Source organism: Azospirillum sp. B21 (assembly GCF_008364825.1).
GTDB lineage: Bacteria > Pseudomonadota > Alphaproteobacteria > Azospirillales > Azospirillaceae > Azospirillum.
This window is the reverse complement of record NZ_VTTO01000019.1, coordinates 1-55,805: the sequence shown is the minus strand read 5'-3', so window position 1 is coordinate 55,805 and position 55,805 is coordinate 1. Positions and strand designations below refer to the sequence as shown.

54 protein-coding genes and 1 tRNA gene (1 of these 55 running past the window's edge) are annotated in these 55,805 nt (G+C 68.2%); 33 read left to right on the top strand and 22 right to left on the bottom strand.

What is annotated here, in order from left to right; all coding sequences use genetic code 11:
• From tssM to FZ983_RS28400, 7 genes are all read left to right on the top strand, one after another.
• Window positions 1-1,727 carry the 3' portion of a type VI secretion system membrane subunit TssM gene (gene tssM / locus FZ983_RS28430; RefSeq protein ID WP_149227741.1) on the top strand. It extends 331 nt beyond the left edge of the window, so the window shows 1,727 of its 2,058 coding nt (coding positions 332-2,058); its start codon lies beyond the left edge, outside the window; the stop codon is at window positions 1,725-1,727.
• Window positions 1,724-2,395 (top strand): type VI secretion system-associated protein TagF, encoded by a 672-nt coding sequence (gene tagF, locus FZ983_RS28425; protein ID WP_247884018.1) that lies wholly within the window; start codon window positions 1,724-1,726, stop codon window positions 2,393-2,395. The genes tssM and tagF overlap by 4 nt, the downstream gene beginning before the upstream one ends.
• A 118-nt stretch (window positions 2,396-2,513) precedes the next feature.
• Window positions 2,514-4,163: a protein arginine N-methyltransferase gene (locus tag FZ983_RS28420; RefSeq protein ID WP_149227739.1), complete on the top strand. Its 1,650-nt coding sequence runs from the start codon at window positions 2,514-2,516 to the stop codon at window positions 4,161-4,163.
• A gap of 79 nt (window positions 4,164-4,242) precedes the next feature.
• Window positions 4,243-4,773: a type II toxin-antitoxin system antitoxin SocA domain-containing protein gene (locus FZ983_RS28415; protein WP_188092562.1), complete on the top strand. Its 531-nt coding sequence runs from the start codon at window positions 4,243-4,245 to the stop codon at window positions 4,771-4,773.
• On the top strand, window positions 4,773-5,057 hold the full coding sequence (locus tag FZ983_RS28410; protein ID WP_149227735.1) for a hypothetical protein: 285 nt from the start codon (window positions 4,773-4,775) through the stop codon (window positions 5,055-5,057). The genes FZ983_RS28415 and FZ983_RS28410 overlap by 1 nt, the downstream gene beginning before the upstream one ends.
• A 52-nt stretch (window positions 5,058-5,109) precedes the next feature.
• The gene (locus FZ983_RS28405) at window positions 5,110-6,414 is read left to right on the top strand and encodes an MFS transporter (RefSeq protein WP_149227733.1); all 1,305 of its coding nucleotides are present in this window, start codon (window positions 5,110-5,112) and stop codon (window positions 6,412-6,414) included.
• A 102-nt stretch (window positions 6,415-6,516) separates the two neighbouring features.
• Complete coding sequence (locus FZ983_RS28400; RefSeq protein WP_149227731.1) at window positions 6,517-6,738, top strand: hypothetical protein; 222 nt, start codon at window positions 6,517-6,519, stop codon at window positions 6,736-6,738.
• A 3-nt stretch (window positions 6,739-6,741) separates the two neighbouring features.
• Here FZ983_RS28400 and FZ983_RS28395 read toward each other — a convergent pair whose 3' ends face one another.
• A complete protein-coding gene (locus FZ983_RS28395; protein ID WP_149227730.1) occupies window positions 6,742-7,833 on the bottom strand; it encodes a PA0069 family radical SAM protein in 1,092 nt (363 codons plus the stop codon).
• Window positions 7,834-8,054: 221 nt separating this feature from the next.
• On the opposite strand from FZ983_RS28395, the gene ahcY reads away from it, so the two are divergent.
• The gene (gene ahcY, locus FZ983_RS28390; RefSeq protein ID WP_149227727.1) at window positions 8,055-9,353 is read left to right on the top strand and encodes an adenosylhomocysteinase; all 1,299 of its coding nucleotides are present in this window, start codon (window positions 8,055-8,057) and stop codon (window positions 9,351-9,353) included.
• Window positions 9,354-9,630: 277 nt separating this feature from the next.
• Here the strand turns inward: ahcY and FZ983_RS28385 are convergent, their stop codons facing one another.
• From FZ983_RS28385 to FZ983_RS28370, 4 genes are all read right to left on the bottom strand, one after another.
• Window positions 9,631-10,809: a TIGR03862 family flavoprotein gene (locus FZ983_RS28385; RefSeq protein WP_247884022.1), complete on the bottom strand. Its 1,179-nt coding sequence runs from the start codon at window positions 10,807-10,809 to the stop codon at window positions 9,631-9,633.
• Between the two features lie 149 nt (window positions 10,810-10,958).
• Window positions 10,959-11,225: a hypothetical protein gene (locus FZ983_RS28380; protein ID WP_014246535.1), complete on the bottom strand. Its 267-nt coding sequence runs from the start codon at window positions 11,223-11,225 to the stop codon at window positions 10,959-10,961.
• 254 nt (window positions 11,226-11,479) lie between these two features.
• Entirely contained in the window at window positions 11,480-12,460 is a 981-nt protein-coding gene (locus FZ983_RS28375) for an SH3 domain-containing protein (RefSeq protein WP_149227725.1), read from the bottom strand.
• A gap of 13 nt (window positions 12,461-12,473) precedes the next feature.
• A complete protein-coding gene (locus FZ983_RS28370; protein ID WP_149227723.1) occupies window positions 12,474-13,646 on the bottom strand; it encodes a hypothetical protein in 1,173 nt (390 codons plus the stop codon).
• A 315-nt stretch (window positions 13,647-13,961) separates the two neighbouring features.
• Between FZ983_RS28370 and FZ983_RS28365 the strand changes: the two genes are divergently transcribed.
• The gene (locus FZ983_RS28365; protein ID WP_149227721.1) at window positions 13,962-14,279 is read left to right on the top strand and encodes a ribbon-helix-helix domain-containing protein; all 318 of its coding nucleotides are present in this window, start codon (window positions 13,962-13,964) and stop codon (window positions 14,277-14,279) included.
• 27 nt (window positions 14,280-14,306) lie between these two features.
• Here FZ983_RS28365 and FZ983_RS28360 read toward each other — a convergent pair whose 3' ends face one another.
• Both FZ983_RS28360 and FZ983_RS28355 read right to left on the bottom strand, forming a co-directional pair.
• Window positions 14,307-15,185, bottom strand: a complete 879-nt coding sequence (locus tag FZ983_RS28360; protein ID WP_149227719.1) for a TIGR01459 family HAD-type hydrolase — start codon at window positions 15,183-15,185, stop codon at window positions 14,307-14,309.
• A gap of 55 nt (window positions 15,186-15,240) precedes the next feature.
• Window positions 15,241-16,479 (bottom strand): glycosyltransferase family 4 protein, encoded by a 1,239-nt coding sequence (locus FZ983_RS28355; protein ID WP_149227717.1) that lies wholly within the window; start codon window positions 16,477-16,479, stop codon window positions 15,241-15,243.
• Window positions 16,480-16,593: 114 nt separating this feature from the next.
• Here FZ983_RS28355 and FZ983_RS28350 point away from each other — a divergent pair, with 114 nt between their 5' ends.
• Window positions 16,594-17,391: an alpha/beta hydrolase gene (locus tag FZ983_RS28350; RefSeq protein ID WP_149227715.1), complete on the top strand. Its 798-nt coding sequence runs from the start codon at window positions 16,594-16,596 to the stop codon at window positions 17,389-17,391.
• A gap of 81 nt (window positions 17,392-17,472) precedes the next feature.
• A tRNA-Ser gene (locus tag FZ983_RS28345) sits at window positions 17,473-17,563 on the top strand.
• A gap of 187 nt (window positions 17,564-17,750) precedes the next feature.
• Here the strand turns inward: FZ983_RS28345 and FZ983_RS28340 are convergent.
• Window positions 17,751-18,245, bottom strand: coding sequence for a MarR family transcriptional regulator (locus FZ983_RS28340; RefSeq protein WP_247884017.1), 495 nt, complete (start codon window positions 18,243-18,245; stop codon window positions 17,751-17,753).
• A gap of 424 nt (window positions 18,246-18,669) precedes the next feature.
• On the opposite strand from FZ983_RS28340, the gene FZ983_RS28335 reads away from it, so the two are divergent.
• Together FZ983_RS28335 and xth are read left to right on the top strand one after the other, a co-directional pair.
• Window positions 18,670-19,353 (top strand): fumarylacetoacetate hydrolase family protein, encoded by a 684-nt coding sequence (locus FZ983_RS28335; RefSeq protein ID WP_149227828.1) that lies wholly within the window; start codon window positions 18,670-18,672, stop codon window positions 19,351-19,353.
• A gap of 10 nt (window positions 19,354-19,363) precedes the next feature.
• The gene (gene xth / locus FZ983_RS28330; protein WP_149227711.1) at window positions 19,364-20,158 is read left to right on the top strand and encodes an exodeoxyribonuclease III; all 795 of its coding nucleotides are present in this window, start codon (window positions 19,364-19,366) and stop codon (window positions 20,156-20,158) included.
• A 46-nt stretch (window positions 20,159-20,204) separates the two neighbouring features.
• Here xth and FZ983_RS28325 read toward each other — a convergent pair whose 3' ends face one another.
• The 3 genes from FZ983_RS28325 to FZ983_RS28315 all read right to left on the bottom strand — a co-directional run bounded on the left by FZ983_RS28325 (window position 20,205) and on the right by FZ983_RS28315 (window position 22,749).
• Entirely contained in the window at window positions 20,205-20,786 is a 582-nt protein-coding gene (locus FZ983_RS28325) for a histidine phosphatase family protein (RefSeq protein ID WP_149227710.1), read from the bottom strand.
• Between the two features lie 39 nt (window positions 20,787-20,825).
• Window positions 20,826-21,659 (bottom strand): DUF882 domain-containing protein, encoded by an 834-nt coding sequence (locus FZ983_RS28320; RefSeq protein ID WP_247884016.1) that lies wholly within the window; start codon window positions 21,657-21,659, stop codon window positions 20,826-20,828.
• Window positions 21,660-21,861: 202 nt separating this feature from the next.
• Window positions 21,862-22,749, bottom strand: coding sequence for an MBL fold metallo-hydrolase (locus FZ983_RS28315; RefSeq protein ID WP_149227826.1), 888 nt, complete (start codon window positions 22,747-22,749; stop codon window positions 21,862-21,864).
• Window positions 22,750-23,010: 261 nt separating this feature from the next.
• On the opposite strand from FZ983_RS28315, the gene FZ983_RS28310 reads away from it, so the two are divergent.
• Window positions 23,011-23,772 (top strand): hypothetical protein, encoded by a 762-nt coding sequence (locus FZ983_RS28310; RefSeq protein WP_149227706.1) that lies wholly within the window; start codon window positions 23,011-23,013, stop codon window positions 23,770-23,772.
• A gap of 30 nt (window positions 23,773-23,802) precedes the next feature.
• Here FZ983_RS28310 and FZ983_RS28305 read toward each other — a convergent pair whose 3' ends face one another.
• Window positions 23,803-24,516: a response regulator transcription factor gene (locus FZ983_RS28305; RefSeq protein WP_149227704.1), complete on the bottom strand. Its 714-nt coding sequence runs from the start codon at window positions 24,514-24,516 to the stop codon at window positions 23,803-23,805.
• Window positions 24,517-24,659: 143 nt separating this feature from the next.
• Window positions 24,660-25,190, bottom strand: coding sequence for a glycosyl transferase (locus FZ983_RS28300; RefSeq protein WP_149227702.1), 531 nt, complete (start codon window positions 25,188-25,190; stop codon window positions 24,660-24,662).
• A 188-nt stretch (window positions 25,191-25,378) separates the two neighbouring features.
• On the opposite strand from FZ983_RS28300, the gene ribA reads away from it, so the two are divergent.
• From ribA to FZ983_RS28285, 3 genes are all read left to right on the top strand, one after another.
• Window positions 25,379-26,635 (top strand): GTP cyclohydrolase II, encoded by a 1,257-nt coding sequence (gene ribA, locus FZ983_RS28295; protein WP_149227700.1) that lies wholly within the window; start codon window positions 25,379-25,381, stop codon window positions 26,633-26,635.
• Between the two features lie 217 nt (window positions 26,636-26,852).
• A complete protein-coding gene (locus tag FZ983_RS28290) occupies window positions 26,853-27,830 on the top strand; it encodes a hypothetical protein (protein ID WP_149227698.1) in 978 nt (325 codons plus the stop codon).
• Window positions 27,827-28,360, top strand: a complete 534-nt coding sequence (locus tag FZ983_RS28285; protein ID WP_149227696.1) for a L,D-transpeptidase family protein — start codon at window positions 27,827-27,829, stop codon at window positions 28,358-28,360. Before FZ983_RS28290 ends, FZ983_RS28285 begins: the two co-directional genes overlap by 4 nt.
• A gap of 12 nt (window positions 28,361-28,372) precedes the next feature.
• Here the strand turns inward: FZ983_RS28285 and FZ983_RS28280 are convergent, their stop codons facing one another.
• Window positions 28,373-29,116 carry a YggS family pyridoxal phosphate-dependent enzyme gene (locus tag FZ983_RS28280; protein WP_247884015.1) on the bottom strand — a complete coding sequence of 248 codons (744 nt, stop codon included), beginning with the start codon at window positions 29,114-29,116 and terminating at the stop codon, window positions 28,373-28,375.
• Window positions 29,117-29,285: 169 nt separating this feature from the next.
• On the opposite strand from FZ983_RS28280, the gene FZ983_RS28275 reads away from it, so the two are divergent.
• On the top strand, window positions 29,286-29,873 hold the full coding sequence (locus tag FZ983_RS28275) for a hypothetical protein (protein ID WP_149227694.1): 588 nt from the start codon (window positions 29,286-29,288) through the stop codon (window positions 29,871-29,873).
• A 70-nt stretch (window positions 29,874-29,943) separates the two neighbouring features.
• Here the strand turns inward: FZ983_RS28275 and FZ983_RS28270 are convergent, their stop codons facing one another.
• From FZ983_RS28270 to FZ983_RS28260, 3 genes are all read right to left on the bottom strand, one after another.
• Window positions 29,944-31,032 (bottom strand): porin, encoded by a 1,089-nt coding sequence (locus FZ983_RS28270; protein WP_149227692.1) that lies wholly within the window; start codon window positions 31,030-31,032, stop codon window positions 29,944-29,946.
• 461 nt (window positions 31,033-31,493) lie between these two features.
• Window positions 31,494-32,576 carry a porin gene (locus tag FZ983_RS28265; RefSeq protein WP_149227690.1) on the bottom strand — a complete coding sequence of 361 codons (1,083 nt, stop codon included), beginning with the start codon at window positions 32,574-32,576 and terminating at the stop codon, window positions 31,494-31,496.
• A gap of 313 nt (window positions 32,577-32,889) precedes the next feature.
• Window positions 32,890-34,050 (bottom strand): porin, encoded by a 1,161-nt coding sequence (locus FZ983_RS28260; RefSeq protein WP_149227688.1) that lies wholly within the window; start codon window positions 34,048-34,050, stop codon window positions 32,890-32,892.
• 335 nt (window positions 34,051-34,385) lie between these two features.
• Here FZ983_RS28260 and FZ983_RS28255 point away from each other — a divergent pair, with 335 nt between their 5' ends.
• From FZ983_RS28255 to FZ983_RS28230, 6 genes are all read left to right on the top strand, one after another.
• Window positions 34,386-34,925, top strand: coding sequence for a DUF3576 domain-containing protein (locus FZ983_RS28255; RefSeq protein ID WP_149227686.1), 540 nt, complete (start codon window positions 34,386-34,388; stop codon window positions 34,923-34,925).
• A gap of 104 nt (window positions 34,926-35,029) precedes the next feature.
• A complete protein-coding gene (leuS, locus tag FZ983_RS28250) occupies window positions 35,030-37,600 on the top strand; it encodes a leucine--tRNA ligase (protein ID WP_149227684.1) in 2,571 nt (856 codons plus the stop codon).
• 37 nt (window positions 37,601-37,637) lie between these two features.
• Window positions 37,638-38,144 carry an LPS assembly lipoprotein LptE gene (gene lptE, locus FZ983_RS28245; protein WP_149227682.1) on the top strand — a complete coding sequence of 169 codons (507 nt, stop codon included), beginning with the start codon at window positions 37,638-37,640 and terminating at the stop codon, window positions 38,142-38,144.
• A gap of 18 nt (window positions 38,145-38,162) precedes the next feature.
• On the top strand, window positions 38,163-39,188 hold the full coding sequence (gene holA / locus FZ983_RS28240; RefSeq protein WP_149227680.1) for a DNA polymerase III subunit delta: 1,026 nt from the start codon (window positions 38,163-38,165) through the stop codon (window positions 39,186-39,188).
• Window positions 39,189-39,235: 47 nt separating this feature from the next.
• On the top strand, window positions 39,236-39,766 hold the full coding sequence (locus FZ983_RS28235) for a TspO/MBR family protein (RefSeq protein ID WP_149227678.1): 531 nt from the start codon (window positions 39,236-39,238) through the stop codon (window positions 39,764-39,766).
• A 79-nt stretch (window positions 39,767-39,845) separates the two neighbouring features.
• A complete protein-coding gene (locus FZ983_RS28230) occupies window positions 39,846-40,193 on the top strand; it encodes a GIY-YIG nuclease family protein (RefSeq protein WP_247884014.1) in 348 nt (115 codons plus the stop codon).
• Window positions 40,194-40,203: 10 nt separating this feature from the next.
• Here the strand turns inward: FZ983_RS28230 and FZ983_RS28225 are convergent, their stop codons facing one another.
• A complete protein-coding gene (locus tag FZ983_RS28225; protein ID WP_149227674.1) occupies window positions 40,204-41,241 on the bottom strand; it encodes a lysine-2,3-aminomutase-like protein in 1,038 nt (345 codons plus the stop codon).
• 66 nt (window positions 41,242-41,307) lie between these two features.
• Between FZ983_RS28225 and FZ983_RS28220 the strand changes: the two genes are divergently transcribed.
• The 3 genes from FZ983_RS28220 (at window position 41,308) to irrA (ending at window position 44,374) form a co-directional block, all read left to right on the top strand.
• Window positions 41,308-42,051, top strand: a complete 744-nt coding sequence (locus FZ983_RS28220; protein WP_149227672.1) for a glycerophosphoryl diester phosphodiesterase — start codon at window positions 41,308-41,310, stop codon at window positions 42,049-42,051.
• A gap of 256 nt (window positions 42,052-42,307) precedes the next feature.
• A complete protein-coding gene (locus FZ983_RS28215) occupies window positions 42,308-43,705 on the top strand; it encodes a nitronate monooxygenase (protein WP_188092561.1) in 1,398 nt (465 codons plus the stop codon).
• A 237-nt stretch (window positions 43,706-43,942) separates the two neighbouring features.
• Window positions 43,943-44,374 carry an iron response transcriptional regulator IrrA gene (irrA, locus tag FZ983_RS28210; protein ID WP_149227670.1) on the top strand — a complete coding sequence of 144 codons (432 nt, stop codon included), beginning with the start codon at window positions 43,943-43,945 and terminating at the stop codon, window positions 44,372-44,374.
• A gap of 12 nt (window positions 44,375-44,386) precedes the next feature.
• Here the strand turns inward: irrA and FZ983_RS28205 are convergent, their stop codons facing one another.
• Window positions 44,387-44,623, bottom strand: a complete 237-nt coding sequence (locus tag FZ983_RS28205) for a hypothetical protein (protein ID WP_211103006.1) — start codon at window positions 44,621-44,623, stop codon at window positions 44,387-44,389.
• Window positions 44,620-44,850 carry a hypothetical protein gene (locus FZ983_RS28200; protein WP_149227668.1) on the bottom strand — a complete coding sequence of 77 codons (231 nt, stop codon included), beginning with the start codon at window positions 44,848-44,850 and terminating at the stop codon, window positions 44,620-44,622. Before FZ983_RS28200 ends, FZ983_RS28205 begins: the two co-directional genes overlap by 4 nt.
• Window positions 44,851-45,174: 324 nt before the next feature.
• Here FZ983_RS28200 and FZ983_RS28195 point away from each other — a divergent pair, with 324 nt between their 5' ends.
• Together FZ983_RS28195 and FZ983_RS28190 are read left to right on the top strand one after the other, a co-directional pair.
• On the top strand, window positions 45,175-47,211 hold the full coding sequence (locus FZ983_RS28195; protein WP_149227666.1) for an ATP-binding protein: 2,037 nt from the start codon (window positions 45,175-45,177) through the stop codon (window positions 47,209-47,211).
• A gap of 36 nt (window positions 47,212-47,247) precedes the next feature.
• The gene (locus tag FZ983_RS28190; RefSeq protein WP_149227664.1) at window positions 47,248-47,469 is read left to right on the top strand and encodes a hypothetical protein; all 222 of its coding nucleotides are present in this window, start codon (window positions 47,248-47,250) and stop codon (window positions 47,467-47,469) included.
• Window positions 47,470-47,530: 61 nt separating this feature from the next.
• Here the strand turns inward: FZ983_RS28190 and FZ983_RS28185 are convergent, their stop codons facing one another.
• Both FZ983_RS28185 and FZ983_RS28180 read right to left on the bottom strand, forming a co-directional pair.
• Entirely contained in the window at window positions 47,531-49,201 is a 1,671-nt protein-coding gene (locus FZ983_RS28185; RefSeq protein ID WP_149227662.1) for a cation acetate symporter, read from the bottom strand.
• Window positions 49,198-49,521 carry a DUF485 domain-containing protein gene (locus tag FZ983_RS28180; RefSeq protein ID WP_149227660.1) on the bottom strand — a complete coding sequence of 108 codons (324 nt, stop codon included), beginning with the start codon at window positions 49,519-49,521 and terminating at the stop codon, window positions 49,198-49,200. The genes FZ983_RS28185 and FZ983_RS28180 overlap by 4 nt, the downstream gene beginning before the upstream one ends.
• 217 nt (window positions 49,522-49,738) lie before the next feature.
• On the opposite strand from FZ983_RS28180, the gene FZ983_RS28175 reads away from it, so the two are divergent.
• The 4 genes from FZ983_RS28175 to FZ983_RS28160 form a co-directional block, all read left to right on the top strand.
• On the top strand, window positions 49,739-52,528 hold the full coding sequence (locus FZ983_RS28175) for a cache domain-containing protein (protein WP_149227658.1): 2,790 nt from the start codon (window positions 49,739-49,741) through the stop codon (window positions 52,526-52,528).
• A gap of 14 nt (window positions 52,529-52,542) precedes the next feature.
• A complete protein-coding gene (locus FZ983_RS28170; RefSeq protein WP_247884013.1) occupies window positions 52,543-53,313 on the top strand; it encodes a response regulator transcription factor in 771 nt (256 codons plus the stop codon).
• 170 nt (window positions 53,314-53,483) lie between these two features.
• Entirely contained in the window at window positions 53,484-55,136 is a 1,653-nt protein-coding gene (locus FZ983_RS28165; RefSeq protein ID WP_149227656.1) for an acyl-CoA synthetase, read from the top strand.
• A 187-nt stretch (window positions 55,137-55,323) separates the two neighbouring features.
• Window positions 55,324-55,805 (top strand): electron transfer flavoprotein subunit beta/FixA family protein (locus FZ983_RS28160; RefSeq protein WP_149227654.1); only part of this gene is annotated, 482 nt, incomplete at its 3' end.

Sequence of the window (55,805 nt, the reverse complement as noted above, 5' to 3'; positions counted from 1 at the left end):
GCGACCCGGAGCTGAAGGCCTCGCTGGAAGAGATCGCCACGGTGCGCAAGCGGATGGACGCGGTGCTGGCGCGGCTGCGCAAGCGGCGCGGCGGCCGCTATCTCTACCAGTTGCCCTGGTATCTGGTGATCGGCGCCCCCGGTTCGGGCAAGACGACGGCGCTGACCAACGCTGGGCTTGGGGCCACCGCGGCGGACGGCAGCATCGTGGAGCCGCTGGCCGGGCTGGCCGGCACCCGCAACTGCGACTGGTGGTTCACCGACCGTGCCGTGCTGATCGACACCGCCGGCCGCTACACCACCCAGGACAGCCGGCGCGCGGTGGACGGGCGGGTGTGGTCCGGCCTGCTCGACCTGCTGAAGGAACACCGGCCGCTCCAGCCGGCCAACGGCGTCCTGCTGACGCTCAGCCTGCCGGACCTCGCCGCCTGGGACGAGGTGGAGCGGCGTAACCACGCCATCCTGATCCGCCAGCGCCTGAACGAGCTCCGGGTGCAGCTGGGCTTGCGGCTGCCGGTCTATCTGCTGCTGACCAAGGCCGACCTGCTGGACGGCTTCACCACCTTCTTCGATCCGCTGGACCGCGAGGCGCGTTCGCAAGTATGGGGGCTGACCCTGCCGTCGGACGAGCGGGCGGCCAAATCAGCCGTCAGCCCGCTGCCGGTCTTCCGCGATCTCTATGCCGGGCTGGTGCGCCGGTTGGACGAACGGCTGCTCGACCGGCTGCATCAGGAACCGGACCTGCGCCGCCGCGGCGATGCCTTCGCCCTGCCGCTGCGCGTGGCGGAGCTGGAGCCGGCGCTGGCCGACATCGTCGACACCGTCTTCGGCTCCGAGCATGGCGAGGAGACGCCCCGTCTGCGCGGCCTGTACCTGACCAGCGCCACCCAGACCGGCGGGGCGCTCGCCCTGCTGGAGCCGGACCCGGCCGTCCGCGCCTCCACCTATTTCCTGGACCGCCTGCTGCCCGAAATGGTCTTCCCCGAGGCCAACCTCGCCCGGCTCGACCGGGCGGTGGAGCGCGCCCGCCGCCGCCGGAGCGCCCTGTCCGCCATGGCCGCACTGACGCTGGCCCTGCTGGTTGGCGGCTGGTGGCTGGTCAGCGCCCGCGGCAACGCCGCCCTGCTGGAGCGCGCCGATGCCGGCGCCGCAGCGGTGGAGGCGGCGCTGCGCCCGCTCGACACGCCGCCGCGCTCCCTGATTCGCGTCGATGACGCCGACCCGGCGGCGATCCTGCCGGCGCTGGACGCCCTGCGCGCCCTGCCGATGGCCTTCGACACCGCGCACAGCTGGGCCGAGCCCGCGCTGGCCGGCGGCCTGTACCAGGGTGGGCGCATCGCCGACCCGGCGCAGGAGGCCTACCGCCGAGCCCTGCGCACCCAGTTCCTTGCCCGCATCGCCCTGCGGCTGGAGGAGCGGCTGCGCGCCGACTGGGCCTTGCCCGACCAGTTGCGCCGGACCCTGCGCATCTACCGCATGGTCGGCGGGGCGGAGACGATGGATGCCGGTGCGCTCGCGGAATGGGTGGCGCTGGACTGGCAGCGCACGCTGTCCGGCCCGGCCAACGAGGCACGCCGCCGCGCGCTGGGCGACCATCTGGCCGCCCTGTTCGCCATCGGCTTCGCCCCCGTCCCGCCCGACGAGGCGCTGGTCGCCCGTGTCGAGGAGGTGCTGGCCCAGTCCGTTCCGCAACTGACACCCCAATCCGGCCGGGCCGCGCTGCCATGATGGGATCGTTCGGCACGCCGCGCGGCGCCGATCCGGTGATGGGCTTCCATGGCAAGGTGCCGGCGCGGGGCGATTTCGTCGGCCATGGCCTGCCGGCGGCGGTTCTCGGCCCCTGGGACCGCTGGCTGTCGGCCGCCTTGGGCGAGGCCGGGCGGCGGCTGGGCGGCGAGTGGGACCCGCTGTTCGCCCAGGCTCCGGTCTGGCGCTTCGCCCTGTCCGCCGGCCTGTGCGGCGCCACCCCGCTGGTGGGTGTGTGGATGCCCAGCGCCGACCGGGTCGGCCGCCAGTACCCCTTCACCATCGCCGCCGGCCTCCCCGCCGGCTTCGACATCGCCGCCGCCCCCGCCGCCTGCGCCGCGTGGCTGTCCCGTGCCGAGGCTCTGGCGGCGGACGCCTGCCGCGCCGGCGCCGATGTGGAGGGGCTGCCGGCCCGCCTCGCCATCCTCGGCCGTCCGGAGCCGGAGCGCGTCAGCCCCGCCACCCGCGCCCTGCTGACCCGCCTGTCCGGCCCGCTGGGTGAGGATGCCAGCCTGTGGTGGACCCGCGGCGCCGGGCGCGTCGCCCCGTCGCTGCTGTCCTGTTCCGGCCTTCCCGCCGGTCCGCGCCTGACCGCCTTCCTCGACGGCGCCTGGGACCGCTGGGGCTGGGAGAATGCCGGCGAGGGGTAGAGGGGGGAGCGTGCATCCCGGGTCCAACGCCCCAGATCGAAGGGCTGTAGCGGAGCGGCAATTCCCGGTATTGTGCGGCGATCTTTTCGTGTTCCCGCCGTCCCCTGGAGCCGCAGCGATGACCGACACCCCCGTCCCGACTCTGATGGAAGCGGCCAAGCGTTTCCGCGGCAACGATCTGGCGGGGGCGGAGGAGGTCTGCCGGGCGATCCTGGCGACGGATCCGCACAATGCCCAGGCGCTGCATCTGCTGGGACTGGTCGCCGCCCACACCGACCATCCCGATTATGCGCTGACCCTGTTCGCCCAGGCCATCGTGGAGAACGGCAACGACCCGTCCTTCCACAACAGCCGCGGCAGCCTGCTCTTCCAGCAGGGCCGCGCGGCGGAGGCGGAGGAGGCCTTTCGCGCCGGCCTCGCCATCAACCCGCGCCTGCCGGAACTGCACGGCAACCTCGGCAACGCCCTGAAGGTGCAGACGAGGCTGGAGGAAGCGGCGGACTGCTTCCGCGCCGCGCTGGACCTCCGGCCGGTGGCGCCGGAGATGCACCATTTCCTCGCCGCCACCTTGCGCGAGCTGGGCGAGCTGGAGGAGGCGGAGCAGCATTTCCGCACCGCGCTGGAGCAGGCCCCCGACTATCTCGACGTCCATTACAGCCTGGCCGAACTGCTCTCCACCCGCGGCCGGCTGGTCGAGGCGGAGGCAGAGTTCCGCGTCGTGCTGGCCGCCGCCCCGCGCTTCGTCCCCGCCCAGGTCGGTCTCGCCCATGTGCTGCAGAGCCTGGACCGCGCCGCCGAAGCCATCGAGGTGATCGAGGCGGCGCGCGAGCAGGCGCCCGACCACCCGATGGTGAAGTTCACCCGCCGGCTGATCTATTCCAACGCGGTGCCCGGCTGGCACCTGCCGATGATCAACGATTTCGAGCGGAACGAGGCCTACAAGCAGTCGCTGGAACGGGCGGTGACGCCCGGCCAGCTGGTGCTGGAGATCGGCACCGGCTCCGGCATCGTCGCCATGATGGCGGCGCGCGCCGGCGCGAAGAAGGTGGTGACCTGCGAGGTCAACCCGATCCTGGCCCGCGTCGCCAAGGAAACGGTGGCGCGCAACGGCTATGCCGACCGCATCGACGTGGTGCCGCGCCTGTCCACCCAACTGACGGTGGGGGAGGGCGGCGACCTGCCGGAAAAGGCCGACGTCTTCGTGTCGGAACTGATCAACATCGGCATGCTGGCCCCGCGCATGCTGTCGGTGCTGCAGCATGCCCGCACCCATCTGGTGAAGCCGGGCGGCGCCATCATCCCGCGCGCCTCCACCGTCTACGCCATGCTGGTGGAGACGCCGGAACTGGCCCGCATCAACCCGGTGGAGAGCATCGACGGCTTCGACATGGGCAGCTTCGACGTCTTCCGCTCCCCCGGCTACCAGCAGATCGACCTCGGCGCCGACGCCCACACGCCGCTGTCGACGCCCTTCACCGCGCTGGATTTCGACTTCACCCGCAACATGCCGGAAGAGGGTGAGCGGGTGATCGACGTGACCATCGTCACCGCCGGCACCTGCCACGGCGTCGCCTTCTGGTTCGACCTCTTCATGGACGACGAGGTGGTCTACAAGTCGGAAAGCCGCGCCCGCACCAACCATTGGAAGCAGGCGATGACCTTCCTGGAAAAGCCGATCGCGCTGTCGGCCGGCGACCGCCTGCGCATCGTCGCCCGCTACGACAACAACCAGATCTCCTTCGGGATCGACGGATTGATGGGGGGATAAGTGGTAAGGTGTGGACAGCGCCGACTCGGAAGTATAGGATAAAAAGCCTCATACCACTTTATGTCTGGCGAGAACGCGGTTGGACGTCGATTTCGTTGCCGACTACCTGATTGCGAAAGGCTGCAAGCCGGATGGCGAGCCGCTGAAGCAACTCGGCCTGCAAAAGCTGGTCTATCTTTGCCAAGGCTGGCATCTCGCCCTGACCGACGAGCCGCTGTTCCGCGAAGAAATTCGCGCACTGCCATTGGGACCTGTGGTGCCGGAACTGCTGGATCGGTTCAAGGACTGCGGCAGTGATCCGCTTCCGCCCTATCTCCTTACCGAGCCCGATCATGTTCTATCGTCCAGTGCCAAGCGTCTGATCGATAATGTCTGGGATCAGTATGCAAGGCTCCACTCCTCCCAACTGGTGGATCTGACCCACGAGGGCGGCTCTCCCTGGGACCGGGTGTGGAACCACGGGGAGGGGAAAGGACCGAAGCGCAAGGTCATCCCCAACACCATGATCCGTGACTGGTTCAAGCAGGAACTGGCCGAAAAGCTCGTCCCCCGTCCCACCCGGCCCCGAAATCTTGCGGAAGCGTTTGAAAGGGCGGCCGGCCTTCACTGATGACGACTTGGGTTCTGCATCAGCATCCTGCGCTTCTGCGCTGGGTGAACGAACAAAACCGCTCAATGTATGTGGGGTTGCGCCAGTCTTTCGACGCTGCCTGCGCCTATGCTGAAAACGACACCAACTGGGCCAACCGGTCGGGCGATTGCGCCTTTGTCGATTACCTGCCCGGCGTCAGCCTCTTCACCTATCCGATGATTCTGAAGCTGCTGGTCGGCGATGTTTTCGTGAGTGCCGTCGGCGTCTTTGTCGAACGTGAAGGCTTGTGTAAGAACGTCTGACGGCGCGGTCCGGGCGCCGGCATCCGGGAGTGTCCAAGCCGTGCGCCCACCGATGACTGATGACCGCCAGCTTCCTTCCAGCGATGTCCCCTCCCGCCGCGCCATCGCGTCCTGGTGCCTCTACGACTGGGCGAATTCCGCGTATAACACCATCATCACGACCTTCGTCTTCTCGGTCTATTTCGCCCGCGGTGTGGTCGGCGACCCGGTGGAGGGCACGGCGCGCTGGGGGGCGGCGATGACCGCGGCCGGCGTCGCCATTGCGCTGCTCAGCCCGGTCCTGGGTGCCATCGCCGACCGGGCGGGGCGGCGCAAGCCCTGGATGGCGCTGTTCACCGGGCTGACGGTGGCCTTCACCGTGGCGCTCTGGTGGGTCAGGCCCGATCCGGCCGATGCAGCCTACGCGCTCGCCTGCGTGGTGATCGCCACGGTGTCGTTCGAGTTGGCCAACGTCTTCTACAACGCCACCCTGCCGGGGCTGGTGCCGCAACGGCTGCTGGGCCGGGTGTCGGGCTGGGGCTGGGGCATCGGCTATTTCGGCGGGCTGACCTGCCTCGTCCTGGCGCTGGTCGGCTTCGTCCAGGCGCCGGCCCCGCTGTTCGGCCTGTTCGGACTGGAGTGGGTGGATTGGGGGGAGCAGGCGAATGTCCGTGCTACCGCGCTGCTGGCCGCGGTGTGGTACGGGGTCTTCGCGCTGCCCTATTTCCTGTGGGTGCCGGACGAGCCCTCCACCGGCCAGGGCCTATTGCGTGCGGCACGGGAGGGGGTGGCGACGCTGGTCGCCACGTTGCGCGAAGCCCGGCGCTACCGGCAGGTGATGCGCTTCCTGATCGCCAGCGCCTTCTACCGCGACGGCATCAACACCATCACCGCCTTCGGCGGCATCTTCGCCGCCGGCACCTTCGGCATGAGCTTCGAGGAAATCCTGGTCTTCGCCATCGTGCTGAACGTGGTGGCGGGGGCGGGGGCCATCGGCTTCGCCTGGATGGACGACCGGGCGGGGGCCAAGCCGGTGATCCTGATCGCGCTGGCCGGCATGTCTCTGTGCAGCGTGCCGCTGCTGCTGGCGACTGACCGGTTGTGGTTCTGGGTCTTCGCGCTGGGGCTGGGGCTGTTCTTCGGACCCGCGCAGGCAGCGGGACGCTCGATGATGGCGCGGTTGGCCCCGCCGGGCATGGCGGGCGAGATGTTCGGGCTCTACAGCCTGACCGGACGCTTCGTCGGCTTCTTCGGGCCGCTGCTGTTCGGGCTGGCCACCCAGGCCTTCGCCAGCCAGCGCGTCGGCATGGCGACGGTTCTTGCTTTCTTCGTGATCGGATTCGGGCTTATGCTGGCGGTTCGCGAACCGGCCCGTTAAAAAGGCCGCGTCAAAGCGCCGCACATGAGATCATTCGAGGGCAGAGCTGTTACCTTCGTTTTTGCTGCGACGCACAAAAGTCGAAGCCGAGGGGTACGGACCATGCTGCACATCAACGATATCGAAGCCTTCGCCCGCATCAACGAGGCGCTGAACGAGGACGCCGGCACCGGGCAGGCCGATCATGCCGGCCACGACACCGCCAGCCCGGCCCATCCCGCGCTGGTGATGGCGATGCTGGCGACCGGCCGCCTTCCGCTGTCGGCCGTTTCCAAATCGGCCGACCCGCTGTCGCCCTGGGCCAAGATGCTCCGCCGCTCCTGACCGTCACAACAGCGACAGCTGGTCCCCGGCGGCCGGCGGCACCCGGAAGCGGCTGCAGTCGAGCTGCCAACTCCGGTCGCCCAATCCGTGCTTCCGGCAGGCCAGCTTGAAGCGGTGGCGCAGAAGCTCGGCGTAAGGACCGGTGCCCTTCATCCGCGTGCCGAAGCCGGAGCGGTAGAGCGCTCCGTCGCGGCTCTGCCGCATCAGGCTCAGCACGCGGTCGGCTCGGTTGGGGGCGTGGGTGCGCAGCCACTCCTCGAACAGGGTGGCGATCTCCAGCGGCAGGCGCAGCAGGATATAGCTGGCGGCGGTGGCTCCGGCACCGGCCGCCGTCTCCAGAATCGACTCCAACTCGTGGTCGTTCAGCGCCGGGATCATCGGGCTGGCGAGCACCGCGACCGGTACGCCGGCCTCCGCCAGGGTGCGGATGGTCTCCAGCCGGCGCGGCGGGGTACTGGCCCGCGGCTCCATCACACGGGCGAGGTCGCGGTCCAGGGTGGTGACGGAGATCGCCACCGATGCCAACCCCTGCGCCGCCATCGGCGCCAGGATGTCGAGGTCGCGCAGCACCAGCGCCGATTTGGTGATGATGCTGACCGGTTGGTTGAAGTCGCGGCAGACCTCCAGCACGCGCCGGGTGATGCCTTCCGTCCGCTCGACCGGCTGGTACGCGTCGGTGTTGGCGCCCAGCGCCAGCGGCTGGCAGACATAGGATTTCGCCCGCAGCTCCTTCGCCAGCAGATCCGCCGCGTTGCGCTTGGCGAACAGTTTCGTCTCGAAATCCAGCCCCGGCGACAGGTTCAGATAGGCATGGGTCGGCCGGGCGAAGCAGTAGATGCAGGCGTGCTCGCAGCCCTGGTACGGGTTCACCGACCGGTCGAAGGGGATGTCGGGCGATTCGTTGCGGGCGATGATCGATTTGGCCGACGCCGGGGTTACTGTGGTGCGCACGGGATCGGACAGCGCCTCGTTCCCGCCGGACGCATAGCCGGTCCAGCCGTCGTCGGTCAGGACGCGGGTCTCGCGCTCGAAGCGGCCGGTGGCGTTGCTCACCGCACCACGTCCCTTGATCGGCGGTCGCTTGATCTCATCCATGGCGGCAGCTTAGCCGCGGGTAACTAGAACGTAAAGCGAACAAAAGCGCCATCGGTGCTTGGTTTGCCGAGCATACCCAGCAAACATAAAGATATCTTTATGCTTGCATGGTTCCGGAACCGCTGATACACCCTTCGCCAATTACAGCGGCAGGGCCGGGGATCCGGCGCGCCTGAATCTCCGCTGCCCGAATCGTCACCGCCCACCAGGAGTCATCCCTCATGGCCGCCGAATTCACGGACTACAAGGTCAAGGACATCAGCCTCGCGAACTGGGGCCGCAAGGAGATCACCATCGCCGAGACCGAGATGCCGGGCCTGATGGCCCTGCGGTCCGAGTTCGGCGACAGCAAGCCGCTGGCCGGCGCCCGCATCGTCGGCTGCCTGCACATGACCATCCAGACCGCCGTGCTGATCGAGACGCTGACCGCGCTCGGCGCCACCGTGCGCTGGTCGTCCTGCAACATCTTCTCCACCCAGGATCAGGCCGCCGCCGCCATCGCCGCCGCCGGCATCCCGGTCTTCGCCTGGAAGGGCGAGACGGAGGAGGAGTTCTGGTGGTGCATCGAGCAGACCCTGCGCGGTCCGGACGGTTGGACCCCGAACATGATCCTGGACGATGGCGGCGACGTCACCCAGATCATGCACGACAAGTATCCGGAGATGCTGGACGGCGTCCGCGGCCTGTCGGAAGAGACCACCACCGGCGTGCATCGTCTGTATGAGATGATGAAGAAGGGCACGCTGAAGGTTCCGGCCATCAACGTGAACGACAGCGTCACCAAGTCGAAGTTCGACAACCTCTATGGCTGCCGCGAGTCGCTGGTCGACGGCATCAAGCGCGCCACCGACGTCATGGTCGCCGGCAAGGTCGCCGTCGTCGCCGGTTACGGTGACGTGGGCAAGGGCTCGGCCGCCAGCCTGCGCTCGCAGGGTGCGCGCGTCCTGGTGACGGAGATCGACCCGATCAACGCCCTGCAGGCCGCCATGGAAGGCTATCAGGTCGTGACGATGGAAGATGCCGCTCCGCAGGGCGACATCTTCGTCACGGCGACCGGCAACGTCGACGTCATCACGATCGACCACATGCGGGCCATGAAGGACCGCGCCATCGTCTGCAACATCGGCCACTTCGACAGCGAGATCCAGATCGATGCCCTGCGCAATCTGGTCTGGGAAGAGGTCAAGCCGCAGGTCGACGAGGTCGTGTTCCCCGACGGCAAGCGCCTGATCGTCCTCGCCCAGGGCCGTCTGGTCAATCTGGGCTGCGCCACCGGCCACCCCAGCTTCGTGATGAGCGCCAGCTTCACCAACCAGGTGCTGGCCCAGATCGAGCTGTGGACCAACGCCGCCAACTACGAGAACAAGGTCTACGTTCTGCCCAAGCACCTGGACGAGAAGGTCGCCCGCCTGCATCTGGAGAAGATCGGCGCCAAGCTGACCACCCTGACCGACAAGCAGGCCGCCTACATCAGCGTGCCGACCGCCGGCCCGTACAAGCCGGACCACTACCGCTACTAAGCGGGCGTGGGGTTGAAAAAGAAGGGCCGTCCCGGTGGGGCGGCCCTTTTTTCTTTTAGGTTCTGGTCTCTTGGGAGGAGCGGAGGTGTCAGGCAAGATCGACACGGATGTCACGGATTTAGACACGGATTTCACGGATGTTGTCCGGCAAGGCTGCCGCCGGCCAAGGAACATCGGCTCCAGCAAGCCATAATAAAAATCCGTGATATCCGTGTTTAAATCCGTGATATCCGTGTAAATGTTGCCTCGGGATGCCGAATTACCCTCGAAGCCGAAGTCATTCCGCGCCCGAGATCCTCATCCCCAGCCACTCCACTATCCCTTTGCCGGCCGCAACACCCATGGCGAAGCAGCCCTGCAGCAGATAGCCGCCGGTCGGCGCCTCCCAGTCCAGCATCTCGCCGGCCAGGAACAGGCCGGGGCGGCGGGTCAGCATCAGCCGCTCGTCCAGTTCCGGCAGGCGGACGCCGCCGGCCGAGGAAATGGCGCGCTCGATCGGGCGGACGCCGGTCAGCACCACCGACAGCCCCTTGATCTGCCGGGCCAGCGTCACCGGGTCGGTCAGGTCGGCGGCGGGCGCGAACTCGCGCAGCAGCGCGGCGCGCGGGCCGGTCAAGGACAGCGACTTCTTCAGGAAGGTGGAGAGCGACTCCGCACCGCGGCGGCGCAGGCGCTTGACCAGTTCGGCCTCGGCCATGTCCGGCAGCAGGTCCAGCGTCAGGGTCGCCCAGCCCTCCGCGGTGATGGCGTCGCGGAGCGGGGCGCTCAGCGCATAGACGGCACCGCCTTCGATCCCGGTCTCGGTGATGACGAACTCGCCCTTCAACCGGCGGCCGGCAGCGGACAAGCCGACGCTTTTCACCGGTTGGCCGGCGAAGCGGCTGCGCAGATGATCGGACCAGGGCACCTCGAAGCCCATGTTGGACGGCACCAGTGGCGCCACCTCCACCCCCAGCCCCTCCAGCAGCGGGACCCAGCCGCCGTCCGAACCGGTGCGCGGCCAACTTGCTCCGCCCAGCGCCAGCAGGGTGGCGCGTGGGGCGACGGTGATGGTTTCTTCGCCATTCCGGAAAGTCAGAGCACCGGCCTCGTCCCAGCCGGTCCAGCGGTGGCGGCTGTGCAGGGTGACGCCCAGCCCGTCCAGCCGCCGCAGCCAAGCCCGGACCAGAGTGGAGGCCTTCATCTGCACCGGAAAGACGCGGCCGCTGCTGCCGACGAAGGTCTCGATGCCCAGCCCGGCGGCCCAGCCGCGCAGGTCGTCGGGCGAGAAACCGGCCAGCAGTCGGCGGAACAGCGGTTCCGCCGCACCGTAACGCGGCAGGAAGCGGTCGAGCGGTTCCGAATGGGTCAGGTTCAGCCCGCCGCGCCCGGCCAGCAGCAGCTTGCGCGCCGGGGTGGGCGTGTGATCGAACACGGCGACCCGCAGGCCGGCGGCTGCGACGATTTCCGCCGCCATCAGCCCGGCGGGGCCGGCGCCGACGATTGCCACGTCAGGGGTGGTATGGGGCACTTGGCGGGGCTTTCACAAAAGGACGTGCCCCCGCCCTTCCCGTGCTGCGCGGGGAAGGGCGGGGGCATTCTCGTCTCGACCTCGGTTTCCCGAGTTCAGTCCTCGTAATCCTGGTCCTGCGCCACTTCCTCGGCGAGGTCGGCGGCGAGATCGGCGAAATAGCCGGCGTCGACCTCCAGGCCATTCTCCTCGCAGATGCGCATGAAGATGCGGTATGCGTGCAGGATGGCGACGTCGAGGACGACGAGATCCCCTTCCTCGCTGTGGCGGTCGGTGATGTCCCGCTCCTGCAGGGTGGCGACGATGTCGTGCGCGGCGGCCTGCAGGACCGCGTCCATGGCTTGTTTGTGTTGGGTCGACATCGTGTGGATCCTTGTCCCGGTCGTGCTTCGCGCCCCCGCCCGGCCGGACCGGCACCGCATGGCCGGCGGGAGTGGTCGAACCGTCGGAGGTAACGGGTACGCCCCGGCTCATTTTTGCAGGGGCTCCGTTCGTCCGCGATAGTTCGGCCTCCCCCTTGTTGTAGAATCCTTTTTCACGGGCGAACAAGCCCCTTCACGGAGGGTCGCTGCGTGACCTTCCGGGTAGCTCCGTACCGCTTTCCGGCGCAGCCCCTTCAGCGTTTGGCGGGAACGAGCAGCGCCGCGCCGACATAGCCCAGCGCCTTGCCTTTCCGCCCGACCTTGTACCAGCCGCCGACCGCCTCCATCACCGTCACGCGCTCGCCCGCATCAAGCACGTCCAGCACCTTGGCATCGCAGACCGGGGCGACGCGCAAATTGCCGGCGGCGCGCAGCCGGGCGACGGTGCCCTGGGGCAGTCGGGCGGTCTGCCGCTCCGGCAAGTCGCCGGGCAGGGCGCAGCCGCGGTCCTCGCGGTCGGCCTTGGCATAGCGGCCGGCCTTGGGCGCGGAGGCGGGCTCGCCGCGGTCAGCCGCGACCTCCGTCAGGTAGGCGCTGGTGACGTAGCCCTGCGGCTTGTCGGCACGCCCCACCCGCTGCCAGCCATTCACCGGCGCACCGAAGGCCTCCACACGGTCGCCTTTCTCCACGGTGTCGAGGACCCGGCCCTTGGCGTCCGGCGTGGCGCGCAGGTAGATGCCGGCGGTGGCAACCATCGTCCGCCGGGCGGCAACGGTCTTCTCCGGCTCTTTCGGCGCCGGCTGGCCGGCAGGTTCGGGCTGCGGCTTTACCCGTGGCAGTGGAGGAACCGCGGCGAGGGCTTGCCCCGCATCGCCACTTTTTTGGCCGATGTCCTGGGGATCGACGGGCTTCGGCTCCGGCGTTCTCGCCGCCGGGGTGGGTGTCCGGATCGGGGTGGCAGCCGGGCCGGCCTGCGGGCTGACCGGCGACAGCGGGGCGGGCACCTCCGGCGGATGTTCCCAGACCACGGCAGGATTCGGCAAAGGCGAGACGGGTCGAGCGGGGGTCAGGCGGGGCAGGGCGACGATCGGGGCGGCGGGCGGGGTGAAACGCTCGGCCGGCATCTGGGCCGGCATCTGGGCTGGCATCTGGGCCAGCACACCGGAGGGGGCTGTCAGCAGCAGCAGGGACAGCGCCGAAGCCCGCCGGAGCTCTTTCGGAAACGCGTCGCCCATCGGCCCTCACCCCTCAGTCAAGCGTGATGCGGGCGATCAGCGTCGGCAGGGTCTGGCAGCGCAGAAGCCCGTCCAGCGTCCGGTGTTCGGTCAGCCGCAGGGTCAGGGCGCAGCCGAAGGAGTTCACCGCCAGTTCGGTCTGCGCCAGGGTGCCGACGATGCTGGACGGCCGCGCGATGCTGTAGCCGGGGGCGCCCAGCTTGCCGGCCAACGCCCCGTTGACCGGGCTGAAGCCGTCGATCTCCAGGGTCATCGGTCCCAGATTCTGAACCACCACCTCGGAACTCGGATCCTCCTTGGTGGAATAGAGCTGGACCGGCACGGCGCGGCGCCGCGCGATCCAGTCCTTCAGCGCCAGATTGGCGACCACCGGATCGCGGCTTTGCAGCGCCGCCTCCATCGCCGTCTGGCGCAGTGCCGGGTCGTTGCCGCCCAGCGCCGCTTCGAAGGCGGCCAGCCGCATCGCGCGGTCGTTGCCGGCCAGCTTGCCGCGCAGGTCCGCCAACTGGGCGATGCGCGCCTCGACCGCCCGGCGTTCCGTCTCGGCACGTGCTGCCTCGGCCTTGGCTGCGGCGGTTTGCTGGGCCAGCCGTTCCTCCTCGCGCCGGCGGCGTTCGGTGTCGTCGGCCAGCCGTTGGGCGGCGTCGCGGTCCAACTGCTCGCGCAGGCTCCTTGCTTCGGCCGTGCCCAGCACCACAGTGCGGCCGGGCAATTCCGTCGCGGGCTTGCCGATGCCCTCGAGCAAGCCGGGGGTCTGCGGCGTCAGCGTGACCGTCCAGCCGCCGGCGCCGCGGGTGCCGAGCGCGGTCGCGACCCAGCTCTTCGCCAGACCGGCATCGGCAGCCGGGCGCAGGAAAGTCACCGGCCCTTCGCGGCTGTCGATCAGATAGGTCGGAGCGCCCAGCACCACCCTGGCGGTCACCCGCGCCGCCGCTTGCGGTTCCGGCGACTGGGCGGCGGGGGGCGGCAGCGGCTCCACCATCAGCGCTTCGATGCGCCAGGGCGCCGGCAGCATCGCCTCGAGGCGCGCACGGATGGCGGCTTCCAGACTCTGTTCGGTGGGGGCGGATTCCGCGGCCCGGGCATATCCGGAGGGCAGGGCAAGAGTTGCTCCGCCGGCCAACAGGGCAGCGATGGTGCAGGCCGCGACGCAGCCCGCGAATCGTCCGTTTCCCGGTCGCTTCATCGCCGATCCTTCCTCTTCCACCGCCCGGTCCGTCCGTCAGGCCGTTCCGCCCCATCGGTGTCCGCCCGATTCCCGCAGGAATGATTCGGCACTGGTATAGCGAAGGTGTGAGCCAAGGGAAGCGGCTTTTCCCGGCAACCTGCCGATCTGCGGTTGGAAGCGATACCCGCCTGCGCCCGATTGTCGCGTCGAACCGCAGCCGTGGGTCGAAATTGACTTGGACGGCACACGCCGCTTGCAATATCGTCACACAAATGGATGTATTGGCTCGAACCAGCGGGCGGAACGCGCAACGGATGAGGAACAGGAATTCCCATGGCGGGCACGGGCGGAGGTAAGGAAGGGCCGGGGCTGCTCTGCCGCAACGTGAAGGTGAGCGGGCGTCGAACAAGCCTCAGGATGGAGCCGTTCATCTGGGACTCGCTGAAGGAAATCTGCGAGCGTGAACGGCTGAGCTTGAACGAGATTTGCAGCCGGATCGACGAACGGCGGGGGGAGGCGAACCTGACCGCCTCCATCCGCGTGTTCATCGTCAGCTATTTCCGCACCGCCATCGGCAACCGCGGCTTCTCGGAAGACGGTCCGTCGCCCCTCCTGCGCAAGGCGTTGGACGACGCGGTTCCGATGGACTGATCGCGCGCAGGCTCGGGCAACGAACGCTCACCAGCGCAGGCTGGGCATCGCATAGGTCGGCATATGGCCGGAGGCATCGGCCAATGCCCGCAGGTTGACCGGGTCGACCGCCTCGCCCCAGGCCGCCCCGCCCAATTCCTCCTGGTGGATGCCGGCGGTGACCAGCGCCACGTCGATCCCGGCGGCATTGGCACCGGCGACATCGGTGCGCAGGCTGTCGCCCACCCCCAGGATGCGGCTCTTGTCCGCGATGCCCAACAGTTTGAAACAGCGCTCATAGACCGGGGCATGGGGCTTGCCGTGCTGGCGCACGTCGCCGCCCATCTCCTCATAGCGGGCAGCCAGCGTGCCGGCGCAGATCACCAGCATCGGCCCGACCATCACCACCAGATCCGGGTTGGCGCAGATCATCGGCAGGCCGGCGGCAAGGCAGGCGTCCAGTTGCGGCTGATAATCCGCCACCGTCTCGCCGAAGGTCACGATGCCCGTGTTGACGACGAAGTCTGCCTCGGCCGGAGTTGCCGCAACCTGATAGCCGAGCCCGTCATAGACATCGGTGTCGCGGTCGGGCCCGATGTGGTAGAGCCGACGGCCGAGCGCGGCATGCCAGGGATCGTCGCGGTCGCGCAGGGCTTCATAGGTCGCCTCGCCCGAGGTCATGACATGGTTGTAGCGGTCGCGCCCCAGCCCCATGCCGTCCAGCTTCTCGATCACACCGGGGGTGCGACGCGGGGCGTTGGAGAGAAGGCACAGCGTCTTGCCGGCGGCGCGCATGCGGTCCAGGCAGTCGGGCACGCCGGGATAGGGCTGCTCGCCGTCATGCAGAACGCCCCACAGGTCCAGGATGAACCCGTCATAGCGGTCGATGACCTCGGCGATGCCGGAAATCTGTCGGATGTCGGCCATGGTGTCCGGTCGGTTGATGGTGGGTTGAAGGTCGGATTGCGTCAACAAGCCGGTCTCAGCGTGGTTGCAGCAACTCCGCATAGACCGCCAGCGTATCGGCGCACATACGGTCCTTGGTGTAGCGGTCCGCCACGAAGGCCATGGCACGGGCGCCGATGGCGTCGCGCTGCTCCGGCGTCAGCGACAGCGCCTCGTCCAGCGCGCGGGCCAGCGCGTCGGGATCGTCCGGCGGCACCACCCAGGCGGTCTCGCCGGGGACCACGGTCTCCTGATAGGCGCCGATGGCCGAGACGATCACCGGCTTGCCCATCGCCTGCGCCTCCACGATCACCCGCCCGAAGGCCTCCGGTTCCCGCGAGGCGGAGACGACCACCGTCGACAACAGGTAGGCCGCGGCCATGTCGCTGCAATGGTCGGTCATCCGCACCACGCCGCGCAGGCCGTTGGTGGCGATGCGGTTCTCCAACTCCTCCCGGTATCCGGTACGGCCCTGGTCGGAGCCGACCAGCAGGGCCAGCACGTCCTTGCGCCCCAGCTTGGCCAGTGCGTCGATCAGCACGATCTGGCCCTTCCAACGGGTCAGCCGGCCGGGCAGCAGGATCACTGGCCGATCGTCCGGCAGGTTCCATTGCTTGGCGAGCGTGACCAGCCGCGTCGGACTGACCCGGTCGGGGGCGAAGACGCTGCGGTCGATGCCACGGTGGATGACGCGCACCCGCGCCGGATCGACCGGATAGTTGCCCAGCACATGGTCGCGGATGAAGCCAGAGATGGCGATCACCCGCTCGCCCCGTGCCATCACCGAGTTGTACCAGCGCTTCAGCCGGCCGCCGACCGGCCCGCTGCCGAAATTGTAGGGGGCGTGGAAGGTGGTCATGTACCGCGCGCCGGTCTCGCGACAGGCCAGCCACGCGCTCCAGGCCGGGGCGCGGGAGCGGGCATGGACGATGTCCACCTTATGCTCGCGGATGATGGCGGCCAGCCGGCGGGCGTTGCGGCGGATGGTCAGCGGGTTCTTGGAGGCCAACGGCAGGGTCAGGTGGGTGATGCGGGCGCGGTCCAGTTCGCGCACCATCGGCCCGCCTTCCGATGCCACCAGCGGTGTGCCGCCGGCGGCCTGCAGGGCGAGCGCCATGTCGATGCAGCCGCGCTCCGCCCCGCCGGTGACCAGCGTCGGCACCACCTGCAGCACCGTCGGCGCCCGGCCACCCGGCCAGTGGGGGAGCTGGGTGGCCTGATGGGCGTCCGCGTTGCGCGGGGATGGGTCGGTGGTAAGGTGGGGGTCGAAATCCATGATGCCGGCTGCTTCGCAAGGGGCGGCCCGGGACCGGCCGCGGGCCCCGGCATGCCGGTGTCCGTCGAACCGGTGTCCGACCGTATGCCGGTATCCGTTGCCGAAGGTGACCGTATGACCGAAACCGCAGCCCAACCGGGCGGCGCGCACCATAGCCTAACGCGCGGTGCGGCGACCATAGCCTATCACCACACCCCTGCCGGTCCATCGGGGCAGGGCAAGCCCGGCGTTATGTTCCTGGGCGGCTTCATGTCCGACATGACCGGCGGCAAGGCGACCACGCTGGAGGCCTGGGCGGTGGAGCGCGGCCTGTCCTTCACCCGCTTCGACTATCAGGGCCATGGCGCCTCCAGCGGCCGTTTCGCCGACGGCACCATCGGCCTGTGGGCCGACGACGCGCTGGCGGTGCTGGACCAGGTGACGACGGGGCCGCAGATCCTGGTCGGCTCCTCCATGGGTGGCTGGATGATGCTGCTGGCAGCAACCCGCCGTCCGGAGCGGGTGGCCGGGCTGGTCGGCATCGCGCCGGCTCCCGATTTCACCGAAGACCTGATGTGGGACATCTTCGATGCCGACGTCCGCCGGCAGATCATGGAGCAGGGCGTATGGAACCGCCCGTCGGACTATGGCCCGGAACCCCAGCCGATCACCCGTGCCCTGATCGAGGACGGCCGCAACCACCTGCTGCTGCGCGGTCCCATCCCCTATGGCGGTCCCGTCCGTCTGCTGCACGGTCAGCGCGACCCCGACGTTCCCTGGCAACTCAGCCTGCGAATCGCCGAGGCGCTGACGGGCGACGATGTCCGCGTCACCCTGGTGAAGGACGGCGACCACCGCCTGTCCCGCGCCCAGGATCTGGACCTGCTGTGCCGCACCGTCGGCGCCCTGGTGGATGAAATCGGGGTGGTTTGAGGCGTTACGAAAAAAAGCGTTGCCCGCGTGAAACGGAGGCTTGCATCGCCGCGAACCTCTGGCTATAACGCGGGCCTCTACGGAGGGGTGGCCGAGCGGTTGAAGGCGCACGCCTGGAAAGTGTGTATACGTCAAAAGCGTATCGAGGGTTCGAATCCCTCTCCCTCCGCCACTAAGTTTCCGGGATAGACCCGCTAAAAAGGCTCGGCTGAAAAGCTGAGCCTTTTTCATTTTGGTCCCGAAAGCCTTCGTTCCTGCGAATACTCCAAATAGAAAAACCCGCCCCACATCCGGCAATTGCCGGAGCGGAGCGGGCTGTCAGTCGTTTCCGGTGCCTGGAACGGAAGGGGCGACGCCCCTTACTTCGCCCGCGACACGCGGCGCAGGAAGTCGATGAACTGCGCCTGCTCTTCCGGGGACAGATCCTTGACCATGCTCTGGTCGTGGGCCTGGACGCGCGGAGTCAGGTCGTCCATCAGCGTCTGGCCTTCCGGCGACAGGCGCAGTGCGTAGGAGCGGCGGTCGTTGGGCGAGGGGGCGCGGACGACGAGGCCGCGCGACTCGAGACGGTCGATCACCGCGACCATCGTCGACCGGTCGATGCCGACCGCCGTGCCCAGGTCGGACTGCGACAGTCCCTCGTTCTCCCGAATCATGATCAGCACGCCGAACTGACCGGGCGTTATGTCGTGCGGGGCGACCGCGTTCTGAAAGCTCTGGAACACCGCGACCTGAGCCTTGCGCAGGTTGTAACCCACGAGCTCGGGAAGGGGGCCAAGGGCGAGCTTGCCGTTTTTCCCGGGGCGCAGACGCGACCGCCGGTCGGCTGGGGTGGAGCGCTCGTTGTCAGTCACCGTGGATGCCATGTTTTGGATGAATTATCGGATGAACGGATAAAATGCGGGCAAGGCTTACGTTTGTCAGCAAGAACCGCACGGGGGACATGATATGCATACCAGATATGCGTGAAACGTATTGGTTGGCGCCCATACAAATTCCATCTTGAAGAGTCAAGAAGTGGTCGACGCCGATTTGACGCCGATCGCCCGCCCTGCGGTTTCCCCTGCCGCGCGCGGGTTCCCGAATCGGAGCTTCCGACGCCCGGTCCCCCCCAGACCGGGCGTCTTCGTTTTCGGGCTCCGGTGGGCTCCGAGTCGCCCTCCCCTGAACAGGAAATCGACATTGCTTTGCAGGGCAGGGCGGATGGTTGGACGCTTGGTCCGTCGGCGGCTTTCGGGTTAGCTGTTCGGGAGCGTCCCTACCTTGAGAGCCGATGTCATGGCCTTCGCCATTCCCCTATGGTCCCAGCCGGCCGTCCCCGTCGTGGGCGGCGATCCGTTTCCGGTGCGCCGCATCTATTGCGTCGGCCGCAACTATGCCGCCCATGCGCGCGAGATGGGCGCCGATCCCGACCGCGAGCCGCCCTTCTTCTTCATGAAGCCGGCCGATGCCATCGTCGCCGACGGAGCCACCATTCCTTATCCTCCCCGCACCGCCAACCTGCACCACGAGATCGAGTTGGTGGTGGCGATCAAGACCGGCGGCCGCGACATTCCGGTCGACCGGGCGCTGGATCATGTGTTCGGCTATGCCGTCGGGCTGGACATGACCCGGCGCGACCTGCAGAACGCCGCCAAGAAGGAAGGCAAGCCCTGGGACATGGGCAAGGGCTTCGACCGGTCGGCGCCGTGTTCCGCCATCCGCACCGTCGCCGACATCGGCCACCCGGACAAGGGGGCCGTCACCCTGCAGGTGAACGGCGAGCCGCGGCAGAAGGGCGACCTGTCCGACCTGATCTGGTCGGTGGCGGAGACGATCTCCTACCTGTCCGGGCTGGTCGAGTTGCAGCCGGGCGACCTGATCTACACCGGCACGCCGGAGGGCGTCGGTGCGGTGGTGGCCGGCGACGTGCTGACCGGCGAGGTCGAGGGCGTCGGCACCCTGACCCTGACCATCGCCTGAGCCGCCGGACATGCGCATCGCGACCTGGAACATCAATTCGGTCCGCATGCGTCTGGACCTCCTCCTCCGCCTGATGGAGGAGGAGCGGCCGGACGTGATCTGCCTGCAGGAAACCAAGGTGGTGGACGCCGACTTCCCGCTCGGCCCCCTGGCGGAGCGCGGCTATGTCCACGCCCACATCCACGGGATGAAGGGCTACAACGGCGTCGCCATCCTGTCGCGCCTGCCTTTCTCTTCGCACGACGTCCAGCACTGGTGCGGCAAGCAGGACTGCCGCCACGCGCTTGCCCATCTGCCGGGCGGGATCGAACTGCACTGCGTCTATATCCCTGCCGGCGGCGACATTCCCGACCCGGCGGTGAACGACAAGTTCGCCCACAAGCTCCAGTTCTTGGACGAGATGACCCACTGGCTGGGCACGGAGCGGACGCCCGACCGTCCCATGGTGCTGGTCGGCGACCTGAACATCGCGCCTCTGGAACAGGACGTCTGGAGCCACAAGGAACTGCTGTCGGTGGTCTCCCACACGCCGATCGAGGTGGAGAAGCTGGCGGCGATGCAGTCCTCGGCCGGTTGGGTCGACGCCATGCGCCGCTTCGTGCCGCCGGAGGAGAAGCTCTACACCTGGTGGAGCTACCGGGCGAAGGACTGGGCCGCCTCCAACCGCGGCCGGCGCCTGGACCACATCTGGGTGACCCCGCCGCTGGAAGGCGCGCTGCAGGGCATCAAGGTGTTGCGCGATGCCCGCGGCTGGGAGCCGAAGCCGTCGGACCATGTGCCGGTGATCGTCGATTTGAACGTCTGATCGATGGGGAAGGGGGGGCGTCGCCGCGGCCCCCTTCCGCTCCCGTCTACTCCAACATCCCGATATTCATCCGCACCACCGACGGGGTGCCATCCTCCGCCAATCGGAACAGGTGGGCGCAGCCGTTGCGCAGCTCCTCTGCCGGCTCGTCGCGCATGTCCCAGCCGGTGGCGAGAGAATAAAGCGCGCGCAGGATTCCGTTGTGGGCGACGGCGCCGGTCGGGCGTCCGTCGGCGGCAAGGTCGGCCAGCCAGCCGCGCAGGCGGGCCTGCACCTCGCGCGGGCTCTCGCCGCCGGGGGCCTTGTAGTCCAGACCCAGCCGGTCGTGGCGGGCAGGCATGCGGCCGTCGGCGCGCAGATCCTCGGTGCGCAGCCCCTCCCACGCTCCCCAATCCATTTCGACGATCCGCGGTTCCGGCGTGGGGTCGAGGCCGAGCAGCAGCGCGGTTTCCCAGGCGCGGCGCTTCGGGCTGGCGACCCAGCGCAAACCGGCCGACTCGGGCGGCAGGCGATAGAGGGCGACCCGAGTGCGGCCGGCGTCGGACAACGGCTCGTCGATGCTGCCCTGGATGCGCCCTTCGGCGTTCCAGGCGGTCGGGCCGTGGCGGAGGATCAGCAGGGTGGTCATGACGATACCGGGACGCGGATGTTGGGAGGCGCCCCCAGTTTAGCGTTTCGCCGGCTTCTGCACCGGCATTTCCTTGATCTGGGCCAGAGCCACACGGACGCGCGCCAGATCGGGCGGCGGCGCCTTGGCTCCGGGAGCCGCCGGGGCCTTCGCCGGAGACTTGACCGGAGCCTTGGCCGGCTTCGCTCCGGCGTCGGCCACCTGCACGCGCGCCTTCGCGTTGCCGGCCTTCTGGGCGAGCGCCAATGCCTGGGCCTTGGCGCGGGCGCGGGCCTGCGCCTCCAGGATCTGCGGCGCACGCGGCTCGCCGGTTTTCGGCGTCCAGGTGCGGAAGGGGCCGGTGTCGACATGGACATGGCCGGTGTGGGCGTACATCGCATAGCCGCCGCGCTGCATCGCCGCCGCCTCCTCCGCCAGCCGGGCCGGAGGCACGCCGGCGATGGAGAAGTCCGCCGCCTGTCCGCGCAGGTGGTAGGAGTTCTCGGCGACGTTCGGGTTGCTGCGGGCGAGGCTGGCGTTGGTGGCGCCCGACCGGTAGCCCGAGGTGATGCGGATCGGCGACTCGGGCGCTGCGCCCACGCGCTGGCGAAGCTCCACCAGCATGTCGACCAGGGCCGGGTCGATCGGGATCGCCTCGTCGCTGCGGCGGTCGCGGAACAGCACGGAGATCTCGCGCATCGCCGCTGGGTCATAGCCGTCGCCGGGACGCCAGTAGGTGACGGAAACCGATTCGCCACTGGCCGGGTGGTGCAGGACCACGCTGCGCGGGGAGCCGTCAAGCTTTGCGCTTTCCAGCGGCGGCGCGGTGGCGCAGCCGCCAAGCTGCGTCGCGACGGTCAGGACGGCAAGCACACCAAAGGCACGACCGGTCATGCGCATCGCTCTTCCCCCCAAGCTTTGCACGCCCCAACGATCCCCGCCCGCCCCAATCGTGGCGGGGTTGCAGGCCCGATCTAATACCAAGAATGTCACAAGAGGCCAGTGTGACAAAGCAACCTGTGGCGCATTCGACACGCACAAGCGCTTTTCAGGGATGGAAAGATTTTTCGGACCTCAACCCGGACGGAGGGAGGTCTTACAGGGACAGTTCCATCCCTTCGCGGGCCACCAGCGATCCCGGTCGCATCGCTTCCGCCTCTGCCGCAATCGCGTCCAGTTCGTCATCGGTGCGGGCGGGGTCGTGGTGGAAGATCACCGCGCGACCGACGCCGGCGGCGTTGGCCAGCCGCAGGCACTCCTGCCAGGTCGAATGGCCCCAGCCGATGCGTGCCGGGTATTCGGCATCGGTGTAGGTGCTGTCATACACCATCAGGTCGGCACCCAGCAGCAGATCGAGGATCACCGGGTCGCGCCCCTCGGTCGGATGTTCGGTGTCGGTCAGGACGCACAGGCTGCGGCCGCCATGCTCCACCCGATAGCCGGTTGCGCCGTCGGGATGGTTCAGCGCGCAGGTGCGCACCACCACGCCCGGCGCCGGCTCCAGCGTCTGGCCGGCCTGGAAGTCGCGGAACTGGCAGTCGGCACGGAAGATCTCCACCGGCACCGGGAACAGCGGCGCCGTCATCATGTCCGACAGCACGGTGCGGAAGGGCCGCTCCGGCGGCAGGTGTCCGGCCCACAGCCGCAGCCTGCTGCCCGGATCGAAGGCGGGGGCGAAAAAGGGCAGGCCGCAGATGTGATCGAGATGGCTGTGGGTCAGCAGCAGGTCGATGTCCACCGGCCCGCCGCCCCTAGCCAGCGACTCGCCGAGCGGGCGTATGCCGGTGCCGCAGTCGAAGACGATGTGGGCGCCGCCGCAGCGGACCTCGATGCAGGCGGTGTTGCCGCCATAGCGGATGGTTGTCGGCCCGGGCGACGCGATGCTGCCGCGCACCCCCCAGAAGCGGACGGTGAAAGGGGACGTGCCGCCGGCCTCTTCCAGGGCGGGCGGGGGAACGGAATCGATCGTATTACGGACGGTCATGACGGCGCCATGGTGGCGATCCCGCTTGTCCAAGTCTAGCAAATCTCTTACCCCAGTCACTCTTCCAGCGGTTCCCCTTACGGACGGGGTGTTGATTGGTGGCGCGCCTTTCGAACGGGCGGACCGCGAGTCGACGACCCACGAAGGGCACCTGTCCAAACCCATAAGATGTGGTAGGTTGGGGCTCGTCGCGCATTGCGCGGCATGACTTACCAGGGTCCCCGCGCGGGTGGGGACCGGCTCCGGCGGAACCCGACGCGGATGGATCCTGACAAGCTCGCCAAAGTCCTCGCCATGGCCGAGTCGGAGCATCAGGGCGAGGCGCTGTCCGCACTGCGCGCCGCCCGGATCATGCTGTCGCGCGCCGGCCTGTCCTTCCGCGACCTTGCGGAGCGCGCACGCACGCCGATGCCCCCATTCCCCGAACCGCCTCCTGCCGCCGAGCCCGCCGGTGCGCCGGCCCCGCCGCCGCCGCCGGACGAACTTGTCCGGGGCCTGCGCCGGCAGGTGAAGGATTTGGAACTGGAACTCGCCACCCTGCGCCGCCAGCTCGACAAGGCGTCGGGCGATGCCGACCGCCAGCGCGAGGAGGCCGACCGTTGGCGCACCCTGGCGCGTGAGACGGCGGAAAAGCTGTGGGACATGGGCAAGGCGCTGGAGCGCAAGCATTCCCGCCACGCCGACACCGACAAGCGCCGTGCCGTGCTGGACCTGCTGCAGGACCCCGGCAGCGCTCTGCTGTCCGACCGCGAGATCGCACGCCGCGTCGGCGTATCGCCGCATGACGTCAGTCACTGGCGCCGCAGGATGGCGATCGTCGGGCGCAAGCTGCGTCTGCTTCCGGTGGTGCCCCGCGGCCGCGGCCTGTGGGGCGGGCCGTCCGCCATCGGCCTCGGCGCCGCGCGGCTGGGCCGGCATCCATCGGGGGAGCGCGAACGCCAGCGCTGGCTGGGCTTCGCCGGCGAAGTCACCATCGCCGAACGGGGAAGCCGGCGAGGGCTGGCCCCTTGCGGGCGACGCTGAACTGCGACCTGCTGAGCGCGGTAACGCTGCTTACGGCACCAGCCGGTAGCCGCCGGGCTCCGTCACCAGGATGCGGGCGTTGGACGGATCGGCTTCGATCTTCTGGCGCAGGCGGTAGACGTGGGTCTCCAGCGTGTGGGTGGTGACCGCGGCGTTGTAGCCCCAGACCTCTCCCAGCAGGGTTTCGCGACCCACCACCAGATCGCCGGCCCGGTACAGGTATTTCAGGATCGCCGTTTCCTTTTCGGTCAGCCGGATCTTCCTGTTGGTGGCCTCGTCCAGCAGCAGCTTGGCGCCAGGGCGGAAGCTGTAGGGGCCGATGGCGAAGACGGCGTCCTCCGTCTGCTCGAACTGGCGCAGCTGGGCGCGCAGCCGGGCGATCAGCACCCCTAGGCGGAAGGGCTTGGTCACATAGTCGTTGGCGCCGGATTCCAGCCCCAGGATGGTGTCTGCATCGCTGGCCGATGCGGTCAGCATGATGATGGGGCAGCGCACGCCCTCGCGCCGCAGCAGCTTGCAGACATCGCGTCCGTCCATGTCCGGCAGCCCGACGTCGAGCAGGATGGCGGAAAAGCCGGCCCCCGCGGCCCCTGCTGCGGCACCAGCCCGGACCGCGTTCAATGCCCCGGCGCCGTCGCCGGCCTCCTCGGTCTCGAACTCCTCCAGCAGCCGCAGCTGTTCCGCCAGCGACTGGCGCAGGGCGGTGTCGTCATCGACCAGGAGGATGCGCTTTGCAGGGATCATGGGGCGTGCGGCACGAAAACGGAAAGCGGGCGCCGCCGGACGGCAAGGCCGGGGCCGCGCCTTAGTAGCATGGCGGCGGTGGATTGTCGTGGTGGCTTGTGGGCGGGGCAGAAGGGCGGGGCAGAACGCCACCGGGCAAGCCCCTACAGCGCGGCCAGCACCGCCATCAGCGCCGCGGCACCGCCATCGTCCGCAGCGGCACGGACCACACGGTCCGGCCGAACCCCCAGCGCCCGCACCGTGGCGGCGGTCTCGTCGTCCGGCACCACGACCCGGCGCATGAGGGACAGCGCGCCCTGTTCCAGGTTGCGGCGCACCGCGGCCTCGTCGGCGGTCAGGTCCGGATCGATCCAGTGCAGCCGGTCGACCAGCGCGACGAAGCGCAGGCGGCGGTCGTCGGCCGGCAGGCTGGCGGCCAGATTGAACAGGGCGTTGCCGTCCAGCAGGACCGGCGCGCCGTCGGGCAGCCGGGCCAGGGCGATGTCGGCCGCCAGAATCGCCGACGGATCGACCTGCGGGTACGGGCCGGGCAGGGCGTGGACCGTCATGCCGGCCCCGGCGGCGCGCAGCACCTCGACCATGCGGCGGCCATAGGCGTCGGCGGGAAGCCCGGCCGGCATCACCGCATGGAGGGCGGCGGGGGACTCGTGGGGCGGCAGGGGCTGGATCGTCACGGGGCGGGGGCTCCGGATGAGGGTAAGATCGGGGCAGGCTAGCGGGATCGTTGCGCCTTCGGCAACGGTGTGGCGCGCGGGAATCGCTGGACAGGGGCGCGCCACCTGCGCTTTGCTTCGGCCGCCGAACGCACCATGTCCCGTTCTTGCGCCGAAACCGGCGCTCCCGCTACGCAAAGCCGCTGACGATGCAAGCCGAACACCCGACCGACACCACCACGACGGCCACCCTGTCCGCACCCGCGGCTTCCTCCGCGCCCATCGACGAGGCTGCCGTGCGCGCCGTCGACCGGGCGCTTGCCGCGTTGCGCCGTGGCGAGGTCGTGGCGATCGAGACCGCCGACGGCACCGTCGGCGCGGCGGTGTCGGTGGAATCGGTGGCGCTCGACGCGGTGGAACGGCTGAAGGCGCTGACCGGCGGCACGCCGCGGCTGGTGGTCACCCGCCGCCGGGCCGTGGTGCTGGGGCTTGCCTCCGCCGACGCGGCGCAGCCGGTGAGCGACATCGCCGGCGATCAGGCGCCGGGGTCCTCCACCGAAAGCTTCGGCGCCATGGCGCTCGACCGGCCCGGCGGGCTGACCGCCGATCAGGCGCATGCGCTGGCCGATCCCGAACAGCACCCGCAGGCGCAGGGCGCGCTGCCGGCCGGATTGACCGTCGTCGACGCCCGTCCCGGTAGCCGCGAGGCCGCCGCCGTCGATCTCGCCCGTCTGGCCCGCCTGCTTCCCGCCGCCATCACCGCCGACCTGCCGTCCTCCGGCCCGGCGGCCGGTGTGAGCGCAGCGGACTGGGCTGCGGAAAACGACCTGCTGCTGGTTCGGGCGTCGGACGTCGGCGATTACCGTGTCCATGTGGTGCGCACCCTGCGTCGCGTCGCCGACGCGCGGGTGCCGCTGGTGGGGTCGGAGAACACGCGCATCTACGCCTTCCGCCCGGCCGATGGCGGGCCGGAGCATCTGGCGATCGTCATCGGCGATCCCGATCCGGATCAGCCGGTGCTGGCCCGCCTGCATTCCGAGTGCTTCACCGGCGACCTGCTCGGCTCCCTGCGTTGCGACTGCGGCGACCAGCTGCGCGGCGCCATCGCCGAGATCGCCCGGCAGGGCAGCGGCGTGCTGCTGTATCTGGCGCAGGAGGGGCGCGGCATCGGGCTGGTCAACAAGCTGCGCGCCTACCGGATCCAGGACCGCGGGTTCGACACCGTGGACGCCAACGAGATCCTCGGCTTCGAAGCGGACGAGCGGGTCTATCTGCCGGCGGCGGAGATGCTGCGCCAGCTGGGCTTCTCGGCCGTGCGGCTGATGACCAACAACCCGGAGAAGCTGCGCCAGCTCGCCCGTTGCGGCATCGCGGTGGTGGAGCGGGTGGCCCATATCTTCCCCGCCAACGGCCACAACGAAGGCTATCTGCGCACCAAGGCGGAACGCAGCGGCCACATGTTCTGAGGCGGATGTCGTAAGCCGGATTGGCGGGGCACGAATCGCCCCGTCGGCCCGGCAGTTCTTGCCGCCATCCGCCATCGCCCCCGCTACTGGGAATCGGATTCCGGGTGCGGACCACCCCGAACCTCCCAAATCGCGGGATTCCGGACCGGGAGGAACCGATCCGGTTGGCACGAGGATTGCTGTACCCTGTCGTGACCACCGAGCCGGGAGACCGCCCATGGCCATCGACGCCACCACCATCGACAGCAGCGCCGTCCATCGTCCGGCGCCGCGCGAAAAGGCGTCGCCGGTCATCGACGGCGGCCACAATGGCGGGTCGGTCGAAATCCAGGGCGACATGTCCTTCTGGGACTTCCTGGACATCATCAACCCGCTGCAGCACATCCCGATCGTCAGCACCGTCTATCGCGAGATCACCGGCGACACCATCCAGCCGTCCATGCGGGTCATGGGCGACATCCTGTATGGCGGCGTCATCGGCGGCATGGCGTCGATCGCCAACGCGGTGATCGAGCAATCGACGGGCAAGGACGTCGGGGACACGGTCATGGCCTCGCTCGGCTTTGGGGACGGTGACCATCCCGCCACCCCCACGGCCGTCGCGGACGCCTCGGGGGGGCCGGCCAAATCCGGCTCCCCCGCGGATCCGTCCGGTAAGCAGCCGTCCAAGGCCGCGGAGGGAGCACCGCCCGCGGGTGGTCTCGCCGCGGCACTGGCGGCCAGCCCGACGGCACCTTCGGCCGCTTCCGTTGCGAACTCCCCCATGGCGACCGGGCAGCCGGTCAAGCTCTCCGCTCCCGCACCCGCTGCTGCGCCTGCTCCTGCAACCGAGGCGTCGCCGGCCTTGGTGGCGCAGCTGGCGGGCGGTGGCGCGGTGCCGCACCCCAGCAAGATGCCGGCGCGCGACACCCCGCTCGCCAGTTCCGCCCTGGCCAAGCACAGCGTGCCCCGCAACGCAGCACCGGTCCCCGGATCGGTCATGGCCGCCGCGCGCGCCGCCGGTGCCGCTCCCGCCAACGGCAACCAGGGGGCGCCCGTCCAGCCCGCCAACGCCGCGCCCGGCGATGCACCCGCCGGACCGGCGCCGGTTCCGCCGGACATGCTGTCGGAAACGATGATGCGCAATCTGGCGAAGTACGAGCAGTCGCGCAAAACGGCCCAGGGTGCCACCACCACCACGCGGGTATCGGGATGAGCATCGAGATCGTCGTGACGCCGGACGGCGGTGCGGAGTCGACCACCGGCCGTCTGCGCTGGCCCGGCGGCGATGTCGCTTGCGTGCTCGGCCGTGGTGGCGTGCGAACCGACAAGCGGGAGGGCGACGGCGCCACCCCGGTCGGCCGCTTTCCGTTGCGCCGTGTCCTGTGGCGCGCCGACCGGCTGCCGCCGCCGGAAACCGGCCTGCCGCTCGGCGCCATCGCCGAGGATGACGGCTGGTGCGACGCGCCGGAGGATCCGGCCTACAACCGTCCCGTCCTCCGCCCCTATCCCGCCAGCCACGAGGCGATGTGGCGGGACGACCATGTCTACGACATCGTGGTGGTGATGGGGCACAACGACGACCCGGTCGTGCCGGGGCTGGGCAGCGCCGTGTTCCTGCACCTGACCCGGCCGGACCGGACGCCGACCGCCGGCTGCGTCGCGCTGGCGCCCGATGACATGCTGCGCCTGCTGAAGGACTGTGGGCCGGGCAGCGCGCTGAGCGTCGCCGCACCGGCGGGATGATGCAGGCGGAGGTTACGCTGCGGGATAGGGGCGCGCGCCGAAGATCGCCGTGCCGACCCGCACATGGGTGGCGCCGAACCGCACCGCGGTCTCGTAGTCGCCGCTCATGCCCATGCTGATCTCGGCCAGCCCCAGCCGGTGCGCCATCTCCGCCAGCAGGGCGAAATGCATGGCCGGCTCCTCGTCCACCGGCGGGATGCACATCAGCCCGGTGACCGGCAGCCCCAGACGGTCGCGGCAGTCGGCCAGGAAGGCTTCGACCTCGGCCGGGGCGATGCCGGCCTTCTGCGGCTCCTCGCCGGTGTTGACCTCGATGAGGCAGCGCGGCCGGCGGCCTGTCTTCGCCATCTCCTCGGCCAGCGCTTCGGCCAGCTTGGGGCGGTCCAGGGTCTGGATCACGTCGAACAGCGCGACGGCGTCCTTGACCTTGTTGGTCTGCAGCGGCCCGATCAGGTGCAGTTCCAGATCGGGGAACCGTTCCTTCAGCGCCGGGAACTTGGCCTTGGCCTCCTGCACACGGTTCTCGCCGAACACGCGCTGGCCGGCCGACAGGGCTTCCTCCACCGATTCGGCGGGGTGGGTCTTCGACACCGCGACCAGCGTCACCACCCCCTCGCCGCGACCGCAGGCCGCAGCCGTTTCCGCAATGGCGCGGCGCACCGAGTCGAGCCGGGCCGTCACGCCGTCCGCCGTCGCGGAACCGCCTGCTTCGCCGCCGGTTTGCGTATCTTTGCCAGTGCCCTGCGTCGTCGTCATGGCCGCCCCCAATCCGGTCGCTGCGGGTGTACAGCGCTTCCGCGGCGTGTTAGCGGACGGTCCGCGGAAACGCAAGCGCCCCAACGCGCCCTACCCAATGCACTTGGACGGGGGCGCCCGGATGGGGGCACCGGCATCGTCATCGTCTGCACATCGAGGAGACCTCCGCATGCGGAGTCCGTTTCGTTCCCTGCTCTCCGCCAGCCTGCTTGCCGCCGCGGCCGCCTTGCCGGCGGCATTGACCGCCGGCCTGATCGCCGCTACCCCCGTCCGCGCCGAAGAGCACGCGAAACCTGCACCGAAGGCTGCGGCACCGGCGAAGCCCACCGGCAAGCAGGGGAAGGCCAAGGTCATGGCGGGGTCGCCGATGACCAAGGTCCGCTTCAGCGAGCCGGCCTATCCGCTGACCGATGACGGCACCTACCGCAGCTATATGGACAAGATCCTGGACGAATTCGGCCGCCGTTGCGTGCGCCAGGAGCAGTTCGGCTGGGAGGTTGCCAAGGACGACCAGGAGCGGCTGGACTTCATCTTCCAGGGCACGATGGCCAACTATGGCCGCATCGGCTATCTGCTGGGTGAAATCCATCCCAAGGCGGTGACCGATCCCGAGACCATCGCCTTCCTCGCCGATCGCGAGAAGTCGCGCTATCTGCTGGTCTGGACGCCGCTGGAATCGTCGGTGCTGTTCATGATGTGCGAGACCGCGGACAAGAGCGCCAAATCGGAGCCGCCCAAATCCGCCCCGAAGAAGTGAGCGGCCTGAAAAACGAAAAGGCGGCGGATCGCTCCGCCGCCTTCTTCGTTTCCGGTCCGGAACCCGCCGCTCAGAAGGCGAAGCGGGTGTCCCACAGGATGATGTTGGCGTCGTTGCTCACGCCGCCGACCTTGTTGTCGAGATAGCTGTATTCCAGACCGGTGGTCAGGCCCGGGGCAACGGTGTAGGTCACGCCGGCCTGCCAGACATGGGCGCGGGAATTCAAGCCGGCGAAGTCGCTGTCGATGCCCTGGGCGTCGGTGTAGTTGGCGGCCAGGATGACCGGCCCCATGGTGTAGTTGACGCCGACGATCCAGACCTGCTGGTCGTCCACGCCGCGGGTGCCGGTGGCATAACCGCTGTCGCCGCTGAAGGCATAGCTGCCGCCGACCTTGAACCCGGCGTAGGACACGTTGGCGCCGACATGGACCGAGGACAGATCCTCAAGCCCGCTGGCCGCCTTGGCGAACTGGTAGGCGGCGCTCGCCTCCACGCCGAAGCCGCTGAACTCGCCCTTGTAGGTGGCCTGGATTTCGGCCATGTCGCGGTAGGCGGTGCTGTTCTTGACGCGGTTCACGTCGGTGTTGCTGCTGCCGTAGGTCGGCGTGTAGGCGGCACCGACCTGGAAGCCGGAGAAGCTCGGCGACAGGTAGATGATCTTGGAGCTGGCGTCGCCCGACTCCAGCGTGCGCAGGCTGCCCAGCACATAGGGGGCGCCGTTGGCGTTGACGTAGTAGTTCAGGTACTGGGCGTCCGGCGACCCTTCGATGCCTTCGACGTTCGGGCCGATGATGCCGTATTCGTCCGACAGGCCGTTGATCACGCCGGCCTGGATCGTGCCGAAGCTGCCGTTCACGAACATGAACGCGCGGTCGCTGTCGGTGCTGCGATTGTTGCCGGTGCCGCCGGCGGCACGCAGGCGCAGGCGGGCGCCGTATTCCAGGCCGTTGTCGGACTTGGCCGTCGGCGTGATGGTCAGGCGGAAGCGGTTGGCGAACTCGGTCTGGCGCAGGCCGGTGTCGATGTCCTGGTCGACGTAGGCGCCCTGGAAGTAGGCGTCGCCACCCAGCAGGATGTCGAACTTCGACTGGGCCGAGGCGGTGCCGCAGCCGGCGGCGAGGGCAACAGCGGCGCAGCCGATGACGAGAGAACGCTTCATGGATGTCATCCTCGATGCATGCATCCCGGCGGTCCTGATTGCGATCCCGGGGTGCCAGCGGTGTCTTTGTACACCATGACTTAATCCCGCACCCCGAGGACCGGCAAGCGGCAAAGAGACGTGCAGTCTTCGCAATCCAGACACAGTTGCGCGGAAAACACGGAATCCCGGACCATGTTGCTTCGGGCGCTAAGCGGCCGCTCCTGTTTCAGTGATGACTTCATCGGATATCACCGCAATGTCACTCGGATGGGGTAATCCACTTGATGGAGAGCGATGGCATGGCTGTTGCGGGCAAAAATAAACGGCTGGAGCGTAAGCTCTGCTTTGATCGAATGGCCGTCATGTTGCGGAGCCTCGCCGTCCGGGCTGCGCACATGAAAAAGTCCGCCGGAGCGGACATAAAAAGAGGCGGCGGATTTCTCCGCCGCCCTCGCGTTTGCTGCCAGGAAGCCTGCCCCTTAGAAGGAGAAGCGGGTGTCCCACAGAACGATGTTGGCGTCGTTGTTCACGCCGCCGACCTTGTTGTCGACGTAGCTGTACTCCAGGCCCGTGGTCAGGCCGGGGGCGACGGTGTAGGTCACGCCGGCCTGATAGACATGGGCGCGGGAATTCAGGCCGACGAAGCCGCTGTCGATGCCCTTCATGTCGGTGTAGGTGGCGGCCAGGATGACCGGACCCAGGGTGTACTGGGCACCGACAAGCCAGACCTGCTGGTCGTCCACACCGCGGGTGCCGGTGGCATAGCCGCTGTCGCCGCTGAAGGCGTAGCTGCCGCCAATGGCGAACGGGCCATAGGTGAGGGTGGCGCCGGTATGGACCGACGACAGGTCTTCCACGCCCGACGGAGCGCTGGCGAACTGGTAGGCGACGCTCGCTTCCAGGCCGATGCTGCCGAAGGTGCCCTTATAGGCAGCCTGGACTTCGCCCATGTCGTTATAGGTGACGTTCTTGCGACGGTTCACGTCGGTGTTGCTGCTGCCGTAGGTCGGGGTGTAGGCGGCGGACAGCTTGAAGCCGGCGAAGCTCGGGGTGCTGTAGACGATCTTGGTGCTGGCGTCGCCCGACTCCAGAGTGCGGAGGTTATACGCGACATACGGGAGCGTGGTGACGCCGTAATAGCTGCTGTAGAAGCCGTCCGGGCTGCCCGAGATGCCGTCGACGTTCGGACCGATGACGCCCGAGTCGTCCGACGGGCCGTTGGTCACGCCAGCCTGCACCGAACCGAAGGTGCCGTTCACGAAGATGAACGCGCGGTCGGCGTCGGTGGTGCGGACGTTGCTGGTGCCGTTGGCGGCGCGCAGACGCAGGCGGGCACCGTATTCCAGACCGTTGTCGGCCTTGGCCGTCGGGGTGATGGTCAGACGGAAGCGGTTGGCGAACTCGGTCTTGCGCAGGCCGTTGTCGTTGTCCTGGTCGACATAGGCGCCCTGGAAGAAGGCGTCGCCGCCCATCAGGATGTCGAACTTGGACTGGGCCGAGGCGGTGCCGCAGCCGGCGGCGAGGGCAACGGCGGCGCAGCCGATGACGAGAGAGCGCTTCATGGATTGTCCATCCTTGTGCGTACGCCCCGTATGAGCGGGAGCGCGCGGTTGTCTTTGTAGCTATGACTTAACCGTGCGCTGTTTCGGCCGGCAAGAGGCAAACTGCAGCGCTTCCACGCGTCCGCAACACAGTTGCAACAAAAGCACACAGTTAACCTGTTGATATATAATAGGAATTAGGACGTGCCGAATTTCTGGCACATTCGCAGCCCTGATTTTGGGCGGCCTGCCTGGAAAATGCGCAAGAAAAAAGGGCGGTGGCCGAAGCCACCGCCCTTCTTGTCCGTTGCCGGACGTCTGATCGGAAGACCGATTAGAACGCCAGGATCGAGCGGACCAGCACGACGTTGCCCTTGTCGCTGAGAGCCGAGGTCTCGGCGTCCAGGTCGAAGTAGTCGTACTGAGCCTGCAGGGTCAGGCCCGGAGCGACGGTGTAGCCGACGCCGATTTCGTAGACCTGCAGCTCGCGGTCGCCACGCAGGGCCACCGAGCCGGCGTCCTTGCCGTTCTTGTAGTTGGCGCCGACGACGATCGGGCCAGTGGTGTACTGAGCACCGACAACCCAGTTACGGGTGTTCTCGGTGAACAGACCGGCGCGGTCGTTCAGGCCCGACTTGCCGTAGTCGGTGTAGCTGCCGCCAACGCTGAAGCCAGCGTAGCCGACGGTGGCACCGGCCTGCCAGCCGTTCAGGTCCTTGTAGTTGGAGCCGGCGACGTTGCCGACGGCCTCACCCCACATGTAGCCGGCGCTGGCCTTGACGGTCACGCCACCGAAGGTGTTGTTGTAGTTCGCGCCGACTTCCACCATGTCCTGGTAGGTGCCGTTGCCACCGGCGGCGAAGGTGCCGATGGTGTCGGTACGGTTCACGTCGGTGTGCGAGCTGTCGTTACGCGGGGTGTAGCTGGCGCCCAGCTGCAGACCGGCGAAACGCGGCGAGAAGTAGACGATCTTCGTGGCGTTGGCATCGGCGTTCAGCGACGGCCAAATGATGCTGTTGCCGGTAACGGTCGAGGCCGGGCCGTTGCCACCGATGTTGGTGTTCGGGCCGAACCAGTTCTGGACCTGATCGACCAGGCCGAGCGGCAGGTAGTCGGTCGGGGCCGAGACGTAGGTCTCGTCGTTGAAGGAGTTGGTCACGCCCAGGCGGACCTGGCCGAAGGTGCCCTGCGCGAAGATGTACGCGCGGTCAGCGTCGGTGGTGCGGCCGTTGTTGGCACCGGCGTTCGCGCGGAAGCGCAGACGGGCACCGTATTCCAGGCCGTTGTCGGCCTTGGCGGACGGGATGATGTTGATACGCAGACGGTTGCGGAACTCGGTCGAGCGCAGGCCGGCGTCCAGATCCTGATCGACGTAGCCGGCTTCGAAGTAGGCGTCGCCGCCAACCTTGACTTCGAACTTGGCCTGGGCGTTGGCAGCGCCAGCACCGAGAGCGAGAGCAGCGGCGGCAGCGCCGGCCAGCAGATAACGGTTCATGATTGTTGCCTCCATCCTGGCAGCAGATGTTTCAGCCTGGTTGACGTCCTGGCTGAGACTTTCGTACGCACCCCGGCCCTTGCCAGCAAGCGGCAAATCTCCGGGATTGCTGCATTGGGGGGACAGTGTGTCGCACGGAGCACACTAAGAAGGGGGGCTCCGGCCCGCCCGCCACAGTCGAGCAGGGCAGGAGCGGACTGTTGTCGTCCTGTTGTGGCGGGGCGGGGCAAAGACGCATCCGCTGTTGCGTGGGGCCGTCCACTTATGGTCTGTTCACCGGCATTCCGCGCGTGACTCGCGCGCGGCAACCCCTTTTCTGAACCGGGTTCCCGACCATGCGCCGTTCGACCGCCCTTCGCCTTGTCCCTGTACTGCTCGCGGCTTCCGTCTCGATCGCCGGCTGCGCAAGCTGGGGCGGCAAGACCGAAACCGTCGAAGAGCAGATGAAGAACAAGGACTACAAGTTCGGCAGCCTGCTCGGCACCGACGGCGGCCTGAACCTGTTCGGCAAGAACAAGCGCGGCGGCGACCAGGACAGCGCCGGCGGCATCGGCGTCAACAGCTTCCTGTGGCGCGCCTCGCTCGACACGCTCTCCTTCATGCCGATCGCCTCGGCCGATCCGTTCGGCGGCGTGATCCTGACCGACTGGTACACCCCGCCCGATTCGCCGAACGAGCGGTTCAAGGTCAACCTCTACATCATGGACCGCCAGCTGCGCGCCGACGGCGTCCGGGTTTCGGTGTTCAAGCAGCAGCGGACGGGCAACGACTGGCGCGACATCAACGTCGGTCCGGAGACCGCCGGCCAGCTGGAGGATGCGGTGCTGACCCGCGCCCGGCAGCTTCGCGTGTCGCAGAACGCCGCCGCCCGCTGACGCGGCGGCCGGCCCGAGGCGCTCCTCAAGGCGGTCCTCAAGGCCGGTCCGACTGTCGGGCAAGTCTTCGAGCATCTGGTACAACGGAAAACGGCGTCGCGCTCATGTCGCGTTATAATGTCAAGGAAACCGAGGCGAAGTGGCAGGGCGTGTGGGACGGCAAGGGCTGTTTCACCGCGCGCGAGGACGCCTCCCGGCCCAAATACTATGTGCTGGAGATGTTCCCCTATCCGTCGGGGCGCATCCACATGGGCCACGTCCGCAACTACACCATCGGCGACGTGATCGCGCGCTTCAAGCGCGCCAAGGGCTTCAACGTCCTGCATCCGATGGGTTGGGACGCCTTCGGCCTGCCGGCCGAGAATGCCGCGCTGGAGAAGAAGGTCCATCCCGCCGCCTGGACGCGCGAGAACATCGCGACCATGCGCGGGCAGCTGAAGACGATGGGCCTGTCCATCGACTGGGACCGCGAGATCGCCACCTGCGACGTGGAGTATTACCGCCACGAGCAGAAGATGTTCCTGGATTTCCTGAAGGCGGGCCTGGCCTACCGCAAGGAATCCTGGGTGAACTGGGACCCGGTGGACAACACCGTTCTCGCCAACGAGCAGGTGATCGACGGCCGCGGCTGGCGCACCGGCGCGCTGGTGGAGAAGCGCAAGCTGTCGCAGTGGTTCCTGAAGATCACCGCCTATGCCGAAGACCTGCTGAAGGGCCTGGAGACGCTGGACCGCTGGCCCGAGCGTGTCCGCATCATGCAGGAGAACTGGATCGGCAAGTCCACCGGCGTCCGTTTCCGCTTCAAGATCAAGGGTCGCGAGGAGGAGCTGGAGGTCTTCACCACCCGGCCCGACACGCTGTTCGGCGCCTCCTTCGCCGCGATCTCCCCGAATCACCCGCTGGCGGCCGAGCTGGCCGCCTCCAGCCCGGAACTGGCCGAGTTCATCGCCGAGTGCAACCGGCTGGGCACCAGCGAGGAGGCGATCGAGACGGCGGAGAAGCGCGGCTTCGACACCGGCCTGAAGGTTGTGCATCCCTTCGATTCGTCGTGGGAGCTGCCGGTCTATGTCGCCAACTTCGTGCTGATGGAATACGGCACGGGCGCAATCTTCGCCTGCCCGGCGCATGACCAGCGCGACCTGGATTTCGCCCGCAAGTACAACCTGCCGGTCCGTCCGGTGGTGATCCCCGCCGACGCCGACCCGGCCGCGTTCGAGGTCGGAACCGAGGCCTACACCGGCCCCGGCGTGCTGCGGAACTCCGCCTTCCTCGACGGACTCGACACCGAGTCGGCGAAGGAAGAAGCCGGCAAGCGGCTGGAGGCGGCGGGCCAGGGCGAGCGCACCACCCAGTACCGCCTGCGGGACTGGGGCGTATCGCGCCAGCGCTATTGGGGCTGCCCGATCCCGGTCATCCATTGCGAGTCGTGTGGCATCGTCCCGGTTCCGGACGACCAGCTGCCGGTCGTGCTGCCGGAGGACGTGACCTTCGACAAGCCCGGCAACCCGCTGGCCCATCATCCGACCTGGAAGCACACCAACTGCCCGACCTGTGGCAAGCCGGCGCTGCGCGAGACCGACACCTTCGACACCTTCATCGAGTCGTCCTGGTATTTCGCCCGCTTCTGCTCGCCGAAGACGGAGGATGCGGCCTTCACCCGCGAGTCCGTCGATTACTGGCTGGGCGTCGACCAGTATATCGGCGGCATCGAGCATGCGGTCCTGCACCTGCTCTACAGCCGCTTCTGGACGCGCGCGCTGAAGACCTGCGGCTACCTGAACCTGGACGAGCCGTTCACCGGCCTGTTCACCCAGGGCATGGTCAACCACGAGACCTACAAGGACGCCGGCACCGGCGCCTGGCTGGCCCCGACCGACCTGACCAGGAACGACAAGGGCGAGTGGGTCCGGGCCGACAGCGGCGCGCCGGTCAATGTCGGCCGCGTCGAGAAGATGTCGAAGTCCAAGAAGAACGTGGTGGACCCGGCGCACATCATCGGCACCTACGGCGCCGACGCCGCCCGCCTGTTCATGCTGTCCGACAGCCCGCCGGAACGCGATCTGGAGTGGACCGAGGCCGGCATCGACGGCGCCTGGCGCTACATCAACCGCCTGTGGCGGATGGTGACCGAGGCGCCGGTGGAACTGCCCGCCGCCGGCACGCCCGCGCCTCAGTCGTTCGGCCCGAAGGCCGAGGCCGCCCGCCGTCTGGTCCACAAGACCATCGCCGGCGTGTCGGAGGATCTGGACAAGTTCCGCTTCAACAAGGCGGTCGCCCGCGTCCGCGAACTATCCAATGCGCTGGGCGAGCTGGACGGCAAGGGCGAGGGCGAGGCCTGGGTCCTGCGCGAGGGCTTCGAGTCGCTGGTCCGCCTCGTCGGTCCGATGATGCCGCACCTGGGCGAGGAGCTGTGGGCGCAGCTGGGTCACTCCACCCTGCTGGCCGACCAGCCCTGGCCGGAGGCCGACCCCGCCCTGGTGGTGGAGGACAGCGTCAAGGTCGCGGTCCAGGTCAACGGCAAGCTGCGCGCCACGCTGGAGCTGCCGCGCGACATGGACAAGGATGCGGCGGAGCAGGCGGCGCTTGCCGATGCCAACGTCCAGCGTGCCATGGACGGCAAGCCGGCCCGCAAGGTCATCGTCGTCCCGAACCGGGTGATCAATGTCGTCGTCTGATACCAGACCGTACCGCCGGAGCCCGATCCGGCAGACCGTGACGCGGGGGCTGTTCGCCCTCGCGCTCGGTCTGTCCGCCCTGTCGCTGTCGGGCTGTGGTTTCCAGCCGCTCTACGGCGGCAAGGGGGTTGGCGCAGCCGCGGCCGACCGGCTGATGGAGGTCGACATCGCGTCGATCCCCAACCGGGAAGGGCAGAAGCTCCGCAACCTGCTGATCGACAACTTCTATCCGTCGGAGCGGCCGGGCAATCCGCGCTACCGGCTGGACGTGGCGCTGTCGGCGTCGGAGCAGAAGCTGGCCCTGCAGAAGGACGCCACTGCGGTGCGCGCCCAGCTGCTGGTCAACGCGCCCTACCGGCTGACCGACACCCAGACGGGGCAGGTGGTGTTCCAGTCCAGCTCTCGTTCGATGATCAGCTACAACACGCTGGAGCAGCACTACGCCGCCATCGTGACGGTGCAGAACGCCTATGACCGGGCGCTGGAGGACATCTCCAACGACATCACCACCCGCGTCGCCATGTATCTCGGCCGTGGGTCCTGACCGGCAGGAGATGTTCGGGTGAAGCTTCAGCCCAAGGCGATCGACGGTTTCCTGCGCAGCCCGGACCCCAAGGTCCGGGCGGTGCTGCTTTATGGCCCCGATTCGGGCCTCGTGCGCGACCGCGCCCAGACGCTGGGCAAGACGGTGGTAACGGACCTGTCCGATCCCTTCCGGGTTGCCGAATTCCTAGGCCGTGCGCTGGCCGACGATCCGGCGCGGCTGGCGGACGAGGCTGCGGCGATCTCCTTCACCGGCGGCCGGCGCCTGATCCGCGTCCGCGACGCGGAAGACAACAGCACGGCCGCCTTCACCGCCTTTCTCGAAAACCTGCCGCCGGGCGACAGCTTGGTGGTGGTCGAGTCGGGCGATCTGTCCGCCCGCTCCAAGCTGCGGCTTCTGTTCGAAGGCGCCGACGGTGCCGCCGCCATTCCCTGCTATGTGGAGGAGGAGGCGTCGCTCGGCCGGGTCATCGCCGACATCCTGCACGGCCATGGCCTGACCGCCGATCCCGACACGCTGAGCTTCCTGGCTGCCAACCTCGTCGGCGACCGCATGGTCGCCCGCGGCGAGGCGGAGAAGCTGGCGCTCTATATGGGCGACGCGAAGCGCGTGCGGCTGGAGGATGCACAGGCCTGCATCGGCGACAGCGCCGCCTTGTCGATGGACGAGCCGGTGTGGGCGGCGGCGGAGGGCGATTTCGCCACCCTCGACCGCTCGCTGGCGCGGCTCTTCGCCGAGGGCACCTCGCCGGTGCCGATCCTGCGCGGCGCCCAGCGCCATTTCCAGCGCCTGCAACTGCTCTGCGCCCAGGTCGCCGCCGGCAAGTCGCCGGAGGCCGCCGTCGAGTCGCTGCGCCCGCCGGTTTTCTTCAAGCTGAAGACCCGGCTGGTCAAACAGGCCCGTCACTGGTCGCCCGGCCATGTCCGGCAGGCGCTGGAACGGCTGGTCGATGCCGAGGCCGATTGCAAGCGCACCAACATGCCGGACGAGACGCTGTGCGCCCGCGTTCTGTTCCAGCTCGCCTCGCTGGGGGCGCGGCGCTGAAGGGGCGCTGACTTGACCGTTGCGGGCCGCGCGCTATCTCGCGGGGCATGAGCGACGCCACCTACACCGCGCCACCGCCCGCCCCCTTCCGGGTCCGCTGGTGGCAACCCCTGCTGTTCTGGGTCATCGTCAACGCCTGGGGCTTCGTCGAACGCGGCGGCCAGCCCTTCCCCGGCCATCAGCCGTCGCCGCTGCAGCCGCCGGGCTGGGCCTTCCCGGTGATGTGGTTCACGCTGAACGTCTTCCAGATCTGGGGCGACATACGCTTGCTCGACCCGGCGCGGCGAATCCGCAGCCGTGGACTGCTGATCGGCCTGCAGGCGGTGACCTGGGCGATCTACGCCACTTTCAGCCTCGTCTATTTCACGCTGGGCAGCTCGATCCTCGCCGCGGCCTGGACGGTGTCCTTCTTCATCATCACCTCCCTCTGCATCGCGCTGGTGGCGCGGGACGACCGCAGGATCGCGCTGATCTGGACGCCGCTGATCCTGTGGACCGGCTTCGCGTCGGTGGTTGGCATCCACAATGCCTTGATCAACCCCGATCCGCTGTTCGGCACTCCGGCCCTCTGGGGATAACACCCGGATAAAAACCTTGCGCTGAATATCACCCGGATATAATAAGTCGGGAACGATGTTCGACGTGGGGAGACGGCAGGTGGCGAACGTGGTTGGGAAAGAGGATCGCAAGGCGGCGGTGGCGGCCTACAAGGAGCGCAAGAGCGTGGCCGGCGTGTTCGCTCTCCGCTGCCCGTCGGCCGGTTCGGTATGGGTGGGCGGCGCGCCCGATCTCGACAAGATCCAGAACCGCATCTGGTTCCAGTTGAAGATGGGCGGTTGTCCGCACCGCAGCCTGCAGGCGGCCTGGAACGCTTATGGCGCCGAGTCGCTGGTCTTCGAAGTTGTCGAGCGGCTGGAGGACGAGGAGCTTGCCTTCGCCCGCGCCGCCGCGTTGAAGGCGCGGGTCGCCCACTGGGTTGCGGCGCTGGGGGCGGAGGCGATCTGAGAGCCGACGCTCAGCCGCGGTAATCGTGGACCCGGCCGGTGAAGTCGGTCACGCGATATTTACCCTCGCCCTGCTCCTCGATCCAGGCTGCGGCGGCGGGGGCCTTGCCATGCCCGCCGGGAATGTCGAGGACATAGGTCGGCTGGCACAGGCCGGACAGCCGCCCCCGCAGTCCGGTCACCAGCGCCTGCCCCTCGGCCAGGGTCGGCCGGAAGTGACTGGTGCCGGCCGCAAGGTCGGGATGGTGCAGGTAGTAGGGCTTCACCCGGTTTCGCACCATGCCGCGGAACAGGGCTTCCAGCGCCGCGTGGTTGTCGTTGATCCCCTTCAGCAGGACGGTCTGGCCGACCAGAGGGATGCCGGCCTCCACCAGCCGGGCGAGTGCCGCCCGCACCGGCGGGGTCAGCTCGTCGGCGTGGTTGATGTGGACGGCGATCCAGGTGGCGAGGTCGGGGGCGGTCAGCGCCTCCAGCAGTTCCGGGGTGATGCGCTCCGGGTCGGCGGCGGGGATGCGGCTGTGCAGGCGGACGATGCCGACATGCGGCATGGCCGACAGCGCCTGCACGATCCCACGCAGCCGGCGCGGCGACAGCAGCAGCGGGTCGCCGCCGGTGATGACGACCTCCCACACCTCCTCATGGTCGCGGATATAGGCCAGGGCCGCGTCCATCTCGTCGGCGGTCAGCGCCTCCCCGCCCGGACCGACCATCTCGCGGCGGAAGCAGAAGCGGCAATAGACCGCGCAGGCATGCAGCGGCTTCAGCAGCACCCGGTCCGGATAGCGGTGAACGATGCCCTTCACGGGACTGCGCGCGCCGTCGCCGATGGGGTCTTCCAGTTCTTCCGGCGTGCTGTACGCCTCGGCGGAGGAGGGGACGTACTGGGCATAGAGCGGATCCTGCGGGTCCGTACGTCCGGCCAGCGTCTCGCGCAGGTACGGGGTCAGGGCCACGGCGTAGCGGTCGGTGACCGTACGCACGGCGTCGCCGGCCTCCGGGGTCATCAGCCCGGCGGCCACCAGATCGGAAACGCTGTGCAGGGCCTTCATCGCTCTTTCCCGTCTCGACGGAATGGGTCATGTAGGAAAGCGACCGCTCTTACTCCTGCGAGACCCATGCTGTCGACTCTTCCCCGCCTGATCGGCCATCGCGGCGCCAAGGAAAATGCGCCGGAAAACACGCTCGCCTCGATCCGGGAGGCTGCCCGCCAGGGCGCCCGCTGGGTCGAGGTGGATGTCATGCTGACCCGCGACCAGCGCCCGGTGCTGATCCATGACGACACGCTGGATCGCACCACCACCGGCACCGGCCCGGTGCCGCTCATGGATCTGGCGGATCTGCGGCAGCTCGACGCCGGACGCTGGTTCGATGCCGGTTTCGTCGGAGAACGGGTGCCGACGCTGGAAGAAGCTGTGGCGCTGATCCGCGACCTCGGCCTCGGCCTGAACCTGGAGATCAAGCCCTATCCGGGGCAGGAGGAGATCACGGCGGAGGTGGCGCTGAACAGCCTGCGTCCGCTCTGGCCGTCTGACCGGCCGCTCCTGCTGTCCAGCTTCGAGGTGCCCTGCCTGGATGTTGCGCAGCGGTTGTGGCCGGAAATTCCCCGCGGCTATCTGCTGTGGGATCCGCCGGCCGACTGGGCGGCCATCGCCGACCGCATCGGGGCGGCGACCCTGAATGTCGATCAGGAGCGCCAGACTGCCGACAGTGTGGCGGAATACCGCGCCACCGGACGGCCGGTGCTGAGCTATACCGTCAACGATGCCGACCGGGCGCGAACGCTGTTCGGCTGGGGGGTGTCGGCGATCTTCACCGACGCACCGGGCCGGCTGGCGCGGGAGTTGGGGCCGGATGCCTGACGAGCATGCCTGATGTTGAGTCGGCGGAGCGGTCGACACGCTGACGCTTCCGTTCGCAACTGCGGCAAATCGTGAACGTTTTTTGCGCGAGGGGCTGAATCCGCTCGTAGGGCGGGCCAATTCCTCATATATAGAACCGCATTGGCGATCCCGCCGGAACCCACGTGGATTCCGGCGGAGCTTTTCGTCGTCTGGTTGTCCGCCGCTTTTGATCCGGTGCCCCGCTGGGCGCCACGTTCGGTCTTTGGAGGGTTCGTTGAAGGCGTTGAAGCCGTTGCAGATGTCCGGCCGGGAGGTTTTGCCGCTCGTCGAGGGTGGCAAGGGTATTGCCGTTTCCAACGGCGAAAGCTCCGGCGCCTGGGCGGCAGCCGGCGGGATTGGCACCTTTTCGGGTGTCAACGCCGACAGCTACGATGAGAACGGCAACCTTCTGCCGCAGATCTACAAGGGCAAGACCCGGCGCGAGCGCCACAACGAGCTGATCGCCTTCGGCATCGAGGGCGGCATCGCCCAGGCGCGCATCGCGCACGAGACGTCGAACGGCCAAGGCCGCATCCATATGAACGTCCTGTGGGAAATGGGCGGGGCGGAGCACATCCTGCACGGCGTGCTGGAAGGCTCGCAGGGCCTGATCCACGGCGTCACCTGCGGCGCCGGCATGCCCTACAAGGTTGCCGAGATCGCGGTGCGCTACGGCGTCCATTACTACCCGATCGTGTCGTCGGCCCGCGCCTTCCGTGCGCTGTGGCTGCGCGCCTATCACAAGTTCCGCGAACATCTGGGCGGCGTGGTCTACGAGGACCCGTGGCTGGCCGGCGGCCATAACGGCCTGTCCAACTCCGAAGACCCGCAGAAGCCGGAGGATCCGTTCCCCCGCGTCCTGGCCCTGCGCCAGATGATGAACAGCTTCGGCCTGAACGACACCCCCATCGTGATGGCGGGCGGCGTCTGGTGGCTGTCGGAGTGGGAGGACTGGATCGACAACCCCGATCTGGGGCCGATCGCCTTCCAGTTCGGCACCCGTCCGCTGCTGACCCAGGAGAGCCCGATCTCCATGGCGTGGAAGCGCAAGCTGGTCGCGCTGCAGGCGGGCGACGTCTTCCTGAACCGCTTCTCCCCGACCGGCTTCTATTCGTCGGCGGTGAAGAACCCCTTCCTGCTGGACCTGATGGCCCGGTCGGAGCGCCAGATCGCCTATCTGTCCAAGCCGGTGGGCGAGCATTCGGCCGAATTCCCGGTCGGTCCGCGCGGCCGCCCGGTCTATGTGACCGAAAGCGACAAGCAGCGCGCCGAAGGCTGGCTGTCCCAGGGCTTCACCACCGCGCTGAAGACGCCGGACAGCACGCTGGTCTTCGTCACCCCCCAGCAGTCGGAAAAGATCCTGCACGATCAGGTCGACTGCATGGGCTGCCTGTCGGCCTGCGGCTTCTCCAACTGGGCGCAGAACGAGGAAGGGACGACGGGCAAGCGCGCCGATCCGCGCTCCTTCTGCATCCAGAAGACGCTTCAGGCGGTCAGCCACACCGACGACTGCGAGAACCAGCTGATGTTCGCGGGGCACAACGCCTACCGCTTTGCCAGCGATCCCTACTACAACGACGGCTTCATCCCGACGGTGAAGCAGCTCGTGGAGCGGATCGCCACCGGTTACTGACCGCCCACGATACCGGACCGACAGGGCCGCCGGCGGGTGACTGCCGGCGGCCTTTGCATTGGACGGATCCGGTTGACGCCTGTCCGGTCGATGCCTGGCCGGTTGACGTCGGTGCGACAATAACTTGCGCCGCCTTTCCGAATGGTTTTACAGTTGAACGGTCTGCGGCCTTGTGCCGCGGTCCTGTCCCGGACCTTCGTGTCCGCTCCCTGTGTCGACTGTACGGGTGCCGCGCCCATGATGACCGCCGAACGCCCATTCAAGCGAGCCCTCGACCGGCTGAACGGCGCCGGGCTGCGCCCGACCCGCCAGCGCCTCGGCCTTGCCCGGCTGCTGTTCGAAGGCTGCGACCGGCACGTCACCGCGGAACAACTGCATGGCGAGGCATTGGCCGCCGACCTGCCGGTGTCACTGGCGACCGTCTACAACACGCTGAACCAGTTCACCTCCGCCGGTCTGCTGCGCGAGGTTGTGGTGGAAGCCGGCAAGTCCTACTTCGACACCAACACCAGCGACCATCATCATTTCTTCGTCGAATCCACCGGCCGGCTCGAGGACATCCCCGCCGACCGTCTGATGGTGCAGAACCTGCCCACCGCCCCGGCCGGCACCCGTGTCGCCCGCGTCGACGTGATCGTCCGCCTGATCGAGGACGACGGTACGGCCTGAACCTGCCGATTTTCAGCGTTCGCCGTCCGGCATGCTCGGACGGGCAGGGCGGTCGACGAAGGGCCAGCGCATATAGGCGAAGACCCAGACGGCGATCACGTTCAGGTACGGGAACAGCAGCAGCAGGATCCACAGCGGGCTGCGTCCGGCCTTCGCCAGCACCCAGCCGCCGGCGATCAGCGTATAGGTCGTGACGATCGACCCGATCAGCAGTTCCCAGAAACCCAGATGGATGATGGTGTCCGTCATGCCGTCCTCCGCGCCTTGACCTTGCGGGCTTCGCGCACCGGCAGCACCGGCCAGCGGCTGTGCGCCATCACGCCGATCGCGACCACATGGCCCAGCGGCAGCAGCGCGAACAATGCCCACAAGGGTGAGAAGCCCGCCCGGTGCAGGATGCGCGCCATCGGCCAGACGATGGCGAGTTGGAACAGCATAAGCCCCAGCAGCGGGCTGTTGACGTAATCCTCAAGCATGCCGGCCCGGACCCTCCTCCCCATGATTGAGGGGCAGAGAAGCGCGGGCAGCCGGCTTTGTCGAGCCAAACTTTTCCCGCACCGGCATTCGGATGCGCCCGCCGCCCTGCGGCTTTCCTCCCGCATCAGGAGTGCGCGAGCGTGAAATCACCCGGCAGGGCATGCTACAGTTTGCCACGTCCGGCCGAACCGGCTTGACGCTCTCTGGAATTCAGCTGCGGCGGACTCTTGCCATTGACGGATTTCTCCGAACCGGTCGGCGCGGCGCGCGGATGGTGGCGGAAGTTGCGCTCAGGCGCGTCGCCTTTATCACCGGTGGCCGGAGTGCGAATCGGCCTGCTCGCGGCGGTGATCGCCGGCTTCTGGCTGGTGGCCTACGCCGATCTGGAGCGTGCGCGCGAGCGGGCGTTGCAGGACGGCCTGCGCCAGACCGCCAATTTGTCGCGCCTGCTGGAGGAGGATGCCCGCCGCATCCTGAACGTTGGCGGTCGCGCGCTCTACGCGATGGCCGAAGGCGGGCGGATTCCCCCCTATCTGCTCGCCGACACCGCTGCGTCTTCAGGGATCGAGGCTGGTCCGGGCATAGCGTTGCGCAGCCTGCTGGTGGTGGAACCGGATGGGCGGGTCAGGGAGGCTGCGGGGCTGGATGCCCAGACCTCTCTTGCGGGAACCCCGGCGGCGGAGGCGGCGCGCACCGGATCGGCTGCCTTCGTCGGCCCTTACCGGGAACCCGGCGGCTGGCGCGCCGCCCTTGTCCGGCCGCTGGCCGACGGCAGCGGCGCGGCCGTGGCGATGCTCGACCTCGACCGCTTCGCCCGGCTCTACGCCACACAGGATATCGGCCCGCGCAGCATCATTCTGCTGTATGGCGAGGACGGTGTGGTCCTGGCCTATTCACGGCCGAGCGAGCCTCTGGACCGCGACCGTGCCGTCTTCGCCTCCATCCTGCCGCGCCTCTCCGGCGGGGAAAGCGCGAAGACACTGTCCGGCTTCGATCCGTCGGAAGGGCGCGACCGCATCGGCACTGTCCGTCGCGTGGCGGACTTGCCGCTCTACGTCTATGTCCGCATCAGCGCCGACGATGTGCTGGCCGGCTGGTATGCCGACCGTTGGAAGCGCGTGCTGGAAACCGCCGCGGTGTCGGTGGTGGTCATGCTCCTGGCCCTGCTGGCCTTGCGGCAGCTCGGCCGGTTGGAGACGACGACGCAGGCGTTGCGGGCCAGTGAACGCCGGTCGCAGGCCCTGTTCGACAGCAGTTTCCAGATCATGGGGTTGCTGTCCCCCGACGGGCGGGTGCTGGCGTTGAACCGGCCTGCCTGCGCCCTGGCCGGGTTGCCGACGGAGGCGCTGATCGGGCGCCGCGCCTGGGAGTTCCGCGGCTGGGCCCGGACCGGCGAACTGGCGGACGCCTTCCGCGAGTCGATCGGAAAGGCGGCGTCCGGCCGCCTCGTCCGCTATGAGACCGACGTGATCGCCGATGGCGTCACCCGGGTGATGGACGTGACGATCAAGCCGGTCTTCGACGACCGCGGCGCGGTGGCCTTGCTGGTGATCGAAGCGCGCGACATCACCGAACGGGTGGAGGCGGCCGAACGGCTTGCCGCCGCGCTCGATCAGGCGGAAGCCGCCAACCGCGCCAAGAGCGCCTTCCTGGCGACCATGAGCCACGAGCTGCGCACGCCGCTGAACGCCATCATCGGCTTTTCGGACATCATGCTGCACGAGCTGTTCGGTCCGCTGGGCAGCCCGCGCTATCACGACTATGCGCGTCATGTGCAGAACAGCGGGCGCCATCTGCTGGACCTCATCAACGACGTGCTGGACATGTCGAAGCTGGAGGCCGGGCGCTACACGCTGGACGAAAGCTGGCTGGAGCCGGCCGACGCCATCGACACCTGCCGGGCGCTGGCGGCGGTTCCGGCCGATGCCGGCGGGGTGACGCTGGAGAGCGACTGCGCTCCCGGCCTGCCCAGGCTGCTGGCCGACGAGCGGGCCCTGCGGCAGGTCTTGCTGAACCTGCTGTCGAACGCGGTGAAGTTCACCCCGCGCGGCGGCCGGGTGACGGTGACGGCAGGGCTGGAGCCGGAAGGTGGGCTTGCCATCGCTGTGCGCGACACTGGCATCGGCATTCCTGCCGACGCGCTGGCCCGCATCCTGGAGCCGTTCCAGCAGGCCGACAGCAGCATTCCCGGCCGCTTCGGTGGCACCGGGCTCGGCCTGTCGATCTGCCGCGACCTGATGGCCCTGCATGGCGGCAGCCTGTCCATCGACAGCGAGCCGGGCTGCGGCACCGTCGTCACCGTCCGCTTCCCCGCCGACCGTGTTGCCCAGCCGGTTGCGGCCGATGGGATGCAGGCGTAAGCCTGTCTCCGGTGAACGGAGCGAAAGGCGGACGGGATGATCGGGAATGACGGAAAGCCGGTGTCCAAGGAGGACCTGCGCAAGCACATCGCCGTCTACAACGGCCAGTCGCGCGGCTCCAAGGAGTTCGCGGCGATCCCGCGCGCGCTGGTGACGATTCTCGACGGGCTGAAGCCGGGCAAGACCGGCTACGTCAAATGCGTGGACGGTCAGGTGCAGCTGTCGCGCCGCAAGGACAACAGTGTGGCGGCTGGCTGACAAAAGAAAAGCGCCCTTTCCCGGGGTGGGGAAGGGCGCTTTCCGTTAGAGGATCAGACCGTTAATGCTTGGCCGCGGCGGCGGCGCCGATGCCGGTCTGGGAGCGGACGAACTGGTCTTCGAAGGCGTCGCGCTCGGCACGGGCGGATGCGCTGCTGTCCAGCTTCGACACGATGATCGTGACGATGAAGGCCAGCGTCATCGAGAACAGGGCCGGCTGCTCGTACGGGAAGATCGGCTTCGGGTTGTTCAGAACCACGACCCACACCGCATTCGACAGGATCACCAGCGTGACGGCGGAGATCAGGCCGGCGATGCCGCCCGCCAGCGCACCGCGGGTGGTCAGGCCCTTCCAGTACATCGACAGGATCAGCACCGGGAAGTTCACCGACGCCGCGACGCCGAAGGTCAGGCCGACCAGGAAGGCGACGTTCTGCTTCTCGAAGGCGATGCCCAGCACGACGGCCAGCACGCCCAGGACCAGCGACGCGATCTTGGAGACGCGCATCTCCTCGCGCTCCGTCGCCTCGCCCTTGCGGATGACGCGGGCGTAGAGGTCGTGCGCGATGGCCGAGGCGCCGGCCAGCGCCAGACCCGACACCACCGCCAGGATGGTGGCGAAGGCGACCGCCGACAGGAAGCCCAGGAACAAGTCGCCGCCCAGCGCCTTGGCCAGATGCATCACCGGCATGTTGCCGCCGCCGATCAGCTTGCCGCCGACCTTGCCGCCTTCGAAGAACTGCGGGTCGGTGCCGACGATGGTGATCGCCGCCATGCCCAGCACGCAGACGATCAGGAAGAAGAAGCCGATGAAGCCCGACGCGTAGAAGACCGACTTGCGGGCCTCGCGCGCATTGGGGACGGTGAAGAAGCGCATCATGATGTGCGGCAGCGCGGCGGTGCCGAACAGCAGGCCCAGCGATAGCGACACCGCCGACACCGGGTCGGCCAGCAGCGTGCCCGGCCCCATGATCTTCACGCCGTCCTTGTGCGAGGCGATGGCGCTCTTGGCGATGGCCTCCAGGCTGAAGCCGAAGCGCGACAGGGCCAGGAAGGCCAGGATCACGCCGGCGCCCAGCAGAAGCACCGCCTTGATGATCTGCACCCAGGTCGTGGCGATCATGCCGCCGAAGGTGACGTAGACCACCATCAGCACGCCGACCACGATCACGGCGACGTTGTAGTCCAGCCCGAACAGCAGCTTGATCAGCTGGCCGGCGCCGACCATCTGGACGATCAGGTAGAAGCACACCACCGTCAGCGAGCCGATGGCGGCGAAGGTGCGGATCTTGCCCTGGTCCAGCCGGTAGGACGCGATGTCGGCGAAGGTGAAGTGGCCGAGGTTGCGCAGCCGCTCCGCCAGCAGGAACAGGATGATCGGCCAGCCGACAAAGAAGCTGATGGTGTAGACGAAGCCGTCATAGCCCTTGGCGAACACCAGGCTCGACAGGCCCAGCAGCGTCGCGGCCGACATGTAGTCGCCGGCGATCGCCAGCCCGTTCTGGAAGCCGGTGATGCCGCCGCCCGCCGTGTAGAAGTCGGAGGTCGAGCGGGTGCGGCTGGCCGCCCAGTAGGTGATGCCCAGCGTCATCACCACGAAGGCCAGGAACATGCCGATGGCGGACAGGTTGACCGGCTGCTTTTCCAGCTGCCCGACATCGCCGGCTGCCAGCGCCGGCAGGGCGAACAGGGTGGCGGCAGCCGCCGTCAGGAGAATCCGGCGGGCGGTCATTGCAGCGTCTCCCGCGTGATCTCGTCGGTCAGGTCCTGGAAGCGGCCGTTGGCGAAATGGGAATAGACGCCGGTCAGCAGCCAGGACAGGATGATGATCCCGGCCCCGATGGGGAAGCCGACGCTGAGGACCGAGTCGTCGGACATCGGCTTGTGCAGCATGTCCGGCGCAAAGGCCACCACCATCATGAAGCTGTAGTAGCCGACCAGGACGATGGCCGACAGGATCAGCGCCAGCCGGCTGCGCTGGCGGACCAGTTCCTGGAATTTGGGGTTCCGGCGGACCCGTTCGTAAACCGGAGTGTTCGCGGGGGAGTGCATGTTTCCTCCAGACGGTAAACGTCCTTGTGGCACCCTGTTCGGGCTTATGCTTTTCCGGCTAACAAAACACTGTTTCGCAAATTTCCCGGAAATATGACGAATTGTTTCAGCGCAATTCCGGTAACAATTCCACCGATTCGCATTGAGCCGGGGCAGCGAAGCTGGAATGATGGCGGAGATTCCACCGATCCCCTTATCCCGCCGCTCCGTCCGGAAAATGATCCGCTCGCCCCTGTTCCTCCGGCTGTTCTCGGCGATCCTGATCTCGCTCGGGCTGTTCTCGGCGGCGGCCTATGTCTTCTCCGTTCCCTTCATCGAGGAGAAGGCCTACGAGATCGAACGCGACGCCAGCCGCACCATCCTCGACAACGTGTTCGAGCTGGTCAGCCGGATCCGCGGCGGGCTGGAGGAGCAGCGCAGCACCACGGTGGAGTCCTACAAGACCCGCCTGCGCGACGTGCTGGAACTGGCCGTCGGCTATATCGAGCATGTCCACGCCCGCGCCGACCGCGGCGAGATCACGGCGGAGGAGGCGCGGCGCGAGGCGATGGAGGGGCTGCACGCCTTCCGCTACGGCAACGGCGATTATGTCTGGGCGATCGGCTACGACTCGGTGATCCTGTCGCATCCCTCGCCGGACTATCAGGGGCGGAAATCTGACGACCTGCGCGACAATCTGGGCCGCCACATCCTGCCCACCATCGTCGCCACCGCCAAGCGGGAGGGCGAGGGCTTCCAGACCTATCCGTGGTGGCGGCCGAACGGCGACGAGCGGGCGCCGAAGCTCAGCTTCTTCAAGGATCTGCCCAAGCGCGGCATCATTGTCGGCACCGGCGCCTATCTGGCCGACGTCGACGCCGAGGTGGAGCGGCGCAAGGCCGAGGCCATCGAGGATCTGCGCCAAGCCCTGCGCAAGCTGCGCATCGCCCGTACCGGCTATCTCTACATCTTCGATTCGGCGAACCGGATGATCATCCACCCGAATTCGAACATCGAGGGCACGGCCTTCGGCGACCGGCTGAACTCGGCCACCGGCCGCCCGATCGCCGAGGATCTGAAAGCCGCCGCGGCCAGGGGGGAGCCGCTGACCTACCTGTGGGACAAGCCCGACGATCCCGGCAACTACGCCTATGAAAAGATCAGCTGGGTCCGGCATTTCGAAGGCTTCGACTGGTATATCGCCTCGTCGGTCTATGTGGACGAGCTGCGGAAGTCGTCGGTGGTGCTGGGCAACCGCATCCTCGCCATCGGCATGGCGCTGATGGCGGCGGGCAGCCTGCTGGGCTACATCGCCGTCAGGCGTCTGGTCTGGCCGCTGCGCCGGCTGGCCGACACCGCGGCGCAGGTGCGGGCCGGCGATCTCGGTGCGCAGAGCGGCATCCGCCGCGGCGACGAGATCGGGCTGCTGGCCTCCGCCTTCGACGGGATGGTCCGACAGCTGCGCGACACCGTTGCAACGCTGGACAGCCGGGTGCGCGACCGCACTGCGGCGCTGGCGGAGGCGGAGACGCGCCAGCGCGTGATCCTGGATGCGATCCCCGCCAGCATCGCCGGGCTGGACCGCGACGGGCGGCTGACCTTCGCCAACCTGCGCTGGGCCGAGCTGGTCGGCCGCGACAAGGCCGAGGTGATCGGCCGCGATCTTGCCGCCGTGGTCGGCCGGCGCGCCATGGCGGTGCTGCGCCCCCATCTCGACCGCTGTCTGTCGGGGGAGGTGGTCACCTTCGAATACGCCTTTCCGCGCGACGGCCGCGACATCGTCACCAAGACCACGCTGATTCCCCATCGTGGCGAGGGTGGAGCGGAGGACGGCGCCGTCACCGGCCTGTTCGTGCTGACCCTGGACATCACCGACGAGAAGCAGACCGAACGCCAGCTGGTGGAGGCGCAGCGCCTGAAGGCGGTCGGTCAGCTCTCCGGCGGGCTGGCGCACGATTTCAACAACCTGCTGTCGATCATCATCGGCAACCTTGCGGCGGCGCGCGAGCACTACGCGACGGTCAAGGGACTGGACGCCTATCTGGAGCCGGCCCAGCGTGCCGGCCGCCGCGGGGCCGACATCACCGCCCGGCTGCTCGCCTTCTCCCGCCAGCAACCGCTGAAGCCTGAGCCGATCGAACTGTGCGGGCTGCTCCGCGACATGGCGGTGCTGCTGCGCCGCTCCTTCCCCAGCTCCATCGCCATCGGCGTGCCGGAGGAGGGGCGGGAATGCTGGACCATCGCCGACCAGACCCAGCTGGAGAATGCGCTGGTCAATCTCGCCATCAACGCGCGCGACGCCATGCCGGGCGGCGGCCGGCTCGACATCGCGGTCGGCATCCGCCGGGTGGAGGACACCCTGTCCTTCGACGAGCCGGTCCGCCCCGACGATTACCTGGAAATCCGCGTCTCCGATACCGGCACCGGCTTCACGCCGGAGGCGCTGGCCCGCGCGGTGGAACCCTTCTTCACCACCAAGGCGCTGGGATCGGGGTTGGGGCTGTCGATGGTCTACGGTTTCGTCAAGCAGTCGCGCGGCTATCTGCGCATCGACAGCCGGCCGGGGGAGGGCACCGCCGTCACCCTGCTGCTGCCGCGCGCCGAACCGGTGGCCCGCCTGCTCGATGCCGAAGCGGCGACGGTCGAACCCCTGGGCGGCGGCTGGTCCGGCCAACTGGCGCTGGTGGCGGAGGACAATGACGATGTCCGGCAGGTGATGCGCCAGCAACTGGTCGATCTCGGCTTCTCGGTGGTGGAGGCGGCGAGCGGTGACGAGGCGGCGGAGTTGGTGGAGCAGATCGACGGGCTGTCTCTGCTGGTCTCCGACATCGTCATGCCCGGGCTGTCGGGGGTGGAGCTGGCGCGGCGAGCCCGGCTGCTGCGGCCGGACATGCGGGTGGTGCTGGTCAGCGGATTCACGGTCGAGTATGGCGATATCCCCGCCGATGCCGTCATACTGAGCAAGCCATGGGACAAGCGGGACCTGGTGGCGGCCATCGGCCACGCCGCCCAACCCGCGCCGGCCTGATATGATCGGACCAAATGAACGCACCTGGAAAACAGGGCGACGAGTGCCGAGGGGAAACGCGCGTGGTGCAGAAGAAGCGCATTTATCTGGTCGAGGACGAGGCCGACATCCGCCGGCTGGTGAAAGAGGTGCTGGAGGGATACGGCTACGAGGTGTCCTGCTGGGCCAGCGGGCGGGAGGCGCGGGCGGCAATCCAGCGCCAGGCCCCCGACCTGTGCCTTGTCGATCTCGGCCTGCCGGACATGGACGGGCTGACCCTCGTTCGCGAACTGTGGGAGGACGTGCGCTTCGGCGTCATCATCCTGTCCGGGCGCGGCGGCACTTCCGACCGGATCCTGGGGCTGGAGTTGGGCGCCGACGATTACATCGTGAAGCCCTTCGAGCCGCGGGAGCTGGTCGCCCGCGTCAACAGCGCCATCCGCCGCCGCGAACAGCTGGCCGGCGCCACGGCCGCGGCCGAGACCGCGCGGGCGCGCTTCGGCAATTGGGTCTTCGACCTCGGCAACCTGACGCTGAGCGCCGATGACGGCCGCCAGGAAAGCCTGACAGCGGCGGAGGCCTCGCTGCTGCTGACCCTGCTGAAGGCGCCCAAGCGCGTGCTGTCGCGCGAGCATCTGCAAGGTCCCGATCAGGACCGTGACGATTTTCCCTACGACCGCAGCATCGACGTCCGTGTGTCGCGCATCCGCAAGAAGATCGAGGACGATCCCCGCGCTCCGCGGCTGATCAAGACGGTCTACGGTGCCGGATACCTGTTCGCCGGCGACGTGACCTGGATACGGTGACCGGGATTACGATGGATGGGGCACCTCGCTTGCCCGGCGCCGCAACAACTCCAATAACAATTGGTCATAATCCTGAGAAAGTTGCGCAAAGCTGATCTGGTACAGGCTGTTTCCAACACCGCCGCGCCCAATGTCGGCGCGCAACAAGAACCCCTGGGGAGAACGGTCCGATGAGTGATACTGCCGCCGCAGCCGATGTCCGCGCCAACCCGTATGAACGCGATCTCGACCGCAACGCCGCCAATTTCGTCGCGCTGACGCCGCTGACTTTCCTGGAGCGCGCCGCCGCGGTGTGGCCCGACCGGCTGGCCGTCGTCCATGGCCCGGTCCGCCGGACCTGGGCCGAGACCTTCGTCCGTGTGCGCCGTCTAGCCGCGGCGCTGGCGAACCTGGGGATCGGCAAGGGCGACACCGTCGCCATGCTGGCCGCCAACACGCCCGAACTGTTCGAGGCGCATTTCGGCGTGCCGCTGGCCGGCGCCGTGCTGAACGCCGTCAACACCCGGCTGGACGCCGAAGCCATCGCCTTCATCCTGAAGCATGGCGAAGCGAAGATCCTGATCGTCGACCGCGAGTTCTCCGGTGTGGCGAAGAAGGCGTTGGCCCTGCTGGATGCGCCGATCCCGGTGGTGGACATCGACGATCCGACCTACACCGGCGGCGAGCTGATCGGCGACCGCGATTACGAAGCCTTCATCAGCGACGTCGGGACCGAACATCCCTGGACCCTGCCGGCCGACGAATGGCAGGCCATCGCGCTGAACTATACCTCCGGCACCACCGGCAATCCGAAGGGCGTCGTATATCACCACCGAGGCGCCTATCTGAACGCGGTGTCGAACGCGCTGTCCTGGAACATGGGCGACGCGCCCGTGTATCTGTGGACGCTGCCGATGTTCCACTGCAACGGCTGGTGCTTCCCCTGGACCATCGCGGTCACCGCCGGCACCGCGATCTGCCTGCGTCAGGTCCGCCCCGACGCCGTGCTGAAGCTGATCCGCGAGGAGCGGGTGACCAATTTCTGCGGCGCGCCCATCGTTCTGAACATGCTGAACAACGCACCGGCCGAGCTGAAGCAGGGCATCGAGCAGAAGGTGAAGGTGATGGTCGCCGGTGCCGCCCCGCCCGCCGCCGTCATCGCCGGCATGGAGCGCATGGGCTGGGAAGTCACCCATGTCTATGGCCTGACCGAATGCTACGGCCCGACCGTGGTCTGCGTCTGGCACGACCGCTGGGACGGCCTGTCGCTCGACGAGAAGGCGGCGATCAAGGCCCGCCAGGGCGTGCGCGGCCCGATGCTGGAGGCGGTGATCGTCGCCGATCCCTTCACACTGGAGCCGGTGCCGAAGGACGGCCGCACGATGGGCGAGATCATGATGCGCGGCAACAACGTCATGAAGGGCTACCTGAAGAACCCCAAGGCGACCGAAGAGGCCTTCGCCGGTGGCTGGTTCCACACCGGCGACCTCGCCGTCTGGCATGAAGACGGCTATGTCGAGATCAAGGACCGCTCGAAGGACATCATCATCTCCGGCGGCGAGAACATCTCGTCTATCGAGGTGGAGGACGTCCTCTACAAGCACCCGGAGGTGCTGGAGGCCGCGGTCGTCGCCCGCCATGACGAGAAGTGGGGCGAGACGCCCTGCGCCTTCGTCACGCTGAAGGATGGAGCCACCGCGACCGAGGCCGATATCATCGCCTTCTGCAGGTCGCATATGGCCCACTTCAAGTGCCCGCGCACGGTGGTGTTCGGCCCGCTGCCGAAGACCTCGACGGGCAAGATCCAGAAATACGTCCTGCGCAAGCAGACCGAGGGGCTGTAAGGGGCACTCTGCCCCCTCCCTAACCCTCCCCCACCTTCGGTGGGAGAGGGGACTGCCGCCGCTTTGGCAATTACGTCACGCCGACAAGCGTCCTGCCCCCTCTCCCACCGTAGGTGGGGGAGGGATGGGAAGGGGGCCAGCGCTCTCCCATGCCTGCACGCCGTCCATTTTCAAAGGGACCCGCGCCATGAAGATCCTCTGCGCCGTGAAGCGCGTCGTCGACTACAACGTCAAGATCCGGGTGAAGACCGACCAGTCCGGCGTCGAGACGTCCAACGTGAAGTTCTCGATGAACCCCTTTGACGAGATCGCCGTCGAGGAGGCTGTCCGCCTGAAGGAAGCCGGCAAGGCGACCGAAATCGTCGTCGTGTCCGTCGGCCCGACCCAGGCGCAGGAGACGCTGCGCACCGCTCTCGCCATGGGCGCCGACCGCGCCATCCTGGTGCAGACCGACGTGACGACCGAACCGCTCGCCGTCGCCAAGGTGCTGAAGGCTCTGGTGGACAAGGAAGCGCCGGGATTGGTGATCCTCGGCAAGCAGGCGATCGACGACGACTGCAACCAGACCGGCCAGATGCTGGCCGCTCTGCTGGGCTGGGGCCAGGGCACCTTTGCCTCGAAGGTCGCGCCGGCTGGTGACGCCGTGGCGGTGACGCGCGAGATCGACGG

Bases quoted from the DNA above. Each gene is read 5' to 3' on its own strand.
- tagF (WP_247884018.1), top strand. From the start codon at position 1,724: ATGATGGGATCGTTCGGCACGCCGCGCGGCGCCGATCCGGTGATGGGC.
- FZ983_RS28420 (WP_149227739.1), top strand. From the start codon at position 2,514: ATGACCGACACCCCCGTCCCGACTCTGATGGAAGCGGCCAAGCGTTTC.
- FZ983_RS28410 (WP_149227735.1), top strand. From the start codon at position 4,773: ATGACGACTTGGGTTCTGCATCAGCATCCTGCGCTTCTGCGCTGGGTG.
- FZ983_RS28405 (WP_149227733.1), top strand. From the start codon at position 5,110: ATGACTGATGACCGCCAGCTTCCTTCCAGCGATGTCCCCTCCCGCCGC.
- FZ983_RS28400 (WP_149227731.1), top strand. From the start codon at position 6,517: ATGCTGCACATCAACGATATCGAAGCCTTCGCCCGCATCAACGAGGCG.
- FZ983_RS28395 (WP_149227730.1), bottom strand. From the start codon at position 7,833: ATGGATGAGATCAAGCGACCGCCGATCAAGGGACGTGGTGCGGTGAGC.
- ahcY (WP_149227727.1), top strand. From the start codon at position 8,055: ATGGCCGCCGAATTCACGGACTACAAGGTCAAGGACATCAGCCTCGCG.
- FZ983_RS28385 (WP_247884022.1), bottom strand. From the start codon at position 10,809: ATGGCGGCGGAAATCGTCGCAGCCGCCGGCCTGCGGGTCGCCGTGTTC.
- FZ983_RS28380 (WP_014246535.1), bottom strand. From the start codon at position 11,225: ATGTCGACCCAACACAAACAAGCCATGGACGCGGTCCTGCAGGCCGCC.
- FZ983_RS28375 (WP_149227725.1), bottom strand. From the start codon at position 12,460: ATGGGCGACGCGTTTCCGAAAGAGCTCCGGCGGGCTTCGGCGCTGTCC.
- FZ983_RS28370 (WP_149227723.1), bottom strand. From the start codon at position 13,646: ATGAAGCGACCGGGAAACGGACGATTCGCGGGCTGCGTCGCGGCCTGC.
- FZ983_RS28365 (WP_149227721.1), top strand. From the start codon at position 13,962: ATGGCGGGCACGGGCGGAGGTAAGGAAGGGCCGGGGCTGCTCTGCCGC.
- FZ983_RS28360 (WP_149227719.1), bottom strand. From the start codon at position 15,185: ATGGCCGACATCCGACAGATTTCCGGCATCGCCGAGGTCATCGACCGC.
- FZ983_RS28355 (WP_149227717.1), bottom strand. From the start codon at position 16,479: ATGGATTTCGACCCCCACCTTACCACCGACCCATCCCCGCGCAACGCG.
- FZ983_RS28350 (WP_149227715.1), top strand. From the start codon at position 16,594: ATGACCGAAACCGCAGCCCAACCGGGCGGCGCGCACCATAGCCTAACG.
- FZ983_RS28335 (WP_149227828.1), top strand. From the start codon at position 18,670: ATGGCCTTCGCCATTCCCCTATGGTCCCAGCCGGCCGTCCCCGTCGTG.
- xth (WP_149227711.1), top strand. From the start codon at position 19,364: ATGCGCATCGCGACCTGGAACATCAATTCGGTCCGCATGCGTCTGGAC.
- FZ983_RS28325 (WP_149227710.1), bottom strand. From the start codon at position 20,786: ATGACCACCCTGCTGATCCTCCGCCACGGCCCGACCGCCTGGAACGCC.
- FZ983_RS28320 (WP_247884016.1), bottom strand. From the start codon at position 21,659: ATGACCGGTCGTGCCTTTGGTGTGCTTGCCGTCCTGACCGTCGCGACG.
- FZ983_RS28315 (WP_149227826.1), bottom strand. From the start codon at position 22,749: ATGACCGTCCGTAATACGATCGATTCCGTTCCCCCGCCCGCCCTGGAA.
- FZ983_RS28310 (WP_149227706.1), top strand. From the start codon at position 23,011: ATGGATCCTGACAAGCTCGCCAAAGTCCTCGCCATGGCCGAGTCGGAG.
- FZ983_RS28305 (WP_149227704.1), bottom strand. From the start codon at position 24,516: ATGATCCCTGCAAAGCGCATCCTCCTGGTCGATGACGACACCGCCCTG.
- ribA (WP_149227700.1), top strand. From the start codon at position 25,379: ATGCAAGCCGAACACCCGACCGACACCACCACGACGGCCACCCTGTCC.
- FZ983_RS28290 (WP_149227698.1), top strand. From the start codon at position 26,853: ATGGCCATCGACGCCACCACCATCGACAGCAGCGCCGTCCATCGTCCG.
- FZ983_RS28285 (WP_149227696.1), top strand. From the start codon at position 27,827: ATGAGCATCGAGATCGTCGTGACGCCGGACGGCGGTGCGGAGTCGACC.
- FZ983_RS28280 (WP_247884015.1), bottom strand. From the start codon at position 29,116: ATGACGACGACGCAGGGCACTGGCAAAGATACGCAAACCGGCGGCGAA.
- FZ983_RS28275 (WP_149227694.1), top strand. From the start codon at position 29,286: ATGCGGAGTCCGTTTCGTTCCCTGCTCTCCGCCAGCCTGCTTGCCGCC.
- FZ983_RS28270 (WP_149227692.1), bottom strand. From the start codon at position 31,032: ATGAAGCGTTCTCTCGTCATCGGCTGCGCCGCTGTTGCCCTCGCCGCC.
- FZ983_RS28265 (WP_149227690.1), bottom strand. From the start codon at position 32,576: ATGAAGCGCTCTCTCGTCATCGGCTGCGCCGCCGTTGCCCTCGCCGCC.
- FZ983_RS28260 (WP_149227688.1), bottom strand. From the start codon at position 34,050: ATGAACCGTTATCTGCTGGCCGGCGCTGCCGCCGCTGCTCTCGCTCTC.
- FZ983_RS28255 (WP_149227686.1), top strand. From the start codon at position 34,386: ATGCGCCGTTCGACCGCCCTTCGCCTTGTCCCTGTACTGCTCGCGGCT.
- leuS (WP_149227684.1), top strand. From the start codon at position 35,030: ATGTCGCGTTATAATGTCAAGGAAACCGAGGCGAAGTGGCAGGGCGTG.
- FZ983_RS28235 (WP_149227678.1), top strand. From the start codon at position 39,236: ATGAGCGACGCCACCTACACCGCGCCACCGCCCGCCCCCTTCCGGGTC.
- FZ983_RS28225 (WP_149227674.1), bottom strand. From the start codon at position 41,241: ATGAAGGCCCTGCACAGCGTTTCCGATCTGGTGGCCGCCGGGCTGATG.
- FZ983_RS28220 (WP_149227672.1), top strand. From the start codon at position 41,308: ATGCTGTCGACTCTTCCCCGCCTGATCGGCCATCGCGGCGCCAAGGAA.
- irrA (WP_149227670.1), top strand. From the start codon at position 43,943: ATGATGACCGCCGAACGCCCATTCAAGCGAGCCCTCGACCGGCTGAAC.
- FZ983_RS28205 (WP_211103006.1), bottom strand. From the start codon at position 44,623: ATGACGGACACCATCATCCATCTGGGTTTCTGGGAACTGCTGATCGGG.
- FZ983_RS28200 (WP_149227668.1), bottom strand. From the start codon at position 44,850: ATGCTTGAGGATTACGTCAACAGCCCGCTGCTGGGGCTTATGCTGTTC.
- FZ983_RS28190 (WP_149227664.1), top strand. From the start codon at position 47,248: ATGATCGGGAATGACGGAAAGCCGGTGTCCAAGGAGGACCTGCGCAAG.
- FZ983_RS28185 (WP_149227662.1), bottom strand. From the start codon at position 49,201: ATGACCGCCCGCCGGATTCTCCTGACGGCGGCTGCCGCCACCCTGTTC.
- FZ983_RS28180 (WP_149227660.1), bottom strand. From the start codon at position 49,521: ATGCACTCCCCCGCGAACACTCCGGTTTACGAACGGGTCCGCCGGAAC.
- FZ983_RS28175 (WP_149227658.1), top strand. From the start codon at position 49,739: ATGATCCGCTCGCCCCTGTTCCTCCGGCTGTTCTCGGCGATCCTGATC.
- FZ983_RS28170 (WP_247884013.1), top strand. From the start codon at position 52,543: ATGAACGCACCTGGAAAACAGGGCGACGAGTGCCGAGGGGAAACGCGC.
- FZ983_RS28165 (WP_149227656.1), top strand. From the start codon at position 53,484: ATGAGTGATACTGCCGCCGCAGCCGATGTCCGCGCCAACCCGTATGAA.